General features: G+C 42.2%; 65 protein-coding genes and 2 pseudogenes. 21 read left to right on the top strand and 46 right to left on the bottom strand.

All coding sequences use genetic code 11. The features are described 5' to 3' along the window. Positions 1-177 precede the first annotated feature (177 nt). From A7456_RS03125 to A7456_RS12020, 3 genes are read right to left on the bottom strand one after another with little or no spacing between them, the layout of a single operon-like run. Positions 178-609 carry a hypothetical protein gene (locus tag A7456_RS03125; RefSeq protein ID WP_067007495.1) on the bottom strand — a complete coding sequence of 144 codons (432 nt, stop codon included), beginning with the start codon at positions 607-609 and terminating at the stop codon, positions 178-180. A 2-nt stretch (positions 610-611) separates the two neighbouring features. After that, positions 612-905, bottom strand: coding sequence for a DNA methyltransferase family protein (locus tag A7456_RS03120; RefSeq protein ID WP_067007491.1), 294 nt, complete (start codon positions 903-905; stop codon positions 612-614). Continuing rightward, positions 880-1074 carry a hypothetical protein gene (locus tag A7456_RS12020; RefSeq protein ID WP_406946784.1) on the bottom strand — a complete coding sequence of 65 codons (195 nt, stop codon included), beginning with the start codon at positions 1072-1074 and terminating at the stop codon, positions 880-882. Before A7456_RS12020 ends, A7456_RS03120 begins: the two co-directional genes overlap by 26 nt. Before the next feature lie 167 nt (positions 1075-1241). On the opposite strand from A7456_RS12020, the gene A7456_RS03115 reads away from it, so the two are divergent. The 4 genes from A7456_RS03115 (at position 1242) to A7456_RS11145 (ending at position 3661) form a co-directional block, all read left to right on the top strand. Beyond that, positions 1242-1556: a helix-turn-helix domain-containing protein gene (locus tag A7456_RS03115; RefSeq protein WP_158512468.1), complete on the top strand. Its 315-nt coding sequence runs from the start codon at positions 1242-1244 to the stop codon at positions 1554-1556. A gap of 588 nt (positions 1557-2144) precedes the next feature. Then, a complete protein-coding gene (locus A7456_RS03110) occupies positions 2145-2552 on the top strand; it encodes a hypothetical protein (RefSeq protein ID WP_067007486.1) in 408 nt (135 codons plus the stop codon). Positions 2553-2619: 67 nt separating this feature from the next. Continuing rightward, positions 2620-3114 carry a hypothetical protein gene (locus tag A7456_RS03105; RefSeq protein ID WP_067007483.1) on the top strand — a complete coding sequence of 165 codons (495 nt, stop codon included), beginning with the start codon at positions 2620-2622 and terminating at the stop codon, positions 3112-3114. 397 nt (positions 3115-3511) lie between these two features. After that, positions 3512-3661: a helix-turn-helix domain-containing protein gene (locus A7456_RS11145; RefSeq protein ID WP_158512467.1), complete on the top strand. Its 150-nt coding sequence runs from the start codon at positions 3512-3514 to the stop codon at positions 3659-3661. Positions 3662-3975: 314 nt separating this feature from the next. On the opposite strand, the gene A7456_RS03095 is transcribed toward A7456_RS11145, so the two are convergent. Then, positions 3976-4203 (bottom strand): hypothetical protein, encoded by a 228-nt coding sequence (locus A7456_RS03095; RefSeq protein WP_067007476.1) that lies wholly within the window; start codon positions 4201-4203, stop codon positions 3976-3978. Further along, positions 4190-4351 (bottom strand): hypothetical protein, encoded by a 162-nt coding sequence (locus A7456_RS11340; protein WP_158512466.1) that lies wholly within the window; start codon positions 4349-4351, stop codon positions 4190-4192. Before A7456_RS11340 ends, A7456_RS03095 begins: the two co-directional genes overlap by 14 nt. 356 nt (positions 4352-4707) lie before the next feature. Here A7456_RS11340 and A7456_RS12080 point away from each other — a divergent pair. Next, positions 4708-4929 (top strand): annotated as a pseudogene (locus tag A7456_RS12080) (transposase); the annotation flags it as partial. A 623-nt stretch (positions 4930-5552) separates the two neighbouring features. Here the strand turns inward: A7456_RS12080 and rplQ are convergent. The 28 genes from rplQ to rpsJ all read right to left on the bottom strand — a co-directional run bounded on the left by rplQ (position 5553) and on the right by rpsJ (position 19323). Further along, the gene (gene rplQ / locus A7456_RS03080; protein WP_029102652.1) at positions 5553-5912 is read right to left on the bottom strand and encodes a 50S ribosomal protein L17; all 360 of its coding nucleotides are present in this window, start codon (positions 5910-5912) and stop codon (positions 5553-5555) included. A gap of 18 nt (positions 5913-5930) precedes the next feature. Beyond that, a complete protein-coding gene (locus A7456_RS03075) occupies positions 5931-6935 on the bottom strand; it encodes a DNA-directed RNA polymerase subunit alpha (RefSeq protein WP_066885029.1) in 1005 nt (334 codons plus the stop codon). A 22-nt stretch (positions 6936-6957) separates the two neighbouring features. Further along, on the bottom strand, positions 6958-7599 hold the full coding sequence (gene rpsD, locus A7456_RS03070; RefSeq protein WP_066885032.1) for a 30S ribosomal protein S4: 642 nt from the start codon (positions 7597-7599) through the stop codon (positions 6958-6960). Positions 7600-7610: 11 nt separating this feature from the next. Then, positions 7611-8003 carry a 30S ribosomal protein S11 gene (rpsK, locus tag A7456_RS03065; RefSeq protein WP_003656963.1) on the bottom strand — a complete coding sequence of 131 codons (393 nt, stop codon included), beginning with the start codon at positions 8001-8003 and terminating at the stop codon, positions 7611-7613. Positions 8004-8023: 20 nt separating this feature from the next. Continuing rightward, positions 8024-8380: a 30S ribosomal protein S13 gene (rpsM, locus tag A7456_RS03060; RefSeq protein WP_066885036.1), complete on the bottom strand. Its 357-nt coding sequence runs from the start codon at positions 8378-8380 to the stop codon at positions 8024-8026. Between the two features lie 129 nt (positions 8381-8509). Beyond that, a complete protein-coding gene (gene rpmJ / locus A7456_RS03055; protein ID WP_066885039.1) occupies positions 8510-8626 on the bottom strand; it encodes a 50S ribosomal protein L36 in 117 nt (38 codons plus the stop codon). A 14-nt stretch (positions 8627-8640) separates the two neighbouring features. Continuing rightward, positions 8641-9966 (bottom strand): preprotein translocase subunit SecY, encoded by a 1326-nt coding sequence (secY, locus tag A7456_RS03050; protein ID WP_067007471.1) that lies wholly within the window; start codon positions 9964-9966, stop codon positions 8641-8643. 3 nt (positions 9967-9969) lie between these two features. After that, complete coding sequence (rplO, locus tag A7456_RS03045; protein ID WP_066885045.1) at positions 9970-10410, bottom strand: 50S ribosomal protein L15; 441 nt, start codon at positions 10408-10410, stop codon at positions 9970-9972. Further along, positions 10410-10589 (bottom strand): 50S ribosomal protein L30, encoded by a 180-nt coding sequence (rpmD, locus tag A7456_RS03040; RefSeq protein ID WP_062498703.1) that lies wholly within the window; start codon positions 10587-10589, stop codon positions 10410-10412. Before rpmD ends, rplO begins: the two co-directional genes overlap by 1 nt. Before the next feature lie 15 nt (positions 10590-10604). After that, on the bottom strand, positions 10605-11102 hold the full coding sequence (gene rpsE, locus A7456_RS03035; protein WP_066885052.1) for a 30S ribosomal protein S5: 498 nt from the start codon (positions 11100-11102) through the stop codon (positions 10605-10607). A gap of 2 nt (positions 11103-11104) precedes the next feature. Continuing rightward, positions 11105-11455 carry a 50S ribosomal protein L18 gene (gene rplR / locus A7456_RS03030; RefSeq protein ID WP_066885056.1) on the bottom strand — a complete coding sequence of 117 codons (351 nt, stop codon included), beginning with the start codon at positions 11453-11455 and terminating at the stop codon, positions 11105-11107. Positions 11456-11470: 15 nt separating this feature from the next. Then, positions 11471-12004: a 50S ribosomal protein L6 gene (gene rplF, locus A7456_RS03025; RefSeq protein ID WP_066885059.1), complete on the bottom strand. Its 534-nt coding sequence runs from the start codon at positions 12002-12004 to the stop codon at positions 11471-11473. Between the two features lie 185 nt (positions 12005-12189). Next, entirely contained in the window at positions 12190-12588 is a 399-nt protein-coding gene (gene rpsH, locus A7456_RS03020) for a 30S ribosomal protein S8 (protein ID WP_066885062.1), read from the bottom strand. A gap of 11 nt (positions 12589-12599) precedes the next feature. Further along, complete coding sequence (rpsN, locus tag A7456_RS03015) at positions 12600-12905, bottom strand: 30S ribosomal protein S14 (protein ID WP_066885065.1); 306 nt, start codon at positions 12903-12905, stop codon at positions 12600-12602. Between the two features lie 10 nt (positions 12906-12915). Continuing rightward, on the bottom strand, positions 12916-13452 hold the full coding sequence (gene rplE / locus A7456_RS03010; RefSeq protein WP_067007468.1) for a 50S ribosomal protein L5: 537 nt from the start codon (positions 13450-13452) through the stop codon (positions 12916-12918). A gap of 20 nt (positions 13453-13472) precedes the next feature. Further along, on the bottom strand, positions 13473-13790 hold the full coding sequence (gene rplX / locus A7456_RS03005; RefSeq protein ID WP_066885071.1) for a 50S ribosomal protein L24: 318 nt from the start codon (positions 13788-13790) through the stop codon (positions 13473-13475). An 18-nt stretch (positions 13791-13808) separates the two neighbouring features. Further along, a complete protein-coding gene (gene rplN / locus A7456_RS03000) occupies positions 13809-14177 on the bottom strand; it encodes a 50S ribosomal protein L14 (RefSeq protein ID WP_066885074.1) in 369 nt (122 codons plus the stop codon). 131 nt (positions 14178-14308) lie between these two features. Continuing rightward, complete coding sequence (rpsQ, locus tag A7456_RS02995) at positions 14309-14581, bottom strand: 30S ribosomal protein S17 (RefSeq protein WP_066885077.1); 273 nt, start codon at positions 14579-14581, stop codon at positions 14309-14311. Further along, positions 14578-14775: a 50S ribosomal protein L29 gene (rpmC, locus tag A7456_RS02990; RefSeq protein ID WP_029102636.1), complete on the bottom strand. Its 198-nt coding sequence runs from the start codon at positions 14773-14775 to the stop codon at positions 14578-14580. Before rpmC ends, rpsQ begins: the two co-directional genes overlap by 4 nt. Then, positions 14775-15188, bottom strand: coding sequence for a 50S ribosomal protein L16 (gene rplP, locus A7456_RS02985; RefSeq protein ID WP_029102635.1), 414 nt, complete (start codon positions 15186-15188; stop codon positions 14775-14777). The genes rpmC and rplP overlap by 1 nt, the downstream gene beginning before the upstream one ends. A 3-nt stretch (positions 15189-15191) precedes the next feature. Further along, positions 15192-15917 carry a 30S ribosomal protein S3 gene (rpsC, locus tag A7456_RS02980; protein ID WP_066885081.1) on the bottom strand — a complete coding sequence of 242 codons (726 nt, stop codon included), beginning with the start codon at positions 15915-15917 and terminating at the stop codon, positions 15192-15194. A gap of 2 nt (positions 15918-15919) precedes the next feature. Further along, positions 15920-16249 (bottom strand): 50S ribosomal protein L22, encoded by a 330-nt coding sequence (gene rplV, locus A7456_RS02975; RefSeq protein WP_049166824.1) that lies wholly within the window; start codon positions 16247-16249, stop codon positions 15920-15922. Between the two features lie 9 nt (positions 16250-16258). Beyond that, a complete protein-coding gene (gene rpsS, locus A7456_RS02970; RefSeq protein ID WP_003656984.1) occupies positions 16259-16534 on the bottom strand; it encodes a 30S ribosomal protein S19 in 276 nt (91 codons plus the stop codon). A gap of 12 nt (positions 16535-16546) precedes the next feature. Then, positions 16547-17374, bottom strand: a complete 828-nt coding sequence (gene rplB / locus A7456_RS02965; protein WP_066885084.1) for a 50S ribosomal protein L2 — start codon at positions 17372-17374, stop codon at positions 16547-16549. A 10-nt stretch (positions 17375-17384) separates the two neighbouring features. Continuing rightward, a complete protein-coding gene (gene rplW / locus A7456_RS02960) occupies positions 17385-17714 on the bottom strand; it encodes a 50S ribosomal protein L23 (RefSeq protein WP_066885087.1) in 330 nt (109 codons plus the stop codon). After that, positions 17711-18313 carry a 50S ribosomal protein L4 gene (rplD, locus tag A7456_RS02955; RefSeq protein WP_067007466.1) on the bottom strand — a complete coding sequence of 201 codons (603 nt, stop codon included), beginning with the start codon at positions 18311-18313 and terminating at the stop codon, positions 17711-17713. Before rplD ends, rplW begins: the two co-directional genes overlap by 4 nt. Before the next feature lie 14 nt (positions 18314-18327). Continuing rightward, a complete protein-coding gene (rplC, locus tag A7456_RS02950; RefSeq protein WP_067007464.1) occupies positions 18328-18966 on the bottom strand; it encodes a 50S ribosomal protein L3 in 639 nt (212 codons plus the stop codon). A 45-nt stretch (positions 18967-19011) separates the two neighbouring features. Further along, positions 19012-19323, bottom strand: coding sequence for a 30S ribosomal protein S10 (gene rpsJ / locus A7456_RS02945; RefSeq protein WP_003656991.1), 312 nt, complete (start codon positions 19321-19323; stop codon positions 19012-19014). A gap of 125 nt (positions 19324-19448) precedes the next feature. Between rpsJ and A7456_RS11335 the strand changes: the two genes are divergently transcribed. Beyond that, positions 19449-19619, top strand: coding sequence for a hypothetical protein (locus A7456_RS11335; RefSeq protein WP_158512465.1), 171 nt, complete (start codon positions 19449-19451; stop codon positions 19617-19619). A gap of 204 nt (positions 19620-19823) precedes the next feature. Here A7456_RS11335 and A7456_RS02935 read toward each other — a convergent pair whose 3' ends face one another. From A7456_RS02935 to A7456_RS02915, 5 genes are all read right to left on the bottom strand, one after another. Beyond that, positions 19824-21395, bottom strand: a complete 1572-nt coding sequence (locus A7456_RS02935) for an Rne/Rng family ribonuclease (protein WP_067007461.1) — start codon at positions 21393-21395, stop codon at positions 19824-19826. A gap of 83 nt (positions 21396-21478) precedes the next feature. Beyond that, positions 21479-22123, bottom strand: coding sequence for a Maf family protein (locus tag A7456_RS02930; protein ID WP_067007458.1), 645 nt, complete (start codon positions 22121-22123; stop codon positions 21479-21481). Further along, positions 22123-22611: a rod shape-determining protein MreD gene (gene mreD, locus A7456_RS02925; RefSeq protein ID WP_066885107.1), complete on the bottom strand. Its 489-nt coding sequence runs from the start codon at positions 22609-22611 to the stop codon at positions 22123-22125. The genes A7456_RS02930 and mreD overlap by 1 nt, the downstream gene beginning before the upstream one ends. Before the next feature lie 18 nt (positions 22612-22629). Beyond that, a complete protein-coding gene (mreC, locus tag A7456_RS02920) occupies positions 22630-23496 on the bottom strand; it encodes a rod shape-determining protein MreC (protein WP_066885110.1) in 867 nt (288 codons plus the stop codon). Between the two features lie 161 nt (positions 23497-23657). Then, on the bottom strand, positions 23658-24689 hold the full coding sequence (locus tag A7456_RS02915; protein ID WP_066885113.1) for a rod shape-determining protein: 1032 nt from the start codon (positions 24687-24689) through the stop codon (positions 23658-23660). A 346-nt stretch (positions 24690-25035) separates the two neighbouring features. Between A7456_RS02915 and gatC the strand changes: the two genes are divergently transcribed. The 8 genes from gatC (at position 25036) to A7456_RS02880 (ending at position 32870) form a co-directional block, all read left to right on the top strand. Beyond that, on the top strand, positions 25036-25323 hold the full coding sequence (gene gatC, locus A7456_RS02910; RefSeq protein WP_003663160.1) for an Asp-tRNA(Asn)/Glu-tRNA(Gln) amidotransferase subunit GatC: 288 nt from the start codon (positions 25036-25038) through the stop codon (positions 25321-25323). Between the two features lie 93 nt (positions 25324-25416). Next, positions 25417-26892, top strand: coding sequence for an Asp-tRNA(Asn)/Glu-tRNA(Gln) amidotransferase subunit GatA (gene gatA / locus A7456_RS02905; protein ID WP_067007456.1), 1476 nt, complete (start codon positions 25417-25419; stop codon positions 26890-26892). Between the two features lie 139 nt (positions 26893-27031). After that, positions 27032-27535: a GNAT family N-acetyltransferase gene (locus A7456_RS02900; RefSeq protein ID WP_067007453.1), complete on the top strand. Its 504-nt coding sequence runs from the start codon at positions 27032-27034 to the stop codon at positions 27533-27535. Positions 27536-27537: 2 nt separating this feature from the next. Beyond that, complete coding sequence (locus A7456_RS02895; RefSeq protein WP_067007450.1) at positions 27538-27774, top strand: hypothetical protein; 237 nt, start codon at positions 27538-27540, stop codon at positions 27772-27774. Next, positions 27771-27932 carry a type II toxin-antitoxin system VapC family toxin gene (locus A7456_RS11695; protein WP_227713273.1) on the top strand — a complete coding sequence of 54 codons (162 nt, stop codon included), beginning with the start codon at positions 27771-27773 and terminating at the stop codon, positions 27930-27932. Before A7456_RS02895 ends, A7456_RS11695 begins: the two co-directional genes overlap by 4 nt. 11 nt (positions 27933-27943) lie before the next feature. Then, on the top strand, positions 27944-28165 hold the full coding sequence (locus A7456_RS02890; RefSeq protein ID WP_265091085.1) for a type II toxin-antitoxin system VapC family toxin: 222 nt from the start codon (positions 27944-27946) through the stop codon (positions 28163-28165). 15 nt (positions 28166-28180) lie between these two features. Beyond that, positions 28181-29650, top strand: a complete 1470-nt coding sequence (gene gatB / locus A7456_RS02885) for an Asp-tRNA(Asn)/Glu-tRNA(Gln) amidotransferase subunit GatB (RefSeq protein ID WP_067007447.1) — start codon at positions 28181-28183, stop codon at positions 29648-29650. A 358-nt stretch (positions 29651-30008) separates the two neighbouring features. Then, positions 30009-32870 (top strand): TonB-dependent receptor plug domain-containing protein, encoded by a 2862-nt coding sequence (locus A7456_RS02880; protein ID WP_067007500.1) that lies wholly within the window; start codon positions 30009-30011, stop codon positions 32868-32870. A gap of 110 nt (positions 32871-32980) precedes the next feature. Here A7456_RS02880 and A7456_RS10865 read toward each other — a convergent pair whose 3' ends face one another. Continuing rightward, positions 32981-33679 (bottom strand): hypothetical protein, encoded by a 699-nt coding sequence (locus A7456_RS10865; RefSeq protein ID WP_082995416.1) that lies wholly within the window; start codon positions 33677-33679, stop codon positions 32981-32983. 230 nt (positions 33680-33909) lie between these two features. Here A7456_RS10865 and argA point away from each other — a divergent pair, with 230 nt between their 5' ends. After that, on the top strand, positions 33910-35214 hold the full coding sequence (argA, locus tag A7456_RS02870) for an amino-acid N-acetyltransferase (protein ID WP_067007498.1): 1305 nt from the start codon (positions 33910-33912) through the stop codon (positions 35212-35214). Between the two features lie 56 nt (positions 35215-35270). After that, positions 35271-35780: a hypothetical protein gene (locus A7456_RS02865; RefSeq protein WP_067007444.1), complete on the top strand. Its 510-nt coding sequence runs from the start codon at positions 35271-35273 to the stop codon at positions 35778-35780. Between the two features lie 92 nt (positions 35781-35872). Here A7456_RS02865 and A7456_RS02860 read toward each other — a convergent pair whose 3' ends face one another. Then, positions 35873-36307 carry a YbaN family protein gene (locus tag A7456_RS02860; RefSeq protein ID WP_066885129.1) on the bottom strand — a complete coding sequence of 145 codons (435 nt, stop codon included), beginning with the start codon at positions 36305-36307 and terminating at the stop codon, positions 35873-35875. 204 nt (positions 36308-36511) lie between these two features. Here A7456_RS02860 and A7456_RS02855 point away from each other — a divergent pair, with 204 nt between their 5' ends. Further along, the gene (locus A7456_RS02855) at positions 36512-37084 is read left to right on the top strand and encodes a biliverdin-producing heme oxygenase (RefSeq protein WP_067007441.1); all 573 of its coding nucleotides are present in this window, start codon (positions 36512-36514) and stop codon (positions 37082-37084) included. A 90-nt stretch (positions 37085-37174) separates the two neighbouring features. Further along, the gene (locus tag A7456_RS02850; RefSeq protein ID WP_082995415.1) at positions 37175-39055 is read left to right on the top strand and encodes a YadA-like family protein; all 1881 of its coding nucleotides are present in this window, start codon (positions 37175-37177) and stop codon (positions 39053-39055) included. 191 nt (positions 39056-39246) lie between these two features. Here A7456_RS02850 and pnp read toward each other — a convergent pair whose 3' ends face one another. From pnp to A7456_RS02825, 5 genes are all read right to left on the bottom strand, one after another. Further along, the gene (gene pnp, locus A7456_RS02845) at positions 39247-41337 is read right to left on the bottom strand and encodes a polyribonucleotide nucleotidyltransferase (RefSeq protein ID WP_066885147.1); all 2091 of its coding nucleotides are present in this window, start codon (positions 41335-41337) and stop codon (positions 39247-39249) included. 231 nt (positions 41338-41568) lie between these two features. Then, positions 41569-41838 (bottom strand): 30S ribosomal protein S15, encoded by a 270-nt coding sequence (gene rpsO / locus A7456_RS02840; protein WP_066885188.1) that lies wholly within the window; start codon positions 41836-41838, stop codon positions 41569-41571. A 180-nt stretch (positions 41839-42018) separates the two neighbouring features. Further along, positions 42019-42645 (bottom strand): opacity family porin, encoded by a 627-nt coding sequence (locus A7456_RS02835; RefSeq protein WP_067007438.1) that lies wholly within the window; start codon positions 42643-42645, stop codon positions 42019-42021. Between the two features lie 367 nt (positions 42646-43012). Next, positions 43013-43939, bottom strand: a complete 927-nt coding sequence (truB, locus tag A7456_RS02830; RefSeq protein WP_067007435.1) for a tRNA pseudouridine(55) synthase TruB — start codon at positions 43937-43939, stop codon at positions 43013-43015. Further along, on the bottom strand, positions 43936-44349 hold the full coding sequence (locus A7456_RS02825) for a ribosome-binding factor A (RefSeq protein WP_067007432.1): 414 nt from the start codon (positions 44347-44349) through the stop codon (positions 43936-43938). Before A7456_RS02825 ends, truB begins: the two co-directional genes overlap by 4 nt. Positions 44350-44791: 442 nt before the next feature. Between A7456_RS02825 and A7456_RS02820 the strand changes: the two genes are divergently transcribed. From A7456_RS02820 to A7456_RS02810, 3 genes and pseudogenes are all read left to right on the top strand, one after another. Then, positions 44792-45640, top strand: coding sequence for a DUF2382 domain-containing protein (locus tag A7456_RS02820; RefSeq protein ID WP_066885160.1), 849 nt, complete (start codon positions 44792-44794; stop codon positions 45638-45640). A gap of 273 nt (positions 45641-45913) precedes the next feature. Beyond that, positions 45914-46390, top strand: a complete 477-nt coding sequence (locus A7456_RS02815; protein WP_067007429.1) for a YsnF/AvaK domain-containing protein — start codon at positions 45914-45916, stop codon at positions 46388-46390. Between the two features lie 199 nt (positions 46391-46589). Beyond that, a pseudogene (locus A7456_RS02810) lies at positions 46590-47807 on the top strand (lytic murein transglycosylase); the annotation flags it as partial. A 249-nt stretch (positions 47808-48056) separates the two neighbouring features. On the opposite strand, the gene A7456_RS02805 reads toward A7456_RS02810, so the two are convergent. After that, positions 48057-48832 (bottom strand): NAD-dependent epimerase/dehydratase family protein (locus A7456_RS02805; protein WP_067007426.1); only part of this gene is annotated, 776 nt, incomplete at its 5' end.

Below are 48832 nucleotides of genomic sequence, written 5' to 3'. Positions count from 1 at the left end.
AGCAAGTTGATATCAAAACACCCTCAAAAGTAAGTGATTGTGAGGGTGATTTGAAACTGGGTATTTTATGGAATTAATTCAAAAGAGGCATCGACATTAAGGCTTCACATGTTAAATATTTGGCACATTTCCCTTGTGAATAAATACCCCTCCATTCCTTTCCAAAATTACTTGATATTACACCCCATAGGATTTCGGTTTCATTTTCTGTGGAGGCGGTAATTTAAATATCGAGTCAGTATAGTAACCCGCACCAGATGCAACCAAAGATTCACGTATTATAGATCTCTTGCTAACCCTAGGGATTAAGATGTCTCTCTCTTTCGCAAAATTGAACGCATGAGGGGTATGATATTGTCTTTGCTTTAACACAAGATCTTTGTCAATTAAATCTGTGATGTGTAGCGCATCAATATTTAGTTCACTAAATTGTTTTTTAGTTTTACTACCATGTCGTATCTCTTTGATAATTTTAGCGATTGTGACATGATTTTTACCAACTTTTGATAATAAGATTTTCTTTTTGGTGTGAAAATTGAAGCATAAGCTTTCACACGCCTCTTCTTCATTCACCACTAATGCATCTTGAATCTCTCCATCTGCCCCCATGCTTAGTAGGCTACAGTGAGAATATTTTTGTCTGTATTTTTGGCGATAATCGCATAAGAATCAACTTCGGCACCAGTGTATATATTATCAGGCAGAGCAATAACACTGACTTCATTAAATTTCTGAAGAAATTTTTTTCTATGCTGCTTAAAGCTAGAAAAACTAATAAAAGGAGCTGAAACAATAAATAGCAAAGATGAAGTTTGGCAAGACAGGGAGATCGCCTTATCTAAAAAGGCAATATCTAATTGATGATAGATTCCAATATTTTCAAAAAAAAATAAAAGTATGTCCACTTTTTGCTCGATGAAAAGGCGGGTTGCTCAAGAACAAGGTTGCATTCTTGGGAATGTCGCCTAAAAAACCAGAAGAAATGTGCAAAAAATTCTCGCAATAAACCCTAAGTGCATCACTCTCGTATTTTTTGAGATAGTTTGCTCGCTCTGAATCTATTTCAATCATCACACCAGGATAGCGACCATGCAATGAGCTAGAAAGATTTCCCAAGCCTGCACCCAGGTCAAAAAAGTGTTAAATTTCAAATTGGCAATATCTATTAAAGAAACTGCGATATGTGGGGGTGTATCTACTTGTCCAAAAAATTTCTTCCGATTCATATTATACAATCTATTATGAAAAATATCAATCTCCCAATCGAACTAATTTATTTGAAAAAAGCGATAAAAAATAAAGAAATAACAGCAAATTATATTGTAAAAAGTACAGGCATAGACCAATCTCAAATAAGCAAAATTCTAAATAATAAAGCAAAGATTAGATCTAAAAACTTTAGTGTATTATGCAAATTTGTATTAAATAACTGCTATATCGATCCAGAAATACTAAAGGGTCATACAGTTGATTATATTCAAAATTTATCTGCAACCAACAACAAACTGCTCTTGTTGGCTGTTTATGATATAGTAAGCAGTAGTATGGATATCTAAAAACAAGATACCTTGCAATGGGAGAATGTTGTATGGCTGATTATGAGTCATTATTACTGATTATGAGTCATTATTAAGAGATAAAGAACTAGGAAACAAACTGCGTGATAAGAAGAAGTGCATACTTGATAAATACAGCTTCCTTTTTAAGTCAAACTTATGTTCATGTGATGATACCACCATCTTGTCTTGACTCCGAAATTTTCAGAAGCCACTTCATAAATTAATTGCTCTATACATCCTTGACCATCTAATTTTTCGGTCTAATGCAAGCATGGAGATTATGATCAAGAGAACATTGAGCGGATGTGTGAAAAACCTATACTAGCAAAAATTTTATTGTGCTGGAACGTACTCATCGATCATCCCAATACCAAAGAAAAAAACAGTTTAAGGAAACGTATTTAGATTACCAATTAAATCCAATGTACAGCCCTGCTTTTGGAATCAGTTATAGAAAGATGCACAAAATTACTTTGGAGGTACATGATTTGAATATTATATGCAATGGAGGTAACAATCAATTTGAAGAACTTAAACTTAAGTTTAAGAATTCAAATAAAAAGAAGATTCAAGGAGATATTTTTGATGAGTATGATTGAGTGTATTAACTACTTCATATACCAACCAAGCAAAGAACATCCTTGGATTAAGAATTTTGATGTCGTATTCTCTGGACAGAACATTGATACCGATGATCGGACAAAATTCTGGAAATGCATGATGAGTGACACTACTCTTATTAAAAAACCTAAAGTTGTTGAAATTGGATGCGCCTACCAATCAGACAATGTCCTTATTTCTATGGAGGGGCAAGAAGTTCACATCAGTGCTTTTGCAGAAAAATTATCTGAGTTTCAAAACCAAAAAATTCTTGTTGATATAACCACTTTTGATGTGCCAGATCTTACACATTTATTAGATGGGTTATTTAAAAAACCTTTTGAAGTTTACTGTTTACTATATAGAACCTCAAAAATATTGCAATTCATCTAATGCTTTTTCAAAATTTCCTCATTTAAAAGGGGCGTATAATTATGCCCTTTCTGGAAATGGTGCTGGTATGGATTACCTACAATACTTTGAGCCCAAGAAGCTAGGTAGCAAAGCTTATTTTGTTAGCCTGGGGTATGAAGCTTTCCGGCTTGCTGGGTTTTTAAATTCTGATGAAGTGGAAAATGAGCACGATAAATATTTCATAATAGGCCTACCTCCATTTAATATTGGCTGGGAGAAGCGAAGTGTAGACGTAAATTTCACGCTTCTAGCTTCAATGGAAAAAATAGAGCAACGAATCCATCCGATTCCTTCAGACGATCCAATACAAAACTATGAACATATTAAGAAAAAAATCGATCCCTTGGATGATGACATAACTATATTGCTATTCCCAATGGGTAGTAAACCTCAAACACTTGGTATGATTTGGTTTGCAATTAATGCTAAGTCCAAAAATCAAAAAGATGTTGCTATTGTGTATGATTTTATGCAAAAGAATCAAAGTAGTAGTACTGGGGTTGATAAAATGCACATGTGGGAATTCGGGCTAACAAACTGATATTTTTTAGTCATACAATCTCAAAGCATTACTGCAAATAAAATCCGCCGTGTGCTAAAACGCATTCAGTTCTTGCTTTTGAGTGCGTTTTAATATTGTTACATTGGATGGGTGACAACTTAGGATAAAGTTAGATAATTCAAACAACCGCTGCAAAAATAGTGCTTGAAGCTTGCGCATAATCAACCCAATATTTGATTTAACAAAATTAAACCTTATATTATTTGGGTGGATATTTCCACCCAGTTTTGAAAATAGCCGTTTTTAAAAGCAAGTTGACATCAAAACCATCAGTTGAGCAAATTGGCTTGGCTGGTGGTTTTTTATTGGGTGGTCAAATAAGAGTGGAATAAGTGGTCACGTGAAGAGTGGAATGGGTGATCATTTGGAGTGGAATGTGCAACCTGATTTGAAAAGCAATATTTCTATTAGTGAAACTGCTAGACGACTAGGCTGTCATAAATCCATCATCAGCCGTGAAATTAAACGCAATACAGGACTACGTGGTTATCGACCGAAACAAGCCCAAAGCAAAGCTAGCACATAAAGCAAACAACGCCTATCGTATTTCTGACTTTGTATGGGCTTACATCAAGCACTTACTGAGTCAATATTATTCCTTCGAACAAATCAATGGCAGACTTAAAGTACTCGGTTGGACTGATGTACCAAGCATAGAAACCATTTATCAACACATCTATGCTAACAAAGCCCAAGATGGTACATCTCACCATAACCTGAGGAGTCAAAAAATCTACCGTAAACGAGGTTATAGGGTCATGATAGGCGTTGACAATTTTGCAAAAACTTATCATTCATGAGAGCGTGGCACTAGGGCGTGCCTGCCCTTTATAACACTATTTATAATATAGAATATTTTAGAAATAAACTAATCGTTTTTGCATGAAAAATGGCTAAATCTTGTTTTAAAAGGCAGGCACGTCCTAATCTTTTATGTGTATACCAGCTTTTACCCTCATCATTGGTGGTGTGTTCATTAAGATAATCTTTGTGCTTGTCATACCACTCATCTAGGGCTTTACCAAAGCACTGCTTATTACTGGTGGTTGGGCTCTTAACTAAGAGCAAGGGTTCTTGACTTGTGTTTAGGGTTTTTGGTTAAATAACGCCGAACAATGGCAATTTGATGAAATTGGCACATTTGTGTGGGTATGTCCCCAAAGCCACCTAATAAACCCCGTCTGTCATCACAGGTAATGCTATGTAAGGCAAACATATCTTTTACCGATTCGTTACAAATCATTGGTTTCATACTTAACAAAGGCATAATGTAAGCCGTCTTTGTATGGTTCTCACTGATAAGTTGTACTTAATGGCAAGTTATTTGTGGGTTTGTTTGCCTTACGTGTATTCTTGCCAAATCTCATCATTGCTGATGTAAGTTTTATCAAGAAAATACCTAAAACAATCCTTGCACCATCTTTCTTGTTTACCCTGCTTTTTACTATTTTTCTTGGTGCTTGCAGAACCACAGTGGAGACATACTTTTTAACTTTCATAAAAAACCCATTCAAAGCTATATGGTATCAGACTTCAAATGGGGTGGGAGCAGGATTTTTGTCTGTTAGACCTTATTTTGCAAAACCTTATCATTCATGGGAGCGTGGCACTAATAAGAATACCAATAAACTCATACGGCAATTTTTACCTAAGTCTGCCAGATTAGATGTGATTGATGATGAACAAATACAGCAGGTCGAAGATTATTTAAACAATAGACCAAGAAAAGTGCTAGGCTTTAGAACACCTCTTGAGATAAAATCTGATTTTTGGTGCATTGCAGTTGGTGGTTGAATCTGCCCCTTAAAAATCTTACTTTGGGGAGGTACTTAGAGTTTATTGAAGCTTTATCGGATGATTTACAATAAACTTCCTATAAACCCATCTCATACCAGAACATCCAAATGAATCATGAAATATTCACACACTTATCTGATGAACAGTTTGGTACTCAATCGGCGTTGAGTGAGAAACTTTTATATAATTTTAATTGTCTTGCACATTCCACACTTATTTGAATATTTGAATGCTCAATAAAAAACCATCAGACAAGTCAATATCTAACTGATGATTTGAAGTCGGCTTACTTCTCCAAAAACTCAAGCCTCAGACTCATACCACTGACCCAATATTTGTTTAAAAAAACTTTAACTTGGGCATTACTTTAAGCAATCAGCAAATAGCAGCTCTCCTCACTAACACCGTTTAACCAGGGCGTATTGACTTTTTTGAAAAAGCTCAAAACCACTTTAATCTTTTGATTTCATTTTTTTATGCAAACAATGACTTAGTACAATACCGTCATAGTTTTGAACCACCATTCATCTTTTTGCTTAATAAAAATACCATCAAATCAACCTTCATGCAATAAAAAACCAAACCTTGTAAAGGGTTTGGTTTTTTAGGAATGTTGGCTGTTATGGGCGGTCAACCAATTCCACATAAGCCATTGGTGCATTATCACCATCACGATAACCGCATTTGATAATACGCAAATAACCACCTGGACGAGTTTTGTAACGTGGCCCTAGCTCATTGAAAAGCTTACCAACAGTTGCCTTGTTACGAGTACGATTAAAAGCAAGACGACGATTTGCAACACTATCTTCTTTTGCCAAAGTGATGAGTGGTTCTGCTACACGACGTAGCTCTTTTGCTTTTACCAAAGTGGTTTTGATTAGCTCATGCTCAATTAATGAATTGGTCATATTTTGAAACATGGCCTTACGATGGCTGCTGGTGCGACCCAGCTTGACTCCGCTATTACGATGTCGCATGGTCAGTATCCTTTAAAATTAACGGCTACGGTAAGAGAAACGATCATCAACTCGCAAATCACTTGGTGGCCAAGTCTCTAAACGCATGCCCAGTTCCAAACCTTTGGACGCAAGTACGTCTTTGATTTCGGTTAATGATTTCTTACCTAAATTTGGCGTTTTTAGAAGTTCAGTTTCAGAACGTTGCACCAAATCACCGATGTAGTAAATGTTTTCAGCTTTCAAGCAGTTTGCTGAACGAACCGTTAGTTCAAGGTCGTCCACTGGGCGTAATAGCACAGGGTCAATCTCTTCTTTTTCTTTAACTGGCTCAGGGGCTTCTTCAGCTTCTAGATCTACAAAAATTGCAATTTGTTGTTGTAAAATCGTAGCAGCCTTGCGAATTGCCTCTTCAGGGTCAATTGTACCATTAGTTTCAAGCTCAATGATAAGTTTATCAAGATCGGTACGTTGCTCAACACGAGCATTTTCAACATCATAAGCCACACGCAAAATAGGACTAAAACTCGCATCAAGTTTCAACCGCCCAATCGCTTTGGTATTGGTGTCTTCACGACGTTGATTAGCAGGCTCATAACCACGACCCATCACCACACGTAAACGCATTTTCAAATGCCCACGTTCACTTAGTGTGCCAAGTACCAGTTCAGGATTGGCAATCTCAATATTGTGTGGTAATTCAAGATCAGCAGCAGTTACAACACCTGCCCCCTTCTTATCCAATGTTAAATAAGCTTCGTTTTGGTCATGCAAAATGATTGCCAAACCTTTTAGGTTTAAAAGCAAATCAAGAACATCTTCTTGCAAGCCCTCTAGTGTTGAATATTCATGATCAACGCCTTCAATTTCAGCTTCAATCACCGCAGCACCAGACAACGAAGACAAAAGAATGCGACGAAGAGCATTACCCAGTGTATGCCCAAAGCCACGTTCTAACGGCTCGAGCGTGACCTTAGCAGTCGTCTCATTAACCGTATCTACATTAATTGCAGACGGTGTTAGAAACTCAGTTACATTTGTCATAAGTCACCTCGATCAGTTCGGATTATTTAGAATATAGTTCTACAATCAAGCTTTCGTTAATTTCAGCAGGTAGGTCACTGCGATCTGGTGCAGTTTTAAACGTACCCTGTAATTTGCTATGATCAACTTCTAGCCACTCTGGAATGCCACGTTGAGTCGCAAGTTCTACCGCATTTTTAATACGAAGTTGCTCTTTTGACTTTTCGTGTACAGCAATCACATCACCATCCTGAACTTGAATTGATGGAATGTTCACACGAACAAATTCATCACGATCTGCTTTTTTTAGCAAGATTGAACGGTGACTGACGAGTTGGCGTGCTTCTGCACGAGTAGCACCAAAGCCCATGCGATAAACGACATTATCTAAACGACGTTCTAGCATACTAAGTAGATTTTCACCAGTAGCGCCACGCATACGAGCGGCTTCTTTATAGTAGTTTGAGAATTGGCGTTCAAGCACACCATACATACGTTTTACTTTTTGTTTTTCACGAAGTTGTAGAGCGTATTCAGAGGCTTTATTTTGACCATTACCATGTTGACCAGGCACACGACCTGATTTTTTTGTCTTAACATCGTAAGGTTTTACACCTGATTTTAATTGCAGGTCAGTACCTTCACGGCGAGACAATTTTAATTTTGGACCAATATAACGGGCCATGAGTTATCTCCTTAAACGCGACGTTTCTTAGGTGGGCGACAGCCGTTGTGTGGAATTGGAGTTACATCACTAATGCTGTTAATTTTATAACCCAATGCACCTAATGCACGAACCGCAGACTCACGACCTGGTCCTGGACCTTTCACCAAGACATCAACATTCTTAACACCATAGGTTTCTTGTGCTGTTTTACCAGCAACCTCAGCTGCAACCTGAGCTGCAAATGGTGTTGATTTACGTGAACCACGGAAGCCTTGCCCACCTGAGGTGGCCCAAGCCAATGCATTACCTTGACGGTCAGTAATGGTTACAATGGTGTTATTAAAAGACGCATGGATATGGGCGATACCTTCAGATACCGAACGACGTGCCACTTTTTTGCGGCTACGAGTGTCTTTTGCCATCTTTTAGCTTCCTAAATTAGTTACTTTTTAATTGCTTTGCGAGGACCTTTACGGGTACGCGCGTTAGTTTTAGTGCGTTGACCACGAACTGGAAGACCACGGCGGTGACGAAGACCACGGTAGCAACCCAAATCGACTAAACGCTTGATGTTCATTGAAATTTCGCGACGAAGGTCACCTTCGGTAGCGTAATTTGCAACTTCTGCACGAACAGCATCCAGTTGTGAATCATCTAACTGACCAATCTTGGTAGTCTCGCCAATACCTACGGTTGCCAAGATTTTCTTAGCGGTAGTGCGACCAATACCAAAAATGTAAGTTAGCGAAATCACAGCGTGTTTGTTGTCCGGAATGTTTACACCGGCAATACGAGCCATTGATTTCTCTCCGTTAGCACAAATGCTAAAACATTTGCTATTTTACTCTACTGCTATTCTAAATAGCAGCATGGCAAGTGGTGAATAATACATTATCCACTACAAAATTGCAAGTATTAATTTGTAAAATTAACCTTGACGTTGTTTATGACGTGGCTCCGAACTGCAAATAACCAATACTTTACCTTTACGGCGTACGATTTTACAACCACCACAGATTTTTTTTACAGATGCTTGAACTTTCATATTTACTCCTAGTGTCATTTAGACTGGATTAATGTTTGATCATGATATTGATGAGTCATCAGATGTGCCTGTATTTGTGCGATAAAGTCCATAAGTACAACAACCATAATCAATAAAGATGCACCACCTAACTGAAAAGGCACACCAAATGAGGTTTGCACAACCATTGGCATTAGACAAATAATTGCCATATACATCGCACCAATAAATGTTAGGCGATTTAGGACAAAATCCAAATATCGTTTTGTTTGCTGTCCTGGACGAATACCAGGAATATAAGCACCACTGCGTTTTAAATTTTCCGCCACTTCACCTGGATTAAACATCAGTGCCGTATAAAAATAACAGAAAAAGATGATTAACACACCAAACAGTAATAGATATAAAGGACTGCCTGGTTGTAAAACAAGTGAAATATTTTGCATGATATTTTGCAGTGTACTTGGATTCGCTGAAGAACCTGCCCATTGCCCCAGGCTTGCAGGCAGTAGTAGTAATGAACTGGCAAAAATCGCTGGAATCACACCTGCCATGTTAAGTTTTAACGGTAAATGTGATTGTTGCTGGGCATAAACTTTACGCCCTTCTTGCTGTTTTTGAGCATAATTAACAGGCACACGGCGTTGAGCACGTTCGATATATACAATACCAGCCGTCACCGCCAAACCCAATAAAGCAAAGATAAACACAACCATTAAATTCATGTCTTGGCTAAACACACCTGCAATCATGCTAGGAGTGCTTGATATGATACTGGCAAAAATAAGCATGGATATACCATTACCTATGCCGCGCTCGGTAATTTGCTCACCAAGCCACATCAAAAACATCGCTCCTGCAACCAATGAAGTTACCGCAGGAATCATGAAAGTCAAACCAGAACTTAATGTCAGACCGCCAGCAACAAGACCTGCTGACATACCCACTGCCTGTACAAATGCCAAAGCAAGCGTGCCTTGTCTTGTGTATTTATTCAAAATGCGTCGTCCAGATTCACCTTCTTTTTTTAAGGCATCAAGCGAAGGTAGCACAGCTGACATCATCTGCACCACAATAGATGCTGAAATATAAGGCATAATACCTAGTGCCATAATAGACATACGCTCCAAAGCACCTCCTGAAAACATGTTAAACATGCCCAAAAAGGTATTCTGACTACCATCAAAAAACTGAGCAAGACGAATAGGATTCATGCCCGGTACAGGAATGTGCGAACCTAAACGATAGACAACCAACGCTCCAAGCAAAAATAGCATACGATGCCATAGCTCATCATACTTACGAATAAAAGCTAATGGATTTAATGGAATGCCTGACTTAGGCGTTGATTGCTTAGACATGGATTATTCCTCGATGCTACCGCCAGCAGCAACGATGGCTTCTTTTGCACCTTTAGTAACTTTTACGCCTTTAAAAGTTAAAGCACGACCAATCTCGCCTGATAGGATAATACGAGCACGTTTCATATCACCACGAATGATATTGGCAGCTTTTAGCGTTTCAAGTGTTACCTCGTTGCCTTTAATTTTATTAAGCTCTGACAAACGCACTTCGGCAGTTGTTAATGCTAGCTGGCTGGTAAAGCCAAATTTTGGCAAACGACGATAGATGGGCATTTGACCGCCTTCAAAGCCTGCTGGAATGCTTGAGCCTGAACGTGAAGTTTGACCCTTGACACCACGGCCACCAGTCTTACCTAGACCTGAACCGATACCACGGCCACGACGTTGAGCAGTTTTTTTTGCACCCACTGCTGGGGCAAGTTCATTCAAACGAAGACCCATTACGCTTCCTCCACTTTAACCATGTAATGTACACGATTTACCATGCCACGAGTAGATGGTGTATCTTCTACTTCTACAGTATGACCAATGCGACGTAGTCCCAAACCCTTTAAACAAGCCTTATGACTTGCCAAACGGTGTGAGCTAGACTTAGTTTGAGTAATTTTCATTGTTTTCATAACACTCACCTATTCTTAGCCCAAAATTTCTTCAACAGATTTGCCACGTTTGGCAGCAACTTGCTCTGGTGAAACCATATCACGTAAACCTTTGAAGGTTGCTTGTACAACGTTGGCTGCATTGGTAGAACCATAGCATTTTGCCAATACGTCCTGAACACCAGCAACTTCTAGTACAGCACGCATTGCACCACCAGCAATAACACCAGTACCCTCTGATGCAGGTTGCATGTATACTTTTGATGCACCATGACGAGCATTAATAGGATGTTGAAGTGTTGTGCCATCAAGTTCAACGGTAATCATATTACGCTTAGCAGCTTCTAGTGCTTTTTGAATGGCAGCAGGTACTTCACGAGCCTTACCACGACCAAAACCTACACGACCATTACCGTCGCCAACCACTGTCAATGCAGTAAAAGAAAAGATACGACCACCTTTTACAACTTTTGCCACACGGTCAACGGCAACCAATTTTTCTACCAAACCGTCAGTTTGTTCAACTTTTGCCATGATTAGAACTCCAATCCGTTTTCACGAGCAGCGTCAGCTAATGCTTTAACACGGCCATGATATTTAAAACCACTACGATCAAATGCAACCTTAGTGATACCCACAGCTTTTGCACGCTCTGCAATTAATGCACCCACAGCTTTTGCTGCTTCAATATTGCCAGTTGCACCTGAGCGTAGAGTTGAATCAAGAGTTGATGCTTGAGCCAACACTACACCACCTGTTGGAGCGATAATCTGAGCGTAGATATGACGTGGCGTGCGAGTAACGGTCAAACGGTCAGCACCTAATTGACGAATATGGGCACGGGTTTTTTTTGCTCGACGAAGACGAGCTGATTTTTTATCCAACATGTTTGCTCACCTTACTTATTTTTTCTTAGCTTCTTTACGAAGAACCACTTCATCGCTATAACGAACACCTTTACCCTTATAAGGCTCTGGCGGACGGAAACTGCGAATCTTAGCTGCTGCTTGACCTAATTTTTGCTTATCGTTTGATTTTAGAACGATTTCAGTTTGGCTTGGGCTTTCAGCAGTTACGCCTTCAGGAAGATTGTAAGCAATCGGATGAGAGAAACCTAAGTTAAGATTTACCACATTGCCAGCAGCTTGGGCACGGTAACCAACACCGATAAGTTGCAAACGACGTTCAAAACCTTCACTCACACCTTGAACCATGTTATTCAATAATGCACGCACAGTACCTGTGTGCATCCACGCTTCTTTGGTGTCTTTGACGGGGGCAAGAGTAACCACGTTATCTTCTTGTTTTAGCTCGACCAAATCATGCAGGTGCAAAGACAAAGAACCATTCTTGCCTTTAACTTCAACCTGCTGACCGTTCAAAGTAACGCTGGTACCCTCAGGTAGCGTTACTGGGGCTTTAGCCACACGAGACATAGGAATTTCCTTTAATGATAAAAACAACCACCAATGACTGATGGCAACGAATACTAACCAAATTTCAATACCTACTCAATATCTAAATTGGTTAAAAAGCAGGGTATTATAACACAAAAAACCCTTAGAGTAAACTAAGGATTTTTATTTCTTCATATTAAAATATCAAATGATGAATAAAGTAATTAAGCCACCAAAGCGATAACCTCACCACCGATACCAGCGGCACGGGCGGCACGGTCACTCATAATACCTTTACTGGTAGAAATAATGGCAACACCCAAACCTTTTTGAACGCTTGGTAATTCATCTTTGCCACGATATTGACGCAGACCAGGACGGCTATAACGCTTGATTTCAGCGATGACGCCCCTACCTTGATGGTATTTTAGTTCAATATTTAGGACTTTTTTATTATTTTCACCATCAACAACATTAGCAGAGGTTAAATAGCCTTCAGCAACTAATAAATCAGCAATGGATTTACGTAGTTTAGAAGCAGGCATTTCTACACTTGGCTTATTTCTTGATTGTGCGTTGCGAATGCGGGTTAGCATATCAGCAACTGGATCTTGCATACTCATTGCGATACTCCTTACCAACTGGCTTTACGAACGCCAGGTACATCACCTTGCATTACACGTTCACGTAATTTATTACGTGATAGACCAAATTTACGGAAATAGCCGTGTGGACGACCAGTTAAGCCACAGCGATTACGCAAACGAACTGGTGATGAATTACGTGGTAATGCTTGTAGAGCAAGCATTGCGTTTAAACGCTCTTCATCACTGGCATTTACATCACTGATGACCGCTTTTAGCTGTGCACGCTTTTCAGCATACTTAGCAACTGTTTTTTCGCGTTTTAATTCGCGGTTAATCATGCTTTTTTTAGCCATAACGTTTACCTTATCTAAATGGGAAACCGAATGCTTTTAGCAATGCACGACCTTGATCGTCATTAGCAGCAGTCGTTGTGATGGTGATATCAAGACCACGAATACGGTCAATTTTATCAAAATCAACCTCAGGGAAAACGATTTGTTCTTTGATACCTAATGAATAATTACCACGACCATCAAATGCCTTCGCAGAAAAACCACGGAAGTCACGAATACGAGGAATTGCAATGGCAATTAAGCGGTCTAAGAATTCGTACATTTGTTCGCCACGTAAAGTAACTTTGCAACCAATCGGCCACTCTTCACGAATTTTAAACCCTGCCACTGATTTGCGTGCTTTGGTAATCACTGGTCTTTGACCAGCAATGACAGTCATGTCTGCCAAAGCACCTTCAAGTAGTTTTTTATCTTGTGCTGCACCACCAACACCCATATTTAGAGTGATTTTGGTGATTTTGGGCACTTGCATAACATTTTCTAAGCCAAGCTCATCTTTGATTTGTTGCTTTAGCTTATCATTGTATAAAGATTTTAATCTTGCCATTACTATATACCCTTAGTTTTTTATGCAGTCGCCACTACTTCACCAGTAGAACGATAGATGCGGACTTTTTTGCCCTCTTCGTTTATTTGGTAAGCAATACGATCTGCTTTTTGGGTTGCTGCGTTATAAATTGCAACGTTTGAAATGTGTAGAAATGCTTCTTGCTTAACGATGCCACCTTCTTTACCCAGCATTTGATTGGGTTTTTGGTGTTTGGTTACAATGTTAATGCCTTCAACTTTTACACGGTCTGCTTTCACCGCCAAAATTGTGCCTTGCTTGCCTTTATCTTTGCCAGCAATCACAACCACGGTATCGCCTTTGCGTAACTTTGCCATAGGATAGCCTCTAAAAGTTTACAGTACTTCTGGTGCCAGTGAAACAATTTTCATAAATTGTTCACTACGTAATTCACGGGTAACAGGTCCAAAAATACGCGTTGCGATAGGAGCTTTGTTATTGTTTAGAATAACTGCCGCATTATCGTCAAAACGTAACACAGAACCGTCTGGACGACGTACGCCTTTTTTAGTACGTACAACGACCGCATTCATCACATCGCCTTTTTTAACACGACCACGAGGAATGGCTTCTTTTACTGTTACCTTAATAATATCGCCAACTGATGCGTAACGACGATGCGAGCCACCCAGTACTTTAATGCACTGTACACGTCTTGCACCACTGTTATCTGCAACTTCCAGCATTGTTTCAGTCTGAATCATCGCATTACTCCATAAATAATAATACAATAAAAGCCATTCGCTCAAATTTATGCTATTTTACACAAATTTGGTAGATGAATCCCTAAAAAGACATTCATTATACTAGCAAATGACCTTTAATGCAAATAACTTTAAATTTTCACCGCAGTTTCAACCACGTCTACCAAAGTCCAGTTTTTGGTTTTTGAGATAGGACGTGTTTCTTTGATGCGTACGATATCACCTTCTTGACAAACATTATTTTCATCATGAGCTTTTAGCTTGGTAGAACGACGAACTTGCTTGCCATACATTGGGTGACGAATTTGGCGTTCAACAAGGACAGTGATAGACTTATCCATTTTGTTGCTGATAACTTTACCAGTCACAACACCGACTTCTTGAGTTTGGTTATTCTCGCTCATGCATCGCCTCTTTGTTTTTCGTTAAGCAAAGTCAAGATTTTTGCAATCGTACGACGATTTGCCTTAACTTCGTGAGTGTTACCTAACTGACCTGTTGCTTTTGCCATGCGTAAGCGAAATGCATCAAGTTGCTTTTCGTCAAGCAATGTAGCCAGCTCTTCTACTGATTTTTCACGTAATTCGCTTGTTTTCATTACATTACCGTCCGTTTAACAATGGTGGTTTTGAAAGGCAGCTTAGCAGAAGCCAGTGTTAGAGCTTCACGTGCAAGCTCTTCACTAACACCTTGGATTTCATAAAGCATTTTGCCTGGTTTGATTTCAGCTACCCAGTACTCAACAGGCCCCTTACCTTTACCCATACGAACTTCTAATGGTTTTTCGGTAATTGGCTTGTCTGGGAAAACACGAATCCAAATTTTACCACCACGCTTAATACGACGAGTAATAGTACGGCGAGCTGCCTCGATTTGACGAGCAGTCATGCGACCACGACCGATAGATTTTAGACCAATTTCACCAAATGCAACGGTGTTACCACGTTGAGCAAGGCCTGTGTTACGACCTTTATGCATTTTGCGGAATTTGGTACGTTTTGGTTGTAACATGGTTTACCCCTTGTCTGAATTACGACGGTTGCTGGTACGACCACGGCGTTTTGGTGCACGAGTCTTTTCTTCTGTAGCTGGATTATAAACGCTATTCATACCATCTAGAATTTCACCACGGAAAATCCAAACCTTCACACCGATGGTGCCGTAAGTAGTCTCTGCACGAACTTCTGCATAATCAATATCAGCACGCAACGTGTGCAATGGAACACGACCTTCACGATACCACTCGGTACGAGCAATCTCAGCACCGCCCAAACGACCTGAAAGTTCAACTTTGATACCACCAGCACCAGCACGCATACTGTTTTGAACAGCACGTTTCATCGCACGACGAAACATCACACGACCTTCAAGTTGTCTGGCGATACCAACAGCAACCAAACGTGCATCCAAATCAGGTTGAGTAATCTCTTGGATATTTACCTGAGCTGGAACACCCATTAACTTAGTTAAGTCTTTTTGAAGTGCTTCAATATCAGCACCTTGCTTGCCAATAATCACACCAGGGCGTGCTGAGTGAATGGTAATTTTACCAGCACCCGTAGGGCGTTCAATGATTATATTACTCACCATGGCTTCTTTTAACTTGTTGCGTAGAAAATCACGCACTTTGAAGTCGTTTAGCAAGTATTCAGAGTATTGTTTTGGATTTGCGTACCAATTAGCATTGTGCTTTTTGATAACGCCCAAACGAATACCAATTGGATGTACTTTTTGACCCATGATTATTCCCCTACTTTAACAGTGATATGACAAGTGCGTTTGCTGATACGATCAGCACGACCCTTGGCACGGGGCATGATACGCTTTAAGGTAATACCTTCATCAACATAAATGGTTGTGACACGCAATGTATCAATGTCTAAACCATTATTATGTTCAGCATTAGCAATGGCTGAATCAAGGCATTTCTTAACCAGTTTAGCACCTTTTTTATTACTAAACGTTAGAATGTCCAAAGCGCGCTCAATTGGCTTACCACGAACTTCGTCCGCAACCAATCTTACTTTCTGTGCCGAAATGGCGGCACCACGTAATTTTGCAGTTACTTCCATGGTAGCACCTTATCTTTTAGATTTCTTATCAACGCCATGACCACGATAAGAACGGGTCGGGGCGAATTCACCGAGTTTATGACCAACCATCTGCTCACTTACAATAACTGGCACATGAGTGCGACCGTTATGAACTGAGATGGTTAGACCCACCATTTGAGGTAGAATCATCGAGCGACGTGACCAAGTTTTGATCGGTTTACGGCTGTTGCTTTCTAGAGCATTCTCAACCTTAGCAAACAAATGCGCATCGATAAATGGACCTTTTTTCAATGAACGAGGCATGAAATTTTTCCTTTATTTCTTGGTACGACGGCGACGGATAATCATACTGTCAGTACGCTTGTTAGAACGAGTCTTAAGACCCTTAGCTTTCTGACCCCATGGGCTGGTTGGGTGTTTACCGAAGTTACGACCCTCACCACCGCCGTGTGGGTGGTCAATTGGGTTCATCGCTGTACCACGAACGGTAGGACGAACACCACGCCAGCGTGCTGCACCTGCTTTACCTAGTGATTTTAGGTTATTTTCAGTATTAGACACTTCACCAATAACCGCACGGCAATTAGCATGAATACGACGTGTCTCACCTGAACGCAACCGCACGATGACATAAGCACCATCACGACCCAATAACTGAACCGCTGCACCAGCAGAGCGAGCAATTTGAGCACCTTTGCCAATTTTAAGTTCAATATTATGAATTACTGTACCAACAGGGATATTTTTCAATGGTAAACAGTTGCCTGGACGGATGGGAGAACCTTCGCCAGATTGAACCTGATCGCCAACGCTCAATTTCTTAGGTGCAATAATGTAACGACGCTCACCATCTGCATATTTTAATAAAGCAATATGTGCTGTACGGTTAGGATCATATTCAATACGCTCAACAACAGCCAGAATACCATCTTTATTGCGTTTAAAATCAATCAAGCGATAATTTTGCTTATGACCACCACCGATATGGCGGGTAGTGATACGACCATTATTATTACGACCGCCAGTTTTTGCCTTTGATTCAACAAGAGGTGCATAAGGACGACCTTTATAAAGGTGTGGATGCACAACTTTTTCAACAAAGCGGCGACCTGGTGAGGTTGGTTTTGCTTTTACGATAGGCATTTTTTATTCCTTATTCGTTAGTCGCTGTTTCGCCAGTGGCTTCTTCACCAGCACCGATTTGTACGTCTGAACCTGTTTTTAGTGTTACATACGCTTTTTTAACGTCAGAACGCTTGCCAACAACACGACCAAAACGCTTGGTTTTACCTTTGGTATTTAGTGTGTTTACTTTGACAACTTCAACGCCTTCAAACATCAACTCAACAGCTTGTTTGATTTCACGCTTGGTTGCACTACTGTCCACCTTAAAAACCTGAACATTTAAGCTATCACCCAAACGTTGAGATTTTTCGGAAAAAACAGGGGCTTTTAGTACTTGATATAATCTTGCGTTACTCATGCTAGTGTCTCCTCAAATTGCTTGGCGGCTTCAATCGTCATGATAACTTTATCAAAAGAAACCAAGCTTACCGGATCAACTTCACGAGTACCCAATACATTCACATGTGGAATGTTACGAGCTGCTAAGTATAGATTCTCATCAACTTCATGAGTAACAATCAATGCACGTGGTGCATTCAGTTCTACCAGCTTAGCGATAAGCTCTTTGGTTTTTGGTGCTGATACAGCGATGTCATCAACCAAAACCAAACGTTCTTGACGAACCAATTCCGCCAAAATGCACTGCATGGCACCACGATACATTTTGCGGTTTACTTTTTGAGACCAGTCTTGTGGTTTGGCAGCAAATGCACGACCACCGCCAACCCAAATTGGACCACGGATAGAGCCTGCACGAGCACGACCAGTACCTTTTTGACGCCATGGTTTTTTACCACCACCAGATACCTCACCACGAGTTTTTTGTGCACGAGTACCTTGGCGAGCACCAGCTAGGTAAGCAGTTACGACTTGGTGTACTAAGGCTTCATTGAACTCACGACCAAATGTAGTCTCTGACAGTTCAACCGCCACACCTGTAACAGTTTTTAAATTCACGTTAATCCCCTCAACTAGGCTTTGACTGACGGACGTACGATAACATCGCCACCATTAGCACCAGGTAAGGCACCTTTGATGACCAGTACACCTTTTTCGGTATCAATAGACACAATTTCAAGGCCTTGAACAGTAACACGTTTGTTACCCATCTGACCTGGCATTTTTTTGCCTTTAAATACACGACCTGGTGTTTGGTTCTGACCTGTAGAACCAAGTACACGATGCGACACAGAGTTACCGTGTGTTGCGTCCTGAGTTCGGAAATTATGGCGTTTTACACCACCTTGGAAGCCTTTACCTTTGGATTGACCAGTCACATCAACCAGCTGACCAACTTCAAATAAATCTACCAAAATGTCGCCGCCAACTTCACGACCTTCAAGTTCGCTTGCATCAGCTCTAAATTCCCAAACATCACGACCAGCAGCAACGCCAGCTTTTGCGAAGTGTCCTTTTTGTGCAGCAGTCACACGACTTTCACGACGTTCACCTGTGGTGATCTGAATTGCATCATAGCCGTCAGTGTCTACTGTCTTGATTTGTGAGATACGGTTTGCGTTAACCTCAACCACTGTAACAGGAATAGATGCACCTGCCTGAGTGAATATTCGGGTCATACCACGCTTAATACCGACTAAACCAATCGCCATTTTTAGACCTCTTACTTATAATCGTTTATATTTAACCAGTTGTTCTTAGCCCAGGGCGATTTGAACATCAACACCAGCCGCCAAATCTAACTTCATCAATGCATCTACTGTTTTGTCAGTAGGTTGAACGATGTCAATCATACGTTTATGGGTGCGAATTTCATACTGGTCACGAGCGTCTTTGTTGACGTGTGGTGATGTCAATACGTTGAACCGCTCAATACGAGTCGGCAAGGGAACAGGACCACAAACTTGTGCACCTGTACGCTTTGCGGTATCGACAATCTCTTGTGCCGACTGGTCAATCAGACGATGGTCGAAAGATTTTAGTCGGATACGGATTCTCTGGTTAGCCATGCCAACAAGCTCCTAAATTAAGTGCTTTATAAAACTTCTATCACTTGGATTTCAGTCATGTTATTTTGATAAATTTTGTCCTAGAACCGCTTCGGACAAAATAATACAATCCCTGTCCGCCAAACATGAATACTGGCAACAGAGCTGTTGTTTATAGTGCCAAAATCGATGCTTTGGCTGTGGCGTTGATTCGCTTTGGGGCAAACCCTACTCACTACTTGCAAAATATCCAAAGATACTTATCATCAAATAAGTCATCAGATAATTACTCATCTAAGCCAGTCAACCAGCAATGATTGACTTCTTAAACGCAACGCTAAACAAGAAAAGTGTATCCATTATACACGAAAAATCAGATAAAGCAAGAACAATACTTGATTTTGTGGCAAAAAATTCGTTAAATTTGCTTGTTTTTATCTTAAAATTCATCAAATTTACAAAACATTACGATTTTAATGGGTTGATTTATTTTTAGATAATTCGTTTACAAAAATTCGTTATTATTCTACCAAAATCACGTACTGCTCTTGATGATAAGTTGTGTTTATGGATAGATGAATGGATGAATTTGTTATTTTTTGTAAATTGGACAAATCTTGATGTGATGACAAATGGTCTGCCACTGCCTGATTAACCTGTATCGTTACGTTGGGCTTTTTAAAAGAAGTATTACTTGCCAGCTGACTCATAAGCGACCTTAGAATCTCAAACGCCACTGTCTGCAAACTTTTTATCCTGCCTGTACCATGACAGGTTGGGCAAGACACACACAATTCATCAGATAAGCTTAGGCGTGTGCGTTTGCGGGTCATCTCAATCAATCCCAGCTTGCTAATTTGAGTGATGTTGGTTGTAGCAGAGTCTGACTTTAATGCTTGGGCAAGCATATCTGGTACCATTTGACGATGGGTCGGTTCATCCATGTCAATAAAATCTAAGATGATAATACCGCTAATATTACGTACTTTTAACTCACGAGCGATGGCAGTGACCGCTTCTTTGTTGGTCTCATAAGCCACATTCATGCTTGCTTTTGACTGTGAATTTGTCTTGCTCTGCCCCACAAATGAGCCTGTATTAACATCAATGGTTGTCATCGCTTCGGTATGCTCAATGATAAGATAACCACCAGATGGCAACGGACAACGTCTCAACAAAGCATCTGCTAACTGGGTCTCAATATTAGGCACAGACAGATGGTATTTATCAGGCACAGATTGTGCAAACAGTGGGGTGGTTGGCTTGTCATGATGATAAATGGCGGAGGCAATGGATGGCATAAATGTATGGCTGGCACGAAGCATTTGCTGATAAGTGGTTTTATCATCAATCCACACACTTTTAATATCATCAGTGATGATATCACGAAGGGCACGCTCTGCTAAGGGTAGCTCTTGGTAAAGTAAGGCATGCTTGGCTTTTTGTAGGCTTGCCTGTGTGCGTGCTTGACTGATGTCCGCCCATAACATACACAGATGGTCAAGCTCCGCCTGCATACACTCGCCCATCTTCACCAATGTCTCATCATCAAATGCCTGCTTGCACGTACTACGAGCGATGACACCTCCTACCAGCGATGTTCGGTCAAGTAGAGCCATCAAGTGGGCTTTTAGCTTATTGCGATGAGCCTTAACACCGATGCGAGTAGACACACCAACTGACTGTGGCGATGTGGGCAGATAAACCAAATATCGTCCTGCCAATGCAACGTGCATGGTTACACGTACCCCTTTGGTGCTAATCTCATCTTTGGTAACCTGAACAACAATGCGTTCGCCAACTTTTGGAAAAAGCCTAAGGTCAAGTTTGGACTGTGTGGAATGCTCATCTTGTCTTTGATGAATTGATGGCATGATGTCACTTTGAGATAAAAATGCCGAACGTTCACGCCCAATATCAATGAATACCGACCCCATGGCAGGCAGTACCCGTATCACTGTCCCCAAATAAATGTTCCCTACCAAACTGCGTGTTTGTGTCCGCTCAATAAATACCTCATCAATCCTGCCATCATCAGTAATGACAAGTCGGGTCTCAAAGGCTGTGGCGTTGATTAGGGCATGTTTTGACATAAAAGACGATGTGGTCAGATAAATAAATTAGGGCAAGTTGATTGGGGTGTGTCTGCCTTTGGGTGTTAGTGGTTTGGGAAAATTTAAAAATGGTCTGTGCTGTGATGATGAGTCCATTTATCACCATGGTTATCACCAAAAAGCCAATATTTGCTTATACATTCATCAATGAGTTGTGCTGTTTGAGCAAGGGGTAAGCCCACCACATTGGTATAACTGCCATTAATGGTTCGCACCCATGCCATCGCACCGCCTTGAATGGCATAAGCTCCTGCTTTATCGGTTGGTTCTGCCGTTGTCCAGTATTGCTCTTTTTGATGTTCGGTGAGTTTAATAAATGTCACTTCGGTTGTAACTTTGATAACTTTTTGAAAGATGATTTTTCCATCTTTAACCACACTAGCGCACACCGCCGTCCAGATTTCATGCGTGTTATCGGATAATTTATTCCACATGGCAAAAGCGTGAGCCTTATCGGTAGGTTTGGTCAAAATCTCATCATCTACCACACCGATGGTATCTGCTGTAATCACAACCGCCATCTGTACGTCTGCACACGCTACGCACGCCTTAGCACTAACCATCCTCATGATGTAGTCGTGTGGACTTTCATTGGTATAAAATCGCTCATCAATATCCACCGACTTGACCGTAAAGGGGGTGTATAAATGTGTCAATAACTCACGCCGTCTGGGCGATGTGGATGCCAAAATAAGCGGTATGTTCATCAGTAGGCACGCTCTTTTAGTTGACGATTTATCCAGTATAGCGGATACCACATCATCGGAAACAGAACAATGCTACTGATAAGCGACCCCACACCTGTCCACACAAACTGAGCATGAGAAAATCCCTGCAATATCCACAGTGATGCCTGATAAATACTCAAACCAATCGCCCCCAATATCCACGCCTGCGACAAAGACAGCTCTTTGGTATACAAAAGCAACACTCTGATGATAAACGCCATGAGCACCGCACCAAATGCCTGATGTCCCAAATGCGTACCCAAGAGCAAATCTGAAACCAATCCCACCAAAAACACTGCCCACACGCCCATCATGGGCGAGCGATACATTACCCAAAAGACAAGTACCATCGCCAAAAACATGGGGCGAATACCTGCCATATCATACCCCAAAGGATAGACATTGAACATGGACGCCACCACAAAACTGATGATGATACCAATGATTAAAAAAGCTTTTGAGTTCATGAGTAGGCTGTGTAAGTCCTATATGGCACGATGAGCTGTTGTATTTTTGGAATCAAACCTGTCTTTGGGTTGTAAAATCAGCACATAACTGCTGTTTAGAAAATTGGCAGCGGGATTGACACGAATGTCAGCAAAATTATCGGTACGTGTTGTATCAATATCCAAAACCTCCCCCACTTTATAGCCAGCAGGAAAACGTTCACCCAGCCCTGATGAGATAAGCTCATCACCCACTTTGACATCAGCGGTCTTAAAGATGTAATCTAGGCTCAAACTGTCAGGTTCACCTCCACCTGAAACCATCGCACGCTGTCCTGTACGTGCCACCACGACCGCCACCGATTGCTGTTCATCTGTAATAAGTAGCAGACGTGATGTATTTGGGTAGGCATTTAATACCTGTCCGATGATACCATGCTCATCGATGACCGTCTGTCCGATTTGCACGCCGTCATTGGTGCCTTTGTTAAGCACCACTACTTGTTTTAGGGGGTTAGAATCAGTACCAATAATGCGTGCTAAAAGCAGATGATGTTCACCAGACTGTGTGGTACTAAGCACACCTTTTAGGCGAGCATTTTGGGCAAATAGATAATCTTGGGTTTGAAGCTTGGCACGAGCTTGGAGCAGTTCTGTTTGCAATCGGATATTCTCACGACGCAAGGCTTCTTTGGTATAGATGGCATGACTGGCGTATTCCATGGCATAAGACGGCCCTAGGGATGCTTGATAGATGGGTTGCATGGAGGCATGACTTAGGCGACGAATACCATCAAACCATTGGGGGTTTTTGCTGTCAAGAAGCATCAAAATCAAGGCAAGCACCAAAAATACAATCGTCATGCGTGCAAATACAGGTTTTTGTGAGAATATGCTTGGAAGCATCGCCAGACCTTTATGTGTACATTAATGAAAAAATCTGCGTTTAAGAATCGGATGACCATTTTCATGCCAAAATAGACCGAAATGGGTAGAGCATACCGCCCTTTACAACACAAAATATAACACAAAAAATGGTGAATAAACACCGCTCATTATTGTATGATTTAGACAAAAATCATTGACAGCGACTTATCATGAATAAAATCAAGTGCCTTGCCACCGCCACGAGACACACAGGTTAAAGGGTCTTCGGCAACGAATACAGGCAGTCCTGTTTCTTTTGAGACAAGTTTATCTAAATTACGCAGTAACGCTCCCCCTCCTGTGAGTACCACACCATGTTCAGCAATGTCTGATGATAGTTCAGGTGGGGTCTGCTCCAAGGCAAGTTTGACCGCATATACAATACCAGAGACAGGCTCAGCCAACGCTTCTTGGATTTCTTTGGAATTGACGGTAAAAGTCTTTGGCACACCCTCTGCCATTGAACGTCCACGCACTTCAACCTCTAAATTTTCTTTGTCATCAAAAACGGCCGTACCCACTTCTTTTTTGATGCGTTCGGCGGTCGTCTCGCCAATAAAGCAGCCATGCGTTTTTTTGACATGGTTAATAATGGCATCATCAAATTTATCACCGCCAATGGTAATAGAGTCTGAATATACACAGCCTGACAGTGAGATTACAGCAATCTCAGTTGTGCCACCACCGATGTCCACCACCATAGAACCACTTGCTTCATGTACAGGTAGTCCTGCTCCAATCGCTGCTGCCATTGGCTCTTCTAGGATATGCACGCTATTGGCCCCTGCCGAACGTACCGCTTCTTCAATGGCACGTCGCTCTACCAAAGTGGATTTACATGGCACACACACAACCACGTTCGGATCTGCCAAAAAGCGTTTGACTTTAACCTTTTTAATAAAATGCTTTAACATCTGCTGTGTGACCTCAAAATCAGCAATCACACCGTCTTTTAATGGGCGAATGGCAGTGATATTGTCAGGGGTACGCCCCAGCATCTGTTTGGCATCGATACCTACCGCTGCTACCGTTTGGTTTTGGGTGCGGTTAGAACGCAATGCCACCACTGTTGGTTCATCAAGCACAATGCCCTTACCAGGAGCATAAATCAAGGTATTGGCAGTACCTAAGTCAATGGCAATGTTGGTAGATAAAAATCCCAGCAGGTTCATAACGCATAATTCCAAAAAAATAAGACTGGCAAAACATCTCTTAGCTTAATCAATGAAAAATGATTAAAAATCAGACAAATGCCAATATGGTTAAAATTGTGGTAAATTATACCGATTTACAACAAAAAAATCATGATGATTTATGAAAAAATTAACCTAATTTGCAAGAAATTTTTGCAAACTGGTTTAATTTTGCCAATTTTAAACCAAAGTTACCAAAATTTACCAATAATTAAGGTAAATGTAATAATATATCAGAATATATTTGTATGAAATTTAATTTTTTGAAATTACTAAGTTTGTGATAAAATGAACCAAAAAATTCACTGTTATTTTAGGAGCATTCATGACCATCACCACCGAAGACATTTTGGACTGTGCAAATTTATCACGCCTTGCTCTTGATGAAAAAACCGCCCAAAACTATGCAGGCAATTTGGATAAAATCCTAGCCATGATGGACATATTAGATGGCGTAAACACTGATAATATCAAGCCTTTGGCAAATATCCACGAAGCTTGTAATGAGCTGCGTGCCGACATTGCCAATTCTGACATTGACCGAGACGGTTTTCAAGCGGTTGCCCCTATGGTGCAAGATGGGTTGTATTTGGTGCCACAGGTGATTGAATAACAAGGCATGGTCTAAAAAATGGCAGTATGTGTTTAGACCCCATCTGGATTTAACATTCAAATAAAACAAAATTCAACATAAAAAAGGCATTTTATGACAGATTTACACCACCTATCCGTCCATGAATTAGCAGACGGTCTAAAAAACAAACAATTTAGCAGCCATGAACTGGTAGAGCATTTTGCCAATCGCATTAACCGCTTAGATGGTCAAATCAACAGTTTCATCACCAAAGATTTTGACAACGCCCTAGCCCAAGCCAAACTTGCCGATAAACTGCGTGCAAAAGGTGACAACCGTCCACTTTTGGGCGTACCAATGGCTCATAAAGACAACCTATGTACCAAAGGGGTTTTGACCACTGCTGGCTCAAAAATGCTCTACAACTTCATCTCGCCTTATGATGCAACGGTCGTTGATAGCATCGCAAACAGTGGCTTTGTGAGTCTTGGCAAACTTAACATGGACGAATTTGCCATGGGTTCGGACAACGAAAGTTCATACTTTGGGGCAGTGCATAACCCTTGGGATGTCCAGCGTGTGCCAGGTGGGTCGTCAGGAGGTTCAGCGGCGGCGGTGGCGGCAGGTTTTGTGCCTGTGGCAACAGGCTCAGATACAGGCGGTTCTATTCGCCAGCCTGCCAGTTTTTGTGGCATCACAGGCATCAAGCCCACTTATGGGCGTGTGTCTCGCTATGGCATGATTGCTTATGCTTCAAGCCTTGACCAAGCGGGCACTTTTGGCAAATCTGCCCTAGACTGTGCCTACCTGCTCGCCCCAATGACAGGGCATGACCCCAAAGACGCCACATCCATCAATCGCCCCAGTGAGGATTATGTGGCGGACATTTTGGCAACAGCCACAGACGGCAAACCTTTGACAGGCAAAAAAATCGGTGTGGCAAAAGCGTATTTTGGAGCAGGGCTTGATGATGAAGTAGAAAAATCCATTCGTGCTGCCCTAGCCACATATGAAGAGCTGGGGGCAAAAATTGTAGAAGTGGACATTACCGACCCTGCCATCACACTTGCCACCTATTATCTGCTCGCCCCCGCTGAGGCCAGCTCAAACCTATCTCGCTATGATGGCGTGCGTTTTGGTTATCGCTGTGAAAATCCCAAAGACTTACACGACTTATACACTCGCAGCCGCTCTGATGGCTTTGGCGAAGAAGTGCAACGCCGTATTATCATGGGTACTTATGCCCTATCGGCAGGGTATTTTGACGCTTATTATACCAAAGCTCAAAAGGTACGCCGTCTTATCGTGGACGACTTTAAAAAGGCATTTGAAAAATGCGACATCATCGCCAGTCCCACCGCCCCAACGGCTGCTTATAAACTGGGTGAAAGCCTTGACCCTGCCAGTATTTACCTTGGCGATGTCTACACCATTGGTGTGAACTTGGCAGGTCTGCCCGCCCTATCGCACCCTGTGGGACAAGCAAACGGCTTACCTGTGGGCTTACAGCTCATCGGCAAACACTGGGCGGAAAGTGAGCTATTGACAACCGCTCATATTTATCAGGCAAATACCAAATTTCATCAGGATACGCCAAATTTGGGCTAAGATGAGATTGTCGTATCAATCACTGGGTAAGTCGTAGGGTGCCGTTCCACGCACCTTTTAATAAAGGGTATGTTGGTGCGTCATACGCGCCCTGCCACCAATCCACGATTTATCCGACAATTTCATTAAAGAACAACCCATGACTGTGATTATTTGCCGTACCGAACAAAAACACGCAGAAGGCGTACAAAAGCTCTATACCAATCAAAGCGTATATAGTCAAACTTTGCACTTACCCAGTCAATCGGTAGACAATTGGAAAAAGTGGCTTGGCAATATCCCAGAACACGCTCATTCATTTGTGGCGGTCGTTTGTGATAATGACACAGAACACGTTGTTGGCAATATCGCCCTACGCACCGAAACCAACCCCAGAAGACGGCATATTGGCAATTTTGTGATTGCTGTAAGCGAAAGTCATCAAGGGCAAGGCGTGGGCAGTCAGCTGATACAGACGATTTTGGATTTGACGGATAATTGGCTGAATTTGAAGCGAGTGGAATTAACTGTTTATACCGACAACAAAAAAGCCATTGCCCTTTATCAAAAATTTGGGTTTGTCATTGAAGGCGAGCATCAAAAATTTGCATTTAGAAATGGCGAATTTGTCAATGCTTATACGATGGCGAGAATTAAGGAGTAATCATGCAAACTGTTACTTTACAATTTGATGATGTTTATTATCAAGAGTTAATTAACCAAGTCGGTAAGGATAATTTGGCGGAGTTTTTTCAAAAAATTTCCGAGCCTTATTTTTTATTAAATAAAACAATGGATACGCCAATTTCACCAAACAATCGCCCTTACCGTTTGGGTGCATTATCCCATATTAAAGTGCCTGATAATTTTGATGATATTGAAATCACGGATTTTGATGTATGAGATATTTATTAGACACGCACATTTTATTATGGGCATTGCAAAATAACCCCAAACTGAGCAAGCAAGCCAAAGACATTATTACCAATCCAAATAATGAATTATGGTTTAGTTCTGCCAGTTTTGGGAAGTTGCCATTAAACTTAGTAGCGGTAAAGTAAAAGATGATGAATTGATTGACCCTGATTTATTATATCAAACGCTTTTGCAAGAAAACTATCAAGAATTAACCATAAACGGCACACACAGCAGTGAAGTTGGGCGTTTGCCATTTATCCATAGAGACCCTTTTGATAGAATGCTCATCGCCCAAGCCAAAACCGAACGGTTCATCCTAATGACGGCTCATGATAAAATCAAGCAATATGATGATGTAACCATTTTAATGATTTAAATCCAAGGAAACCCTATGACCCAACAAGCCCCCCTAATTGACGGCTATGAAGTTGTGATTGGTATTGAAATCCACTGCCAATTAAACACTGACAGCAAAATCTTTTCAAACGCCCCCACCGCCTTTGGGCAAGAACCAAACACCCAAGCCACCATTGTGGATTTGGGCTTTCCTGGGGCGTTGCCTGTCTTAAATGCAGGCGTGATTGAGCGTGCCTTAAAATTTGGCATGGGTGTCAATGCCAAACTTGGCACTTATAACACTTTTGACCGCAAAAATTACTTTTATCCTGACCTGCCCAAAGGCTATCAAATCACGCAAATGGCAAATCCTATTGTGGGCGAGGGTTATATTGACATTTTGGTCAATGCAGGGCAAAAGGATGAATACACCAAACGCATTGGTATCACACGAGCTCACCTAGAAGAAGACGCTGGTAAATCGGTGCATGATGCTGTACCGCAGATGACGGGTGTGGATTTGAACCGTGCAGGCACCCCGCTCATTGAGATTGTCTCTGAACCTGACATGCGTTCGGTTGATGAGGCGGTTGCTTATGTCAAGACCATTCACGAACTGGTTACATGGCTGGGTATCAGTGATGCCATCATGGCAGAGGGTTCATTTCGGGCGGACATTAATGTGTCGGTACACAAGCCAAACACGCCCTTTGGTACTCGCTGTGAGCTTAAAAACCTAAACTCATTTCGCTTTATTCACCGTGCTATTAAGTCTGAGATTGAACGCCAAATTGATGTCATCGAAGACGGTGGCAAAGTCGTGCAAGCCACACGCCTATATGACCCTGAGCGTGATGAAACTCGTGCCATGCGTACCAAAGAAGAAGCCAACGATTACCGCTACTTTCCAGACCCTGACCTGTTGCCTGTCATCATATCAGATGAGACACTTGCCAAGGTGCGTGCCGATATGCCAGAGCTGCCAAGCGTACGCAAAGAGCGATTTGTGAGTGAATTTGGCTTGACCGCCTATGATGCCAATGTACTAAATGGCAGTCGTGAACTGTCGGATTATTTCTTGCAAGTACTTGATATCATTGGCAAAAATAACGCCAAAATCGCAGCCAACTGGGTCATGGGCGAGCTGTCAGGCTCACTGAACAAAAATGAACTGACCATTGACCAATCACCCATCAGTGCCAAGCGTTTGGCAGGGCTGATTGTGCGAATTTTGGATGATACCATCAGCGGTAAAATCGCCAAAGAGGTGTTTGGTCATCTGTGGGAGTCTGACAAAAGTGCTGATGAAATTATCAGCGAGCATGGACTAAAACAAGAGACCGACACAGGGGCAATTCAAGCCATCATCGCCGATGTGCTTGCCAATAACCAAACCATGGTGGATGAATACAGAGGCGGAAAAGAAAAAGCCTTTAATGGACTGGTCGGACAAGTGATGAAAGCAAGCCGTGGCAAGGCAAACCCCGCTCAGGTCAATGCGTTGTTAAAACAGATGATTAGCTAAGCACACGACTGTTTTATCTTAAAAAGCCAAGTCCTTATAAACCCAACCTTGTATGTTGGGTTTTGTTAATTTATGTCCCAATCTGTCCATGCCCAAACACCACCCATTTTTGATTTAAAATGGGTAATTGATTGCCATGCTTGAAAATTAAATGATAATGATGTATATTATCGCCTTTTACATTTTGACAAACTTTTTAACAAATTCTGCCTGCTTTTGTGATGATTGGTAATAAAAACAGGCACAATGTGATGGCGTTTGCCTTTGCCATTGTTAGGGCGTTTGCCATTGTTAAATTGTTAAATTGTTAAAATGATTAACACAGTCAGCAAAAGCGATGATGACAACAGGTAATACCATGAACCAAATTTTTCATTTGATGAGACAAACCAAGCATACAAATCACACCAAAAAGGCGCTAAAACTGAGCATGCTGTCCTTGTGTTTGCTACACATCACCCAAGCCGCCATGGCAGATGATGACCCCAAAGCTACAAAGACAACCGATTTTTCTGTCATCTTAGATGAGGTTGTTGTAACAGCGACCAACAGCACCAAAAAATCCCAAAAACCCTTTACCAAAGCATCAGCCACCAGCGTGCGAGAAAATGTATTTAATGCCAGTGAGAATGTTGATGCCATTGTGCGTAGTATGCCAGGGGCGTTCACTCAGCAGGATAAATCCTCTGGGCTGGTATCATTAAATGTGCGAGGTGATAGCGGATTTGGGCGTGCCAACAGCATGGTTGATGGTGTCACCCAAACCTTTTACAGCACCTCAACCGATGCTGGGCGTGGGGGTGGTACCTCACAGTTTGGTGCGGTGATTGACCAAAATTTCATTGCAGGCGTTGAATTAAACAAAGGCAGTTTTAATGGTAAAGGTGGTCTAAATACCTTAACAGGTTCGGCCAATTTTCGTACGCTAAATGCTGATGATGTGATTAAAGATGACAAAAATTTTGGCGTCATTGCCAAGGGTTTGACAGGTAAAAATGTGACGGATAAAAATTTTATGCTGGCAGCTGGCGGACGTGGGTGGCTTGATAATGGCAGTATCAGTGCTTTATATGCTTATAGCCACAAAGACATTAGCCAAAATTATAAAGTTGGCGGTGGTGGGACACACATTGGCAATGTTGGTGATGATTTGCTACTTAGTAAACAAAAACAAGTTTTTGCCAAAGAGCATGCACTCACTTACGATGAAGCCAGCCAGTCTTGGCAAAAAGATTTGACCAAATTAGATGAAGAAACAGGCAAGCCTTTATGGGACAGAAAATATCGATTTGGCGGTAAGTGCTATGGGCTGGGCTGTATTGATACAAAAGAAAAATTTGATGAATATGTTGCTGACAAACAGCAGCAGTGGCAAGAGCATGGTGCAAAAGAGTACAGCATCGCCCCCATTGATATCACCGCCTTAAACCAAACCTCAAAAAGCCATTTGGCAAAAATTAACTATAACAATGACACCAGCGATGTTGGTCTACAACTGCGTAAAATGGACACCACGATAGGCAGTCGCCGTATCAGCAATGATAATTATCAGCTTGATGTTGCTTACAATCCAAATGAGATCATTGATTTAAAAGTGTTGGCAGCCCATAATGTGGGCGTACAAAAATACCCCAAAGGTTCAACTTTTACAGGCTGGAAATTGGATAAAGATTTTGAAGCCAAAAACACTGCCAATCTTTTTGACCTGAACAACACTCACACCTTTAATTTGCCAAAGCAAATGGATTTGACCACAACCATTGGGCTTAACATATTGCATAATGAATATTCAAAAAATCGCTTCCCAGATGAGCTTGGGCTATTTTATACCAATGATTTATTATGTGGCGGCGGTTATGATGCCTGTGGTGGTCGTTTTCAGGGGACAAGCAGCACATTGCCAAAAAAATCGGTGATTGTACAGCCCTCAGGCAAACAGCGTTTTCATTCTATTTATTTGGACACATCATTACAAAAAGACAAATATCAGTTAGATTATAGCGTTAATGCCAGTCAGTACCGTTTTAGTGGTGAGCATGCCAGTTATTATAGTAGCCAAAAAGAGTTTAAAGATAAGTTTGGTGAAGATTCGCAAATTTATAAACAGCACTGCTCGCCAAGTTGTGATGTGTATGAGCCTTTGGTAACCACTTCTGGTAAAAAACACGCCATCAACCATTCTGTTACTTTAAGTGCCAAATATGACACAGGTTTTATGCCTTTTGTCAGCTTTGCACGCACGCACAGAATGCCCAACATTCAAGAAATGTTCTTTTCTCAAATTGGTGATGTTGGTGTCAATACCGCATTAAAACCAGAACAAGCCAATACATATCAGTTGGGTTTTAATGTTTTTAAGCACAATCTATTGACAGACAACGATACTTTGGGGCTAAAAGTATTGGGTTATGAAAGCCGTATCAACAATTACATTCATAATGTTTATGGCAAATGGTATGACACAAAAAATCCACCCAGTTGGGTTGCCAGTGGTGCATTAAAAGGCAATACCATACAACATCGCAACTGGCAAATGCCTGTGCATAAACAGGGCTTAGAGCTTGAAATAAACTATGATGCTGGGCGATATTTTACCAATTTGTCTTATGCCAGACAAAAGACCGACCAACCAACCAATTATAGCGATGCCAGCGAGTCCCCACTAAATAGCTCAAAAGAAGACCAATTAACACAAGGCTATGGGCTAAGCAAAGTGTCAATGTTGCCCAAAGATTATGGTCGTTTTGAGTTTGGTGTGCGTGCATTTGATAATAAACTCACCATGGGCAGTGCGGTGCGTTATTATGGACAAAGCCCACGAGCGACCATTGAACCCAGATACATTGATGGCACGCATGGCGGTAATACATCGCACTCAGATGATAAAGGCGCCCATGTCATCAAACAAATTGAGATGCTAAAAAGACAACCTTTGGTGCATGATTTTTATGTTGCTTATGAGCCGATAAAAGATTTGGTGATGCGTCTTGATGTGCAAAATGCGTTTGATAAACTGTATATTGACCCCTTAGATGCCAACAATGATGCCGCCACTCAGCGTTATTATCATTCATATTATAATGATGCCGATGAAGGTGCACCTTGTGCGGCGGGGCAGTTGTGTAAGCCTGATGCAAAATACGGCGGTACTACTCGCTCGGTATTGACCAATTTTGCCAAAGGGCGTTCTTTATTATTTTCAATGACTTATAAGTGGTAGTTGTTTGATTGATGAGTAAGCTTAAATAATTGGTGTTAATTGCTTTTGTGTGATATAACAAAGCAATTAACATAAAACAAAAATGACGACTCAAAGCCGTCATTTTTGTTTTATTTTAGCTTAGCACGATATTTGACAACACTTGTACCGCCAATACCAATGTCCTCCAATGTCCATCTTAGGGCTTTATAGTCAGACAAGGGCAATTCTTGAACTTGTCCACCAATATTAGCACGAATCGGTGAACGAATAAAACGGCTGCCATCAATGGTTGCATGGGGGAATTTGGGATGAATGCCACCAACCAACACCAAACCATCAGCGATGCTTAGGGTAACCTCCATTGAACGCACACGCTCTGGGCTGTTGTTGGTGAATAGACCTTGATACTCTAAGGTATCGCCTGATTTGACAGTAGTGTCAGCATTGATGGGCGTGAGCGTCTCTTGACCGTTGATATTTTGCACGACAAACGCATTAACCACGCTCCAAATGCCTGCTGATGAGCCTTGTTGGGGGGTTTGGGGGGGACTGACCGTCATGGGCGTAACGGTAGGAGTGGGGCTTTGACCCAGTGGATTTTGGATGGAGATACTTTGTGGAGCGACTGCTGCCATTTTGCCTGTCATTGAGACATTTGATTTGGCTTGGGGGTTGGCGGTATAACTAACCTCGCCTGCATCCGATTGCTTTGAGGTCAGATTTGGGGTCTCGGTCGGCGTTGGTAACATGGCATGGGCAGACATGGCAACCGACAAGGCAGTCAAGGACAAAATGGCAACACCACCACGTAATGATTGAATGGTCATAAGCACTCCTTTTATACAATACAAATAATACAAATAAACACCACCTATGATAACATGAAAAGCTGTTACATGCGTTAAGCGTGCGTTTATTTATAGTAACTTTTAGCACTTGATGAAACAGAGAGTGATTTTTAGAAAAAGATGAATGAAGATGAATATGAATAATGATAATTTGGCAAGTTTTGTCTGATTTTATGATAAAATTCATCAAAATACCATCGCAGCATGCCATGACCCATTCTCATACCACCAAAAGCCCCATTCACTGGTTTCGCCACTCTTTGCCCTACATTAACACCCATAGGGGCAAGAGTTTTGTTGTCATGATAAGCAGTGAAGCACTCGCCCATGACAACTTTGCCACGTTGGTGCAAGATTTGGCACTGCTACACAGTCTTGGCATTCGCTTGGTGTTGGTACACGGAGCAAGAGTACAAATAAATGATGCACTATCACAGGCAGGACTCTCCGATGACGCACCATTTTATCATGGCGTGCGTGTTACTCCCCCCGCCATTATGCCCACCATTTTGGCAGTGGTCGGAGGGCTTAGCCTAAAAATACAAGGTGAGTTCTCCAAAGGGCTTGCCAACACCCCTTTATTTGGGGCAAAAATCAGCACAATCACAGGTAACTTTGTCAGTGCCAAACCCTTTGGCGTGCGTTGTGGCGTGGATTTTATGCAAACAGGTGAAGTTCGCCGTATTGACACCAAGGCCATCAAGCACAGCCTTGATAATCATCACATCGTCATCATCAACTCCATCGGTTTTTCTGTTACCGGAGATTTGTTTAACCTTGATGCGATGAGTGTCGCCACGCATGTCGCTGTATCACTTGTGGCGGACAAGCTCATCATCTTAGACAAAAGCCTAACCGACACACACGGCACACTCATCAAAGAGATGACCACCGAAAAAGCCCAACAACTCATCCCAACATCCAAACTTACCCCCACACTCACGCATGCCATTCACGCCTGCAAGCATGGCGTGGGACGTGTGCAACTCATCAACTTTGACAAAGATGACGCCTTGCTTGGCGAGTTGTTTACCACAGACGGTCATGGCACGATGATAAGCCAAAACGATTACGACCACATCAGACAAGCAACCGCCCTTGACATCATTGGCATCATGGCAATCATCCAGCCCCTAGAAGAGCAAGGCATTTTGGTTGCTCGCAGTCGTGAACGCCTAGAAGAGACGATAGATGAATTTAGCGTCATGGAGCGAGATGGCAAAATCATCGGCTGTATCGCCATACATGAGTTAGATGAGAGCAGTGTAGAGATTGCCAGTGTTGCCATGCACGATGATTATCGCAGTGGTGAACGTGGAACGAAACTGCTGATATTTGCCGAACAATATGCCAAACGCATGGGCAAATCATACCTATTTGCCCTAACCACACGCACCTTACACTGGTTTATTAAGCATGGGTTTAGTGAAACCCATCCGCATGACCTGCCCCAAAAACGCTTTAAACAATGGAAAAATGGACGCAATTCCAAGGTACTGATTAAACGGATTTAACTTTATCATACATTTGTAAATCACGTACCAAATCACGCTTAATGCTAAGGATTATCATGAAATACACCCCCCTACTTATCATCATGCTCGCCCTGTGTGCCTGCGACAAAACCGCTACCGAAGCGAACATTCCAACTGGCGAACTTAGCACGTCCGACCCATCCGCCCCATCCGATATAGAACCGCTCACCGATGCTGATGGTAAAATCACCCTAGATAAGACCCACATTTTGACCGACACGCCCAAAGCAGATACGAAAACCTACAACTACCCCATCGCCTTAGACAGCATGGCAGTCAAAAACTACGCCAAAGCGTACAATATCACGGACAAACAAGCCCAACACAGCATGGTCATCGCCATGGCAAGCCCTGAGGTACTAAGCAAAATCCTAGACCAACTAAGAGATGGTAAGTACATCACTCATCAGCTCACCGATGGGGCGGACATGATGCTTATCATCACGACCACACCCGATGTCATGGCAGATAAGTTTGATTATGTATTTGAAGATGAATTTGGGCAGGGTTTGGTGTTACCAGTGATGATACAGCCCAAAGCATGATATGAGATGATGATAAAAAAGCAAATTAAAGCAAATCAGTCAAAGCAAATGAACAAATAATGAACAAATAAGGACAAGCGGTGATTCATATCCTAAGCATCAGGCAAGCGATACATCCAAATCGCCGTTACCAGACAAATCCCACTGCTAAGCACCGCTACCCACAGTTTATCATCAGGCAGTCGCCAAAACAAAAACACACTGGACATCGTCATCATACCCCACGCCAAATACTTAGCAAAGCGGGGTATGGCACGCCGCTCCTCCCAGTCGGAGAGCATCTTACCAAATAACTTATGCCCCATCAGATAGCCATGAAATCGCCGAGAGCTTCTCGCCCAACAGTAACCTGCCAACAAAATAAATACCGTGGTTGGCACGCCGGGCAATATCACCCCCAAAATCCCAAGCCCCACAAAAACAAAACCCATGATAAAAAACACCCAACGCAACAGGGGATTAACATGCAAATCATGTTTGGGTGGTTGGGGTGATGAAATGGGGTTGGGGTCGGTATGGTGAGACATAATAATATAACAATCAAGGCGGACACAAAATCCACAATTAGCAAGACAACCCTAGGGCGATACAGCATAGCACAAATAAATCACGTTTGTAAATATATTTAAGCATATTTTCAAATATAAATGGTTACCATTTTTCTTATTTACAAATTGATTAAAATGAGTTATTTTATAGCCCTCCGATATACTTTTCCACGCAGGTGATTTATGAGCGAACTTACCCTAACCGAAGCTCTAAAAGAGCATTCACGCACGACCCATGATAGCGTGGATAACCTTGTCATGAGCATGCAGCCTTTTGCCAGTCATGACAATTACCGCAAATTTTTACAAGCCCAGTATGAGTTTCACAGTACTGCCAATCCCATCTACCACAACGACAAATTAAAAAGCCAAATTGACGGCTTGGAAGAGCTTGCCCGCCTTGACCGTGTCAAATCTGACATGAAAGACTTAGAAGTCGCCCCATTTGACAAAGACATAAAGACCCCAACCTTTACCGACAGTGAAGCCATCGGTTGGCTGTATTGTGTGGAGGGTTCAAACGTGGGAGCGGCGATTTTATACAAAGAAGCAGGCAAAATTGACCTGTCCGATGAATTCGGTGCGTCTCATCTGGCAGCCCATGCAGACGGACGTATGCCTCATTGGCGTGCCACCAAAGCCAAAATCAATGCCCTGCCTTTAAGTGATGATGATAAACAATCTGCCATGAAAGGTGCTGATGATGCCTTTGCTTACTTTAAGAGAGTGGTGCGTAAGATTTATGATGTAGCATAATCACACAGTCTACCATATTACAGTATGATATAACATAGTTAAAAACCGCTCAGATTATTTGGCAGTTTGTTGGTCATTGGGACGTTGAGCATGGCAACGACAGCATCTGCACAACAAACAGGCAACACAGCCAATAAAACCACAGGCACAAACTCAACCGTCGGTGGTGGTGATTACAACGAAGCCACAGGCGCAGACTCAACCGTCGGTGGTGGCAATTCAAACAAAGCCACAGGCGCAAACTCAACCATCGGTGGTGGCGATGGAAACCAAGCCACAGGCGCAGACTCAACCATCGCAGGCGGTTATCTCAACCAAGCCGCAGGCGAACACTCAACCATCGCAGGCGGTTATCTCAACCAAGCCGCAGGCGTAATCTCAACCGTCAGTGGTGGTCGGTACAACCAAGCCGCAGACTATGGCTCAACCGTCGGTGGTGGCGGTTTCAACCAAGCCACAGGCGAAGACTCAACCATCGGTGGTGGTTTTAATAACCAAGCCACAGGCTTAAGCTCAACCGTCGGTGGTGGCAGTTCTAACCAAGCCACAGGCAGACGCTCAACCATCGGTGGTGGCAGTTTCAACAAAGCCACAGGCGAAAAATCAACCATCGGTGGTGGCGATGGAAACAAAGCCACAGGCAATTACTCAACCATCGGTGGTGGCTATGAAAACCAAGCCAAAGGTGCAGGTTCATTTGCAGCAGGTATAGAAAACCAAGCCAATACCGAAAACGCCGTCGCTGTCGGTAAGAAAAACATCATCGATGGCGATAACTCAGTAGCCATCGGCTCTAATAACACCGTTGAAAATGACAAAAAAGATGTCTTTATTCTCGGCTCTAACACAAAAAATGCACAAAGTGGCTCAGTACTGCTAGGTAACAATACCTCTGGTAAAGCAGCAACCACTGTTAATAATGCCACAGTGGGTAATTTGAACCTAACAGGATTTGCAGGCACATCAAAAGCTGAAAACGGTGTAGTTTCTGTGGGTAGTGAAGGCGGTGAGCGTCAAATCGTTAATGTTGGTGCAGGCAAGATCAGTGCCACCTCAACAGATGCCGTCAACGGCTCACAGCTACATGCTTTGGCTACAGCCATCAATGAAAAGCTAAGCGGTAATATAAACACAAAGACAAATAATACAAACACAAAGACAGCAGAGAGTTTGGAGAAAGCTGTTAGTCAAAATCAAGATGACATTGCCAAAAACCAAGCAGATATTGCCAAGAATATTGACAATATCCAAAATCTAAAAGCAGAGACACTTGGCAACCGTGCAGATGTTCAAGAGCTTAAACGCAAGCAAGAAAATGACATCAAAGATGTTGTTGGTATGCAAAACGCAATCGCTGAACAAGCTGATCAAAATACAGCTGACATCGCCGCCAACAAAGCGGATGCTGATGCTAAGTTTAAAGGTGTGCAAACAGACATTGCAAATAACAAAACCACACTTGCCCAGCACGCCAATCAAATCAATGAGAACAAACAAGCCATTGAAGCAAAATTGGGTGGTAAGGTAGATGTGCAAAAATTGGCAGAGTTAAAAACAAACGTTGATAAAAACAAAGCCGATGCTGATGCTAAGTTTACAGCAACAGAAGTTGCCATCGCCAAAAATACACAATCCATCACCACTTTGGATAGCAAAGTTAATACCTTTGATGGTCGCATCAGCGCCTTAGATGCCAAGGTGAATGGTTTTGATGGTCGTATTAATGCCTTGGATGATAAATTTAAAAATGGCATGGCTGCCCAAGCTGCCCTAAACGGTCTTTTCCAGCCTTATAGTGTCGGTAAAGTCAGCATCTCAGCAGCCATCGGTGGTTATGGTTCAAAATCTGCCATTGCCATTGGTGCAGGCTACCGTGTTAATCCGCAGTTGGCATTTAAAGGCGGTACTGCCATTAACATGGGTGGCAGCAGAAAAGGTTCTTATAACATCGGTGTAAACTATGAGTTCTGATTGTCAAATCATCTCCGTTGTTTGTGTTCATTCATGACAAATCAAACAGCACCAAAAAGCAGTCCTACATGGACTGCTTTTTTATGATGCTTGATTTATTATGCTCTATCATGAAAAACCGCCCCACTAAGAGCGGAGCGGTCATCAACAACAGTTTAATACAATGTGTGGTGCAAATGATTGCGTATAAATTACTGCTCAATGCCTTTCATGGTCAGTTTCATACGCCCACGATTGTCAATGTCTTGAACCTGAACTTTGACAGTTTGACCCTCTTTTAGATAATCACCCACATTCTCCACACGCTCATCAGAGATTTGGCTGATGTGCACTAAGCCGTCTGTACCTGGTAAAATGGTAACAAATGCCCCAAATTCCACGATACGAGCAACCGTTCCTGTGTAGATTGCACCTACCTCCACCTCGGCGGTAATCGCCTCAATCTTAGCGATGGCAGCACGGGTAGATGCCTTAGACTCGCCAAAGATACGAATCGTACCATTATCATCAATGTCCACAGTCGCCCCTGTCTCTTCGGTCAAGGCACGAATGGTTGCCCCGCCCTTGCCAATCACATCACGGATTTTTTCAGGGTTGATATTGATGGTAGCATAATTGGGTGCGTACGCATTAATCTCAGTGCGAGAGGCTGCGATGACCTCATTCATGGCATTTAGGATATGAATACGCCCTGCGTGTGCTTGTTTTAGAGCTTGTTCCATGATATCGGCGGTAATGCCTTCAATTTTAATATCCATTTGTAGGGCGGTGATGCCATTTAGTGAACCTGCCACCTTAAAATCCATATCCCCCAAATGGTCTTCATCACCCAAAATGTCCGACAGCACAGCAAAACGCTCGCCCTCTTTTACCAATCCCATGGCGATACCTGCAACAGGGGCTTTTAGTGGCACGCCTGCATCCATGAGTGACAGCGAAGCACCGCACACAGAAGCCATGGATGACGAACCATTTGACTCGGTGATGTCCGAGACCACACGAATGGTATAAGGGAAACGCTCCGCCTTAGGCAATACCGCCTGCACACCACGACGTGCCAAACGACCATGACCAATCTCACGGCGTTTTGGCCCTCCCTCACGACCTGTCTCACCCACCGAATAATGTGGGAAATTATAGTGTAGCATAAAGTGGTCTTGCTTAGTACCTGACAGCGTATCTACAAGATTCACATCACGACTGGTACCCAACGTTGTGGTTACAAGGGCTTGGGTCTCACCACGGGTAAACAGTGCAGAGCCATGCGTATAAGGCAAAACGCCCACTTGGATATCAAGTGCTCGCACAGTTTCCAAATCACGTCCATCAATACGGGGCTTGCCTGATAGGATATTATCACGCACGGTGCGGTATTTTAGGGTTTCAAACAGCTCTTTGATTTGAGCGGCTTTGTCAGCATAGTCTTCTGCACTCTCATCGCCCGCCAGTGCCAAAGCCTCTACGGCAAGTTCATCCAGACGTGCATAGCGGTCTTGCTTGACGGTGATGGTGTAGGCTTCACTGACCTTAGCGGTAAATTGCTCTTTTAGCTCGGCATTTAGCTCCTCATTGATGGCAGGGGCGACAAATTCGGCTTTGGCATTGCCAACAGCTTGGGCAAAGGCATTGATGTTGTCAATGACAATCTGCTGTTGGGCATGTCCATATAGCACCGCACCCAACATTTGATCTTCGGAGAGTTCATCTGCTTCTGACTCAACCATCAGCACCGCTGACTTGGTGCCTGCCACAACCAGGTCAAGTGAGCTGTCTTTTAGCTGGGCAAGGGTTGGATTTAGGACATATTCATTTGCGATAAAACCCACACGAGCCGCTCCAATAGGGCCATTAAATGGGGCAGCAGAGATGGCAAGTGCTGCGGATGTACCAATCATCGCTGCAATGTCAGCATCTTGGGTTTTGCCCGATGAGATGACGGTTGCCGTTACCTGAATTTCGTTAAAGTAGCCCTCTGGAAACAGCGGACGAATTGGGCGGTCAATCAGACGAGAAGTCAAGGTTTCAAATTCTGATGCTCGTCCCTCACGCTTGCCATAACCGCCTGGGATTTTTCCCGAAGCGTACATTTTTTCTTGGTAGTTTACGGTTAATGGGAAAAAGTTTTGCCCTGCCACAGCCTCTGGGCGTACCACAACTGCCACAAGCACCGACACATCGCCCATATGCACAAGCACGCTGTTGGCTTGGCGAGCGACACGCCCTGTTTCTAGGATGACTTGTTGATTGCCATATTGAAATTCTTGACGAATGATATTAAACATAGATTTTCCTTTTAATTCACTTATTTTATTGATGAGATGATTTAAAGCCCTAAGAGATGTTTTTGGCTGGATTTTTCATACCCTAATAACATGCTCACTACTTTAAAAAACATCTCTTAGAGTTCTAAACTCAATCTCATCAATCATGATCAATAAGTTAAAACTTAAAACAACAAAAACGGCACACAAATGCACGCCGTTTTTGACAAAATTAGACAGCCTAACTTGATATTAACGACGCAGTCCAAGTTCACCGATGAGAGCGGTGTAGCGGTTTAGGTCTTTACCTTTTAGGTAGTCTAGCAACTTACGGCGTTGGTTTACCATACGGATAAGCCCACGACGGCTGTGATGGTCGGCTTTGTGTGCTTTGAAGTGGTCTTGTAGGTCGTTGATACGAGCGGTCAGCAGAGCCACTTGCACCTCTGGGCTACCAGTGTCATTCTCACCACGTTTGAATTTGGCGATGATGTCTTCACGTTGTTGATTGGTTAGCATAATCAATCCTTAAAATACGCAATGCGAATAAATACAGGCAAACATTGCATTGCTAAGGTTTGCCTAAGCCCCATCCTTACAGATAAGGCAATATGACCGCCATTATAACATAAAAATCCTAAAATGGCATTAAAAATAAAATCCCCTGCGTGGAGAACAGGGGATTTTATTGGTCTTAAAAAATCAGAAGTTATAACGCAGACCGACCTTAGCACCGTATTGATTGACTTTGGCATAATCAAACTTACCTAAGTGGTGATATTCTACACCTGCATCTAATGCCATTTGTGGGTTAAAGGCATATTGCACACCTGCAAGCACACCTGCACCTACTTTGGTTTTTTTCACTGATGAATTATCAGTGATATCCGTCAACTGACCCGTTGCTGATATTGCAGTAGATACATCATGGTAATCGGCTTTTAGCTGATTAACACCAACTCGCACGCCTGCATAAGGGGTTAGCCCTGCCGTGGTGTTAAAATCATAAATGGCAGACAGACCCAATGACTGTGCTTTCATCGTACCCTTCCACTCTTCATAGCTAGCAGTGCCACGCTCGCCGTCTGAGCCATTTTCTTTGATTTTACCAAAGTTGGTGTAATCTGCTTGATAACGTACCGCCCCCATGTCTTTACCAACTGCAACAGTATAACCAGTGCCGTTGTCTTTGAGTTTTTTGCCATCTACTTTGGCTTCTAATTTTGATACGCCAACATTGCCCTGTATATACAGACCATCGGTGGAGATTTGAGCCATTGCCAGTGTTGAAGTGCTTGTCAATAGGGCTGCCAAAAGTAGCTTTTTCATAACCATTCCTTAAAAATACCAAATAAAATACAAAATAAAACCACCAAACTCTGCCCCACTCTCAACTTGATGCAAGTAATTAATACAGGTAATTAACTCATCAGGGGCAAATCATCATCCACGCCACAACTTAAAAAGCAACTACCGAATCATCGGTAAATCGCCATTTTAAGTTGAGAATTGGAGAAAAACTTTACAAAACTACATAAAGTATCCATATATTACCCCCCCCCCTGCGTTTTTTGCAAGTATTATTTGTTATTTTTAGATGAAATGTATAAAAATCAAGACGGGATGAAAACACGCTGCATCAATATCTCAATCTCATCTACACACAAAAACAAGGAATTTTAAACAAGGAATTTTGTCAATAGCACTGCACCACTTTGATGGGCTGCAATCGTCCACTCATCGCCACTTGCCCCAATCCGACAAAATCATCATCATGATAGAGCCGAATTTGTATGGCATCATCACCAAAGTTCACATCATCAAGGCAGTCTTTGACGTTTAATCGTTGTCCCATTTTAATGCGTGCCGTCTCATCCATTGTCAGTCTCAACATGGGCAAATGACCAAGCATCACATCTGTGGGCAAAAGTCTGCCCAAGCGTTCATCCAAAGATAAATCCGCCAAATCATCAAGGCTTATCGCATCTGCCACGTCAAATCCGCCCGTACTGGTGCGGTGCAAAGCGGTCAAATGCCCCACCGTGCCAAGACGCTCGGCTACCGTCTCGCCCAGCACTCGCACATAAGTGCCTTTGGAGCAGATGACATCAAGGGTGATTTCATCATTGCTTAATTTATTTAAAGCCAAATGATGAATGACAATGGGGCGTGGCTGTCGCTCTATCTCAATACCCTCTCGGGCGTATTCATAGAGCTTCTTACCGTCTTTTTTTAGGGCAGAATACATCGGTGGCGTTTGCATTTGTTTACCCATTAGGCTAACTGCCAGTTTATCAAGTTCACTTTGTTCAAAAACTGGCACGTCTTTTTGAGCGATGATTTGCCCCTCTTTATCGCCCGTATCGGTCTTCTCACCCAGCTTAATGATGGCAGTATAGCCTTTGTCAGCATCTAGCCCAAAACTACTAAATTTGGTGGCATCTCCAAAACAAATCGGTAAAATCCCTGTTGCCATAGGGTCAAGCGTGCCAGTATGACCTGCTTTTTTGCTGTCAAATTTGGGCGACATGAATAGGCGTTTGGCTTGGGTTAAGGCAGCATACGAACTGATACCGTTTGGCTTATCTAAGAGTAGCACCCCAGAGACAATCTGCTTTGTCATTGGTTGTTATCCACCTCATCAACGTTACTTTTGTCCGTTTTGTCCGTTTTTTGCATGGCTTCATTGACCAAATTCATCATACGATTACCATGAGCGGTAACCTCATCATAATGAAAACGCAAACGTGGCGTGGTGCGAGTCTTCATGGTCGCCGACAGTTCAGTACGCAAAAAACCTGCGGCATTTTTTAAGACAGTCAAGCTCTCACGATGAGCATCAATATTCATACCCCCATCTTGGGATGGCTCTAAAATGGTTACATAAACATCAGCATAACCCAAATCAGGGCTAACCTTAACCTCAGAGATGGTTACAAACCCTGTCAGGCGTGGGTCATTAATCTCATCACGTATGAGCACAGACAGCGTACGTTGAATTTGATCGGCTAGGCGTTGTAAACGTTGACTCATGATATTTCTCTCTTTACTTTATTTACTTTCTTTGTTTTTGGCTTTGCTTTTTGGGGTTTTGATTTATTTTGATTTGGGCTTTAACCATAACTGTGGCGGTTAGTATAGCTGATTTTTGTGGTTTTGGCGATTTTTAATAGATACTTGCCTAAAAAAATGGAGAAATTGCCTATCTTCACACAAAAGCAATCATCATTTTTATCAATATTGGATAAAAATTACCAAAAAACAACATAATATAACATAATATCTCATATCTTACATGAAACTAATAATATTTACATTTAATAAACCAAATACATGTGAAAAACCCCTATTTTTTACCAACTTCTCCTACTTTTCGTTCTAAAATCTCCCTACAATACATTCATCAAGTCAAGGCTTGCTTTTTTAAATCCCCTTTGCCATCAGGCACAGATAAACATTATTTTAGGAGAAACATATGAGTCGTTTGGTTCGTTTACAAGACATTGAAGCCACTGAGCGTGAAGTATTGGGTACAGACTACTACAATCCAGCAGGAAAGACCGCTTATGGCATTGGCGAAGAGAAAATCGGCAAGGTTGAAGATGTACTCGTAGAGGTAGAAACAGGACGAGTGCGTTATCTTATCGTTGATGTGGGTGGTTGGTTCAGCTCAAAAGAAGTGCTTATCCCAGCTGGTCTGTCTCGCATTGTCGGTGATGATGTGTACTTTGATAGCCTAACCAAAGATCAAGCAGAAGTGATGGAAGCTTATGACCGTGATTATGTTTACAACTATCAAGAGCAATACGCCAAAGACCGTGAACATTTCACCGCTGAAACACTGCCTGCTGAAAGCCGTGTTGAGCTGACCGACAACCATTACACTGCACCCAACACCTTGGAGCTACTAGAAGAGCGTCTGTCTGTCAATAAAGACCGTATCATCTCAGGTGTGGCAAGTATCGCCAAACGTGTGGTGAGTGAAGAGAAGCGTGTTGAAGTTGAGTTAGAAGAAGAGCGTGCTCACATTGAACGTACTGCCGTAAACCGCCCAACTGACCGCCGTATCGGTGATGATGCAGGTGCTGCCACCATTAGCGTTGAACTAGAAGCAGAGCGTGCTAATGTCAGCAAAGATACTTTTGTTACCGAAGAGGTAACACTGGGCAAGACCACTGGAACTCGCACCGAGACCATTTTGGAGACCATCCAACGTGAAGAGTTAAACGTGGACGACTTGGGCAACGTGGTTGACCGTGAAGGTAACGTAGTTAACCATGAAGGCATTACCGCCGATGAAGTTCGCCGTGCTCGTGGTCTATAATCCATCCACATCAAAAAGTCAGGGCAATGCTCTGGCTTTTTGAATTTTGGGGTTATTATTTACCATCTGATGATGACCATTTTTTTAAATAATCATGCTAAAATACCACATTCATTCACCCAAAACCATTCACCACCTAACTTAAATAAGCGTATGATGAATGACATTTGGTATTGTTTGGTGTTGTTTGATGAAAATTATTTTAAAACATAAATAACGCCTAATATTTAAATCAATATTTAAAATTTGTTGAAAATTAAGGACAATTAACCCATGTCAAACCCCCAATCCACACATGATGAGATGACCACACTTAATAATTCTCAAACCTTAGAACTGCTTGCTGAACGTTTGGTTGTTGATACCCAAAAAGTACAATCAGGCAAGGTAATTCTTGAAAAAGTTATTCGTACCAAAACAGTTAATATTCCTGTTGAACTGACCGAAGAGTATCTAAGCATTCAAATTGTTAATGACAATTTAATGGATTTGGCAGATGCGGTCATGCTAGATGATGCCAGACCTGCTACCGTGTTGGTGAATGATACACCCATCAGTGAACCTATGGAAATTTTAATCAGTAAAGAGGTGGTCAAGGTTAGCAAAGAAACCCACGTTGCCGAAGAGATAAGCCTGCATAAATACAGCCAAAATATCAGTAAAACAGTGAGTGACACTGTACAACATGAAGAGCTTGTGGTTACAGGTGATGAGTTTTTGGATAAGTCTTCGGAGAATATTATTAAATAAAGTGTTAGAAACTCATACAAATGGCAGTATTTTCAGAACACAAATCATTTCATAAAAGTACAAATCATTTCATAAAAGATAGGTACATCCTAGTTACAAAAAAGCATTTTTATCATGGTAAAATGGGCTATGATAGATCATGCCATTTTAGTTTTAATATATTTTAACTTTCAAATATTGCCTTTACTGGATAACTCTCATGACTCATTTTAAATCTCTTGTATTTGGTATCATTGCCTTAACCACTAGCAGCATCTCTTATGCTAACGATTTACCCAATCTATCCCAAAGCCATTTTGATCAGTGCCTAAACACCCTAAGAAACAGCAATAACTTTCGTGGTTTAACAAGCACTTTTGACCGTCACAGACCCATCAGTCCCGACCCAACAGTGATTCGCTCACTCAACCATCAACCTGAATTTAAAAAAGACCCATGGGATTATCACGCATCACTGGTTGACAGTGAACGTGTGGCGGATGGTTTGCGTGCCAAACATGAGATGACAGACATATTAAGACGCATTGAAAACCGTTACGGAGTCAAAGCGGAACATGTTCTTGGCGTGTGGGGTGTTGAGAGTAATTTTGGTCAGACTCTTGGCAAAAAAGATTTGTTCACCAGCCTTGCTACGCTGTCTTGTTTTGACCGTCGCCAATCCTATTTCCGTGGTGAATATGCCAACGCTCTACGCATCGTCCAAAATGGCGACATTCGCCCACAGGACATGACAGGGTCATGGGCAGGGGCATTTGGTCAAACTCAATTCATGCCCAGCACCTTTTTGGAATTGGCAGTAGATTTTGACAATGACGGACGTAAAGACCTTGTCAATTCTAAGGCGGATGCTTTGGCAAGTACCGCCAACTTTCTTGCCAAAAAAGGCTATCGTCGTGGCGAGCCTTGGGGTTATGAAGTCAGACTAAATGGCTACTTAGGGTCAAGTGGCCGCACCAACAAAAAATCCATCAACCACTGGCAAAATATGGGCATTACCCTACCCGACGGTCGCCCCCTACCGAATAACATGGTATCAGCGGGGTTACTGCTGCCTGCTGGGCGACAAGGGCCGGCATTCTTGGTAGGCAAGAATTTTGATACGTTCTATTCTTATAATGCTTCTGAAAGTTATGCCCTTGCCATTGCTCATCTGTCCACTTTGATTGAAAATAACAGCACCAATGTGAATTTTTCAACCCCTTGGCCAACCGATGACCCTGGCATCAGTCGCCGTGAAGCCAAAGAAATTCAGCAAGCACTTATTAATAATGGTTATAATATTGGTAATGTTGATGGCATCATCGGCGATAATACTCGCATCGCCATCAAAGATTATCAGCGTAAAATGGGTGTGCCTGTTAATGGACGTGCAGGACAGAAATTTTATCGTCTCATCATGGCTAAAAATGGCAGTATCAACCCACAATCCATCAGTCGGTAATATCTGCAAAATAACCGAAACCTAACACTCTTGGAGGTCAGTTGGTCAATGCTCGTTTGGTGATATTTGTCATGGTAGTATCATTTATCGCTGTATAAATTCTGATGGGATAATAAATAATGTCCGCTAACAATCATTAATGACACATGATTATTAATGACACATGACCAAATAAAAAAGAGGGGGCAACATACCCCCTTTTTTACCCATCAATTCAACAAATAATCAATTCCCATAACCCATCTGATAGTTTTTAAAAATAAGCCAATCATCAACATTGCCCCGAATACGTTTACCTGTGGGTGTAGCATGAATAACCCTTGGTGGAAGACAGTCGTATTTTTGGCACAAAAAGCTCATCATTTTAAGACTGGTAACAGGCTCACAGTCACTCGCCAGATACACAGGCTTAGAAACAGACAGATTCAACACTTGACAAATCACGTTAACCAAATCATCACGATGAATGCGGTTGGTATAATGGGAGATTGGCACACCATTTATATGGGCAGTTTGAGCCATTAGTTTCATTCGTATGCTGCCGCCGTGATAAATGCCAGATGGTCTAATCACCACACACCTCTCACCAAAAGCACGCTGTAACACTTGCTCAGCTTGTAACAGTACATCAGCTGTGTCTGTGATGGGGCATGCCATCGTATCAATATCTATCCACTCACCCCCACTCTCGCCATACACAGACGTAGAAGAAACAAATAATATGCGGTAAATATTAGGCAAATCAAGCCCTGCAATATGTTCACAAACTGCCAAATAACTCTCACGATAGGCTTTCACCCTATCATCCAACTCACGGTTTGGCGTGATAATAATGGCGACATGACTAAATAGAGAAAGCTCGTTTTGGGTAAGTGTCCTAGCATCCCTTTGCCAAAACTGTATGGGTTTATCATATTGTTTTGGCGTACGTGCCAGACCTGTAACATTATGCCCCAACTCGTTCAATCTCTGAGCGACTGCTTTACCAATAAAACCCTGTC

It is taken from the genome of Moraxella nonliquefaciens (genome assembly GCF_001679005.1).
Lineage (GTDB): Bacteria > Pseudomonadota > Gammaproteobacteria > Pseudomonadales > Moraxellaceae > Moraxella > Moraxella nonliquefaciens.
This window is presented reverse-complemented; position numbering and strand designations above follow the sequence as displayed.

What these genes read in the sequence shown, in the direction of transcription:
- A7456_RS03125 (WP_067007495.1), bottom strand. Translation starts at nt 609, where the DNA reads ATGGGGGCAGATGGAGAGATTCAAGATGCATTAGTGGTGAATGAAGAA.
- A7456_RS03115 (WP_158512468.1), top strand. Translation starts at nt 1,242, where the DNA reads ATGAAAAATATCAATCTCCCAATCGAACTAATTTATTTGAAAAAAGCG.
- A7456_RS03110 (WP_067007486.1), top strand. Translation starts at nt 2,145, where the DNA reads ATGAGTATGATTGAGTGTATTAACTACTTCATATACCAACCAAGCAAA.
- A7456_RS03105 (WP_067007483.1), top strand. Translation starts at nt 2,620, where the DNA reads ATGGATTACCTACAATACTTTGAGCCCAAGAAGCTAGGTAGCAAAGCT.
- A7456_RS11340 (WP_158512466.1), bottom strand. Translation starts at nt 4,351, where the DNA reads ATGTTTGCCTTACATAGCATTACCTGTGATGACAGACGGGGTTTATTA.
- rplQ (WP_029102652.1), bottom strand. Translation starts at nt 5,912, where the DNA reads ATGCGACATCGTAATAGCGGAGTCAAGCTGGGTCGCACCAGCAGCCAT.
- A7456_RS03075 (WP_066885029.1), bottom strand. Translation starts at nt 6,935, where the DNA reads ATGACAAATGTAACTGAGTTTCTAACACCGTCTGCAATTAATGTAGAT.
- rpsD (WP_066885032.1), bottom strand. Translation starts at nt 7,599, where the DNA reads ATGGCCCGTTATATTGGTCCAAAATTAAAATTGTCTCGCCGTGAAGGT.
- rpsK (WP_003656963.1), bottom strand. Translation starts at nt 8,003, where the DNA reads ATGGCAAAAGACACTCGTAGCCGCAAAAAAGTGGCACGTCGTTCGGTA.
- rpsM (WP_066885036.1), bottom strand. Translation starts at nt 8,380, where the DNA reads ATGGCTCGTATTGCCGGTGTAAACATTCCGGACAACAAACACGCTGTG.
- rpmJ (WP_066885039.1), bottom strand. Translation starts at nt 8,626, where the DNA reads ATGAAAGTTCAAGCATCTGTAAAAAAAATCTGTGGTGGTTGTAAAATC.
- secY (WP_067007471.1), bottom strand. Translation starts at nt 9,966, where the DNA reads ATGTCTAAGCAATCAACGCCTAAGTCAGGCATTCCATTAAATCCATTA.
- rplO (WP_066885045.1), bottom strand. Translation starts at nt 10,410, where the DNA reads ATGGGTCTTCGTTTGAATGAACTTGCCCCAGCAGTGGGTGCAAAAAAA.
- rpmD (WP_062498703.1), bottom strand. Translation starts at nt 10,589, where the DNA reads ATGAAAACAATGAAAATTACTCAAACTAAGTCTAGCTCACACCGTTTG.
- rpsE (WP_066885052.1), bottom strand. Translation starts at nt 11,102, where the DNA reads ATGGCAAAAGTTGAACAAACTGACGGTTTGGTAGAAAAATTGGTTGCC.
- rplR (WP_066885056.1), bottom strand. Translation starts at nt 11,455, where the DNA reads ATGTTGGATAAAAAATCAGCTCGTCTTCGTCGAGCAAAAAAAACCCGT.
- rplF (WP_066885059.1), bottom strand. Translation starts at nt 12,004, where the DNA reads ATGTCTCGTGTGGCTAAAGCCCCAGTAACGCTACCTGAGGGTACCAGC.
- rpsH (WP_066885062.1), bottom strand. Translation starts at nt 12,588, where the DNA reads ATGAGTATGCAAGATCCAGTTGCTGATATGCTAACCCGCATTCGCAAC.
- rpsN (WP_066885065.1), bottom strand. Translation starts at nt 12,905, where the DNA reads ATGGCTAAAAAAAGCATGATTAACCGCGAATTAAAACGCGAAAAAACA.
- rplE (WP_067007468.1), bottom strand. Translation starts at nt 13,452, where the DNA reads ATGGCAAGATTAAAATCTTTATACAATGATAAGCTAAAGCAACAAATC.
- rplX (WP_066885071.1), bottom strand. Translation starts at nt 13,790, where the DNA reads ATGGCAAAGTTACGCAAAGGCGATACCGTGGTTGTGATTGCTGGCAAA.
- rplN (WP_066885074.1), bottom strand. Translation starts at nt 14,177, where the DNA reads ATGATTCAGACTGAAACAATGCTGGAAGTTGCAGATAACAGTGGTGCA.
- rpsQ (WP_066885077.1), bottom strand. Translation starts at nt 14,581, where the DNA reads ATGAGCGAGAATAACCAAACTCAAGAAGTCGGTGTTGTGACTGGTAAA.
- rpmC (WP_029102636.1), bottom strand. Translation starts at nt 14,775, where the DNA reads ATGAAAACAAGCGAATTACGTGAAAAATCAGTAGAAGAGCTGGCTACA.
- rplP (WP_029102635.1), bottom strand. Translation starts at nt 15,188, where the DNA reads ATGTTACAACCAAAACGTACCAAATTCCGCAAAATGCATAAAGGTCGT.
- rpsC (WP_066885081.1), bottom strand. Translation starts at nt 15,917, where the DNA reads ATGGGTCAAAAAGTACATCCAATTGGTATTCGTTTGGGCGTTATCAAA.
- rplV (WP_049166824.1), bottom strand. Translation starts at nt 16,249, where the DNA reads ATGGAAGTAACTGCAAAATTACGTGGTGCCGCCATTTCGGCACAGAAA.
- rpsS (WP_003656984.1), bottom strand. Translation starts at nt 16,534, where the DNA reads ATGCCTCGTTCATTGAAAAAAGGTCCATTTATCGATGCGCATTTGTTT.
- rplB (WP_066885084.1), bottom strand. Translation starts at nt 17,374, where the DNA reads ATGCCTATCGTAAAAGCAAAACCAACCTCACCAGGTCGCCGCTTTGTT.
- rplW (WP_066885087.1), bottom strand. Translation starts at nt 17,714, where the DNA reads ATGAGTAACGCAAGATTATATCAAGTACTAAAAGCCCCTGTTTTTTCC.
- rplC (WP_067007464.1), bottom strand. Translation starts at nt 18,966, where the DNA reads ATGGCGATTGGTTTAGTCGGTATTAAGCGTGGTATGACCCGAATATTC.
- rpsJ (WP_003656991.1), bottom strand. Translation starts at nt 19,323, where the DNA reads ATGGCTAACCAGAGAATCCGTATCCGACTAAAATCTTTCGACCATCGT.
- A7456_RS11335 (WP_158512465.1), top strand. Translation starts at nt 19,449, where the DNA reads ATGAATACTGGCAACAGAGCTGTTGTTTATAGTGCCAAAATCGATGCT.
- A7456_RS02935 (WP_067007461.1), bottom strand. Translation starts at nt 21,395, where the DNA reads ATGTCAAAACATGCCCTAATCAACGCCACAGCCTTTGAGACCCGACTT.
- A7456_RS02930 (WP_067007458.1), bottom strand. Translation starts at nt 22,123, where the DNA reads ATGAACATACCGCTTATTTTGGCATCCACATCGCCCAGACGGCGTGAG.
- mreD (WP_066885107.1), bottom strand. Translation starts at nt 22,611, where the DNA reads ATGAACTCAAAAGCTTTTTTAATCATTGGTATCATCATCAGTTTTGTG.
- mreC (WP_066885110.1), bottom strand. Translation starts at nt 23,496, where the DNA reads ATGCTTCCAAGCATATTCTCACAAAAACCTGTATTTGCACGCATGACG.
- A7456_RS02915 (WP_066885113.1), bottom strand. Translation starts at nt 24,689, where the DNA reads ATGAACCTGCTGGGATTTTTATCTACCAACATTGCCATTGACTTAGGT.
- gatC (WP_003663160.1), top strand. Translation starts at nt 25,036, where the DNA reads ATGACCATCACCACCGAAGACATTTTGGACTGTGCAAATTTATCACGC.
- gatA (WP_067007456.1), top strand. Translation starts at nt 25,417, where the DNA reads ATGACAGATTTACACCACCTATCCGTCCATGAATTAGCAGACGGTCTA.
- A7456_RS02900 (WP_067007453.1), top strand. Translation starts at nt 27,032, where the DNA reads ATGACTGTGATTATTTGCCGTACCGAACAAAAACACGCAGAAGGCGTA.
- A7456_RS02895 (WP_067007450.1), top strand. Translation starts at nt 27,538, where the DNA reads ATGCAAACTGTTACTTTACAATTTGATGATGTTTATTATCAAGAGTTA.
- A7456_RS11695 (WP_227713273.1), top strand. Translation starts at nt 27,771, where the DNA reads ATGAGATATTTATTAGACACGCACATTTTATTATGGGCATTGCAAAAT.
- gatB (WP_067007447.1), top strand. Translation starts at nt 28,181, where the DNA reads ATGACCCAACAAGCCCCCCTAATTGACGGCTATGAAGTTGTGATTGGT.
- A7456_RS02880 (WP_067007500.1), top strand. Translation starts at nt 30,009, where the DNA reads ATGAACCAAATTTTTCATTTGATGAGACAAACCAAGCATACAAATCAC.
- A7456_RS10865 (WP_082995416.1), bottom strand. Translation starts at nt 33,679, where the DNA reads ATGACCATTCAATCATTACGTGGTGGTGTTGCCATTTTGTCCTTGACT.
- argA (WP_067007498.1), top strand. Translation starts at nt 33,910, where the DNA reads ATGACCCATTCTCATACCACCAAAAGCCCCATTCACTGGTTTCGCCAC.
- A7456_RS02865 (WP_067007444.1), top strand. Translation starts at nt 35,271, where the DNA reads ATGAAATACACCCCCCTACTTATCATCATGCTCGCCCTGTGTGCCTGC.
- A7456_RS02860 (WP_066885129.1), bottom strand. Translation starts at nt 36,307, where the DNA reads ATGTCTCACCATACCGACCCCAACCCCATTTCATCACCCCAACCACCC.
- A7456_RS02855 (WP_067007441.1), top strand. Translation starts at nt 36,512, where the DNA reads ATGAGCGAACTTACCCTAACCGAAGCTCTAAAAGAGCATTCACGCACG.
- A7456_RS02850 (WP_082995415.1), top strand. Translation starts at nt 37,175, where the DNA reads ATGGCAACGACAGCATCTGCACAACAAACAGGCAACACAGCCAATAAA.
- pnp (WP_066885147.1), bottom strand. Translation starts at nt 41,337, where the DNA reads ATGTTTAATATCATTCGTCAAGAATTTCAATATGGCAATCAACAAGTC.
- A7456_RS02835 (WP_067007438.1), bottom strand. Translation starts at nt 42,645, where the DNA reads ATGAAAAAGCTACTTTTGGCAGCCCTATTGACAAGCACTTCAACACTG.
- truB (WP_067007435.1), bottom strand. Translation starts at nt 43,939, where the DNA reads ATGACAAAGCAGATTGTCTCTGGGGTGCTACTCTTAGATAAGCCAAAC.
- A7456_RS02825 (WP_067007432.1), bottom strand. Translation starts at nt 44,349, where the DNA reads ATGAGTCAACGTTTACAACGCCTAGCCGATCAAATTCAACGTACGCTG.
- A7456_RS02820 (WP_066885160.1), top strand. Translation starts at nt 44,792, where the DNA reads ATGAGTCGTTTGGTTCGTTTACAAGACATTGAAGCCACTGAGCGTGAA.
- A7456_RS02815 (WP_067007429.1), top strand. Translation starts at nt 45,914, where the DNA reads ATGTCAAACCCCCAATCCACACATGATGAGATGACCACACTTAATAAT.